Below are 57,671 nucleotides of genomic sequence, written 5' to 3' on the forward strand. Positions count from 1 at the left end.
GCCCGGCCGCTCCTCCCCCCTTTATTCTTGACACGGCTTCTTCGGGCAGCTAATATTCCGGCACTCTTAAGGCTTTTAACGTCTATATACTCGACCACCATACTTTCACATTCTTTCAAAGGAGTAGGGGTCTGAAACTCGTGATCGGCAGCGTCGCGACCCTTGCAGGTGTTTTGTTTCTCTGTTCGATGGCCTCCGCCAATCCGGCGCTGTTGCCGAAGCACGAAGGTTATCCGATGAAGAATGACGGCAGCCCGGTGAACGGACAGCCGACCGCCAATGATCCCGGTCAAAAGGATGCGCGTGGCGAATCCACCTTGCTGAAGTCCTTCGAGTCCACCAAGCATGCTCAGCAGAATCTGACCAAGACGGACAATGCGCGGATCACCGAAGGCCACGGGGCAGGTCGCTTGCCGAACGTGCAAGGTCCGCAGATCAAGATCGAACCGCCCGTCACCTCCGCGACCAAGATCACCGGCGAGCGCAAGATCGACTAGTTCTCGATTCCGAGACTCCGTTTTACCAAGGGGAAGCCGTACACCGGCTTCCCCTTTTTATTTCTTGGAGACTGAAAGTCTGGTGGCGTTGCGGCGAGGCTTCGCTGTTTCAGTCGTGAGACGAAACCGCCAAGGCTTGTGAGCCCACTCCCCGGCATAATCCACACCGATACGCGGATGGGTGGCCAACAGTCCTGTTGGCACGACCTCGTCGCGATCCTCAAACCAGAGGGACTCGCCAAGCGTCAGATCGCAACGATTTAAGCGGCGGTCGATATCGAACGCACGGGTCAGCCGCCCAGGGCCATCGATTAACCGTCCCTCGCATTCCACGGCTCGTAGAAGAATCGCTGCCGGAAACCCTTCCTGCTCCGTCACCACGTTCAACATTTCATACATGCCATAGCACAGATACACATAGGCATGTCCAGGAGGACCGAACAGCACATCCGTCCTCGCCGTCCTCCCCTTCGAGGCATGACAAGCCTTATCCTCTTGCCCAATATACGCCTCGACCTCGATGATGCGTCCGGCGATGAGTCGGCCGCTCTGTTCCCGCACAAGATATTTCCCGACCAGCGAACGGGCCACCTCGAGGGTGGGACGATCAAAATATTCACGAGGAAGGATCATGGCCGTTTTAACCTAAGGTAACCGGACAACTCCAAATGTACATGGCGACCATCAATAGGTTCAATCAATGGAGGCACCGCCGCAGCCGATGGCAGCACCGGAGGCGTAGCCCTTTGGCTACGTTGAGGATGATGCCGAGGTGAGAACGAAGCTGGCGGTCATTTTCAGCAGCCTGTCAGAAGTACCAGGCGAGGCCGGCCATCACAAACCGCGGACTCCCCGGCACGAAATGCGTGTCGGCCACACCGGCCGCTTCGTTTCGCAGGCGCGAATCGAAAAAGAATGTCGCCTGTTCCCATTTCGTATTGAACAGATTCTGTACAAAGAGAAACGCTTCCAACCGTCCGTGCGGTAGTGTCACCGGAAGCTGGTACCGCTCCGACAAGTCGAATGTAGTCCAGGATGGCGCCTTCGCACTGCGATCTTCGACCAGGGGCCGGACGCCGAGATATGTCGCCTGGATCTGCGAGGTCAGCCCTTCGGGCCAGCGCAACAGCAAGGCTCCATAGGCCGTCACTTCGGGGGCCAGCGGAATCGCATCCCCGTTCGTGAATTCCGCCTTGGTCCACGTCACGCTGCCGTTGAAATACAGCGGCCCCCAGAGCTGCCCACGCGCGGAAACTTCCACCCCGCGTCTGCGTGACGCGCCACGTATTTCCGTCGTCCCCTCGTCTCCCACAAAGACGAGTTCCTGCTTTAAGTCCAACGCCCACAAGGTCGCGATCAATTCGACTCCATCTGAACCCCAGGGCTTCGACCGGATCCCGACTTCATAGTTCCTCGCCCGCGCCAAGGGTGACGCGACCTGAACCACAGCGGAGCGGGCGTCGTTGCTATGATAGCCCTCGCCGTAGTTGGCAAAGAATTCCGTCTTGAACCAGGGCCCCAGGATGACGTTCATCTTCGGCAGCACGAGCCCCGAGCTGGTATTGCTGGCTGGTTGATCCGTGCAGGTCGCACAGCGGTTTCGCACGTCGAAGGTAAACAGCTCCGTGCGGACACCTCCGGCCAGTCGCAGCCATGGAGTCGGCTGCAGTTCCAATTTGAGGAAGGGTGCATACGAGGCTTCGTCAATGTTGCTGTCCACGGTCGTCCCCAGCGGGGCCCGCTTCACTTGCGGCCCCAAGCGCGCATGGATAGCGTCGATCCTCGCCTGTACCCCAACCGTTGCCACGGCATCCATGTCGAAGAAATGGCCGCTGTGACGGTAGCCCAGGTCGCCGCCATAGACGATGCGCCGGTCCGACTGCTGAAACCCGTCGCCGTTGACCGGATCAGTGAGAAAGAACGTGAAATTGGTGAACAGATCGAACCGGTAGTACTGGGCATAGGCATTGGCGAAGAAGCGGCCACCCGACGGCAGGTCGTAGTGGTAGTTGATTCGTCCGGTGCTGCGGAGCGTCTTCCCTCCCTCACTCGGATCGATGGACCCGAACCGGTCGAGCGATGCATCGTGCACGGCCCGCAATGGAATCTCGCCGGAGCCGTTCCACTGCGACTTCTGAAACGTGCCGGTGATGACCAACTCATCACGCCCGAGCGGGTTCATCGTCGCCTTGCCCAACAGGTTCCCCCGGACATACCGGTTGTCGCTCTGAAACGGCCCATCGGTGTAGTAGCCCTCAGCCGCGAAGAGTGTTCGCACCGTCTCCTTGGTCGGCGAGAACATCAGGAGATGGCGCTGGGTGTTGAACTGCCCCCCGGCAGACTGGACGAGGCCTTCTTTCACCACTTCCCGCGTGCGAAAGTTGACCGCGCCCGCCGTGGCGAAGTCGCCGTACTCCGGCAGGTAGGCGCCTTTGTAGACATCCACGCCTTCGATGGTTTCGGGAATGATGAAATTGAGGTCGGTATAGCCCTGCCCGTGGGCATGGCTGCGAAAATTGATCGGCATCCCATCGGCAAAGAATGCGACGTCGGTTCCGTGGTCGGCGTCGAATCCACGTAGGAAATACTGGTCGGCCTTTCCGGCTCCGCCCGAATGCTCCACTGCGACAAAGCCGGGGATCAGCCGCAACACTTGGGCCGGTCGCCCTTGCGGCTGCATCAGATACTCGTTGTCGGGAATGAATTGCTGGGAAGATGCCGCTACAGGCCGATCGGCAACAACCTCGATCTCCGACACCTCAAGCTCCAACGCGTCCGGGTCGTGGGCGCCAAGCGGCGCCGTCCAAAGGACAATCCCGAGCGCGACGATGAGGGAGTGAAGCGCACCCGTCACCGGCGGCTCACCGCAGGCCTTTGCCGGTCGTCGTCATCGTCAGTTTGCCGTGCTTGACGCCTTTGACGCTGAGCAACGCGTCGGCGACTTTGCGGATGGCGGCGCCCTTGCCCCGCGCCACGAGCACCTCAAGGCAATGGTCATGGTCCAGGTGCACATGCATCCCGGCCATGATGTGGCCTTGAAACTCATGCTGAATGTGGGTCAGCTTTCTGGCGAGATCCGGCACGTGGTGGTCATAGACGAAGGTAATCGTCGCCACCGTGTCCTTATTCTCGTTCCACTCCTGACCAACCAAGCTGTCACGAATGAGGTCGCGAATGGCCTCGGAACGATTTGTGTATGATCGCCGCTCGATCAGACGATCGAATTCGGCCAGTAAGTCTTGATCTAGGGACACACCAAATCGTGCCAGCTTCGTCATGAGGCCTCTGCAAGTAGCATGTTTTTTATTTTCGTGGCACGGAGAGTACAAGAGCCGACAGAACGGCGTCAACCCGGAGCTGACGTGTGGAGCACGCCTTCATGTGGAAACGGCGTGGAGGAAGAGCACGGGAGGCGTTATGCAAACAACTGCACGGCCATTGCATCGGCCAGCAGCGACTCACCATCACGATCGATGAGCGTGACGAAGAGGGCGCTCAACTCCGGATCAAACTGTGTTCCGGCATACCGCTCGATTTCCGCCCTGGCATCACTGAGGCTTAACGCGGCTTTGTACGAACAGGCATGAGTCATCACATCGAAGGCATCCACCAGCGCGACAATCCGTCCGGTCAACGGAGTCTGCACGCCCTTCAAGCCATGATAACCTTTCCCATCCCAGCGCTCATGGTGGGTCAAGGCGATTTCTCTCGCCATCATCAGGAGGGGTGATCGGCTGTCTGACAAGATCTTCGAACCGACCTTCGTGTGCATTTTCATCGCTTCCCATTCGGCCGGTTCGTAGACGCCCTCTTTTAAGATAATTGCATCGCGCACACCGATCCGTCCCACATCGTGCAACGGGGCGGTTTTCTTGATCAACTCCACCTGATCTGCCGGCAGCCCCTTCATCTCCGCCAATAACATCGCCACCCGCCCGACACGCCACGCGTGGGCCCCGGTCGGGTCATAGCGATACTCGGACGCCAGCACCAAACGATTCAACAAGTCCAGCTGCGTCTGTTCAACGACTTTGGTGCGCAACCGGACTTGCGCCTCCAGATGTTCATTGTGCATCCGAATCTGTTGATGCAGACGCCGAGTCTCCAGATGATTCTTGATCCGCAGGACCACTTCCATGGCATCCACCGGCTTGTTCAGAAAATCGTTGGCGCCTTCGGCCAGCGCCTTGTGTTTGGTGGGCGCATCCAGCTCGCCGGTTACGATGAGAATCGGCACATAGTCCCCGGCTGGAATCACTTGTCTCAGCTGCCGCATCACCTCGAATCCATCCATGTGCGGCATGCGCATATCGAGCGCCACGAGATCCGGCTTGACCTCCTGAAACAGCGGCACGGCCTGACGAGGGTCATTCGTCACCGTAACCCGACTGAAGCCCGCCTGCTTCAGGAAGGCCTCCATCAATTTCGTGCAATGGGCTTCGTCGTCGACCAATAGAAGCTTGATGGTGCTCAGATCAAGGTCCTGCATCTCGCTCGCGCGCTCCTTCTCCAGTGTAATGTGTTTCTCTGAGCCTACCATCCTCAGGCCGCATCACCAATTTCTTTTCGGCTCTCCGCATGCCGCACACCGGAAAAGGTGAGGGTTGACAGTGTGTGCTGAAGCGCGGCCATAGTCAGCGGCTTGCACAGCTCGGCATCGACGGCCGACGAAGCGATCTCCTTCTGGTCAATCTCGTCGCCGCCGGTCAGCAGCACCACCGGCGTCTCCGGAGACACCTGCTTGATCACTTCAGCCAGCTGCCGCCCCGTCATGTGCGGCATACCGTGATCGGTCACGACAAGATGTACCCGCTCGGGGTTGAACCGCTTGATGGCGTCGGCCGCGCTGGTGACCACCTCCACCTGATGGCCGGCCACCCGCAGATATTCTCCGGTGACACGGCCGACCAGCGGATCGTCGTCAACCACCAAAATCTGAAGATGCACACCGTCCAGACTGTGACCGTCCTGCTTGCTGCCCGCATCCTGTTCAGCTTGAATCGGCAACCGAATGCTGAACGTCGTTCCCATCCCGACGGCGCTGGTAATGTCGATCGTGCCCCGCAACCGTTTGATGATGCCATACACCATCGCCAACCCGAGCCCGGACCCCTTTTCGCCCTTGGTGGAGAAAAACGGTTCGAGACAACGCTGGCGCACGTCTTCGGTCATACCTGTGCCGGTATCGGCAACTTCCAGACGAACGTACTCGCCGTCCGCCTTCGTCCGCAGCGTGATCGAGCCACTCTTCGGCATGGCATCGACGGCGTTGAACACCAGATTGGTCAACACTTCGCGCAACTCCGATTCGTGCCCGGCCACCGGAGGCACCGAGTCCAATTCCGTCTTGATCTCGATGGCCACTCCATTCGCCAAGGCCTGATCCTTCCATTTCGGCTGGCTGAGCTTCACACTCTGCTCGACCAGTCGATTCAGATCCACAATGCCGGCCAGGTCCGCGTCGAGGCGAGGCCGGTAGAACTCGCGCAGGCGGCTGACGACCTTCGCCGCATCCTTGGCCGCCATGTTGATGGTCTGCAGATATTCCTTCAGTTGGGCCGGATCGGCTGACATCTGCGGCGCAATGAGCAGGAGTTCGCTGAAGCCCATAATGGGGGAGAGGGTATTATTGAAATCGTGCGCAATGCCGCTCGCCATTTGACCTAAGGCGCGGAGGCGTTCCTGCTGCACCATCTGTTGCTGTGCGGTCTGCAGGTCGGTCAGGGCTTGCTCCAGCTTGGCATGGTTCTCACGCAACGAAGTTTCCGCTCGCTTCCGATCCGCCAAATCCGACGCATTACTCAGGGCCACCGCGACCTGATCGGCCAATTGGCGCAATCGCTCTCTCTCCTCTGCATCCATCTCCGGCGTGCTCCGGTAACTCATTGCAATGGCGCCCAGCAGGTCACGCGAGCGGAACAGAGGCAACACCATCAGGGACACGATACCCGGAGCGCACAATTGGGTGAACGCGCCGGCTCCTTCCGTTTCCATCAGCGTTGAGCCGCCTTCGTGGGAGATAAGCATCGCACGCTCCGCCTCACCCACGGACACACCGGTCATCGCCGTCTGGTTATTGTTCGCCGCTGTTCTGGCGTAGAGCCAACCCTGCGTCGGTCCGGCCGAATCCATCAGCAACACGGCAACCCCTTCGCAGGGCGACACCTCGCGCAAGCGTGCCAAGACCGTATCCACGATACGGCTGGGGTCGAGCACGGACAGAACTGAGCGATCGATCTCATGGATGGTGGCTAACTGGGCGAACTGCTGATGCAATCGCCCCGCCATGGAATTAAATGAGACGGCCAACTGCTCGAACTCGTCGCCACTTTCGATTCGAACCGGCTGCGAGAAGTTCCTCGCCGCGACACGCCTGGTGCCCTCGCCGAGTTGTTCCAACGGCACCATGAACTTTCGAATCTGAATCACACTCAGCAGGGCCGCACACGAAAGGGCAATCACGACGACAAGGATAAATCGGGAGCGAAAACTTCCCAAGAGCTCCAGCATTGCATGTTGCGATTCACTCAACACGACCGTCCATGGATCTGTCGAAAAATCAGACCGCAACAACATTTCCCAGGATCCAGAAATGTACGAGTCCTCCCCTTCACGCCACTCAAACAAGGATGGGCGGCCGTGTGCGCCTCTCCTCGCCCACTGCTCTCGCAATTCTTCGGGAAGGGGCTGACTGCAGAACAGCATCACTGTCGGTTTCCCGAACACACAGAAAAACATGTCCTTGGGAGGCGCCAGGCTTCGGCTGAGATCCCATAGATAGCTAGGGTCAATCTCAGCCAAAACCGCCTGATTGGTGAAGTCGAGGAGGCGGGCAAAAAGGAGCCGCCTGACGCCTGCGTCATCGATATTCATCATCAGTGTCTTTTGCTGACGCAGCAGTGCCCATTGCGGTTCGGACAAGGAGGGGATGGAGCGCATCTCGCCGAGAACAAGCTCTGCATCTCCGTCCTCAGAAAGTCGCGCCACGCCGGTAAATCCCGGCGTGTTCGACAGGCGCGCTGGCGACATCACGCCATCGGCGTGACGAGCCGGGATTGTCTGAGCCTGACTACTAATCACCTGCAACCCTGCTTCAAGCAGAAGCAAGCGCTGATAGATAGCCATGCCCATGGCTTTACTTTCTTGCTGCACCCGGCGCTCGGCCTGCTGCGTGAGCTGGCTGGTCACGTCGGTGAGCGACACCACGCTCAACGCGCCGACAGGCAACAGCGCACAGAGGATAAAGAGGAAGAACACGCGGCGGGCGACACGACTGCGAAGGAAGGCATATTCGATCTGCACAGTAGCTTGTTCTCGCTAAAATTCGACCGCTAGCCCGACAAAGCTGCCGTCATTCGCGCGGATGACATCGTCGTGGCTTTTCTTGGCCGTCAGCGGTTCCACACTCTCCCCGTCCTTGCCCATGCTGTACAGGTCGTAATCGGAATTGATGGGATGGAGGAAGCGGTCTTTGCGCGGCTTCCCCTTGCTCGCATTACCCGATCCGTTGCCGGCCGCGTAGGCTTCGTCGGGCAAGATCCACTGCCACGCGCCCTTCTTTCCATTACCTCCGCCGTTGCCATTGCCATTTCCGGTACTGCTTGGCGTGGTGGTCGTAGTTGAGCTCCCGCTTCCACCGCTCCCTCCACCGCCGTTTCCACCGGAGGGGTTTCCGCTTCCACCACCATTGCCTCCGCCACCATTCCCATTTCCGCCGGCCCCGCCGCCATTGCCATTCCCGCCACCGTTGCCAGGCAGGCTCAACGCCGCAATGTTCAAGTACTCATAGGGATTGCCCCAGGGATCGATGATGTCGCCTGCTCCTGCTTCAGCCAGTGTGCCAGGATAGACGTCGTAGGAGGCTTGATACGAATCGACGGCGCGGGAGATGTAGCGGATCTCCGCGATGCAGCGGGCAAGCCTAGCCTTGTCCAAATACCCCAGGTACGTCGGCACGGCCAATCCGGCCAATGCGCCGACAATCACCATCACAATCGCCAACTCGACAATGGTAAATCCCTGCTGACGACGATCGACGGATACGTGATACATGGCGATTCTAGAATCCTGCGAAAAAATGCGATTATTGCGCATACGTTCCTGTGCCGTGTCGTTTTGGCACTAACCCGCAGGATGCGCAAAAAGGCCGTCCAGCAAGGCCGCAGCAAGCGAAGAGGCGAATCGTACTCGTGCCGTACGGTGAGCCTCTGAGTGTCGCGAGAACGCCGCTGGCGGGCTTTTCCCGCACCCTGCTAGAATCCGGCGGCGGTGGGCAGCGGCGAGGGATGCGGCTCAGCCGGTTCCGATTTCGTCTGAAAGGGTTCCATCGCCTGCGCCAGTTGTTCGACGGTGGCGCGTAACCGATCGGCCTCCTGCTCCACCTCGCGCAATGCCCCACGGGCAGCCGCCGCCTTCAGGCGCTCCAATTGCGGAGCCATCTGCGCATGATGCGTCTCGATCTGTCCGATCTTCTCCCGTAACGCGCCGACCATCTCCCCCAGGCACTGGGCTTCGACATGCAAGTAGTCGCTCTTCCTGATCGAGGTGCGCACCGTCAAATCGCCGCTCGCCACGGACTGAAAAATCCTGCGGAAGCGGTAGAGCGGCCCCGCGATGCGATGCGAGAAGAACACCCCATGCACGATGAGCAGGAGCGACACCACCGCCACCACCGGCCAAAACCGGCTGTGCAATAATTCAAATTGATCGGCCACCCGCTGCGCTTCGACCGAAGAAAGCGGAAGGTGGTTAAGTTCCAGCATCAACGGCACGAAGAGCGCCCCTGCCACAGCCGCAATGACCATTACGACATAGCAAAAGCTCAGCCCTAGAAACCGTGGTTGGACCGTATCCCACAAGAAATGCCGTCGAAACCGTGGCCGACTCATGTGGCTGTCGCTCTTTTCGTCCAAATCAGATGATCCTGATTCTTAAACGTGATCCGCCCGCCCCCAGCCGGGTCATAAAAGAAGGCTAGCTGGAATTTGGCCTGTTCGGCATCCTGATACGACACGACGAACAGCGTCTTGTCGCCCTCTCGGCTTTCGTCGATCTTCGTAATCACATAGCCGTCCGCCGCCAGGGCACTCGTGCCGAAACCGATTCGGCTCTGATCGATAAACATATGCTGGTCGACGTAGCCGTCCGTCCGCGTTTCCCACACCCCGACCAGATACGACGGAGCATGATCAGGATCCGGGGCACAGGCCGAACACCACCACACAACCAGCAGACAACCCACGGCTCTCATCGACCTCACGACACACCTCTTCGCCATGAAGTTTCGGAATCACCGACCCAACACGCAGTTAGTATGTCTCACTGGGATAAAAACTCAATTTCTTTACACATTCCTACAAGCGTGAGACCGCAGCCACCGCGGTTGGCAGAACCACCGGGAGAGGTTCACGGGCAGACCGGATCGGCCGGGAACCGACTATTCGCTTTGGATGGGAATGTAGAGCAGGCTGCCCTGCCGGTTAATAAGCAGGAGCGCAAGATCCGTCGAGCGCAGCGGCTCGGCGAGCCGTTGAAACGTGGTGAAGTTGGGGATGGATTGTCGATTGAGCTCCAGAATCACATCACCGGGCTGCAGTCCCGACACTTCCGCCAGGCTACCGTCTTCGATATCCGTCACGACCAAGCCGGTGTTGGCAGGAAGATCCATTTGCCGCGCGAGCGCCGGAGTGATTTCATCAACGATCACGCCGGACAGGGGATGCGCCGTAGGGCCGGCGACCTCGGCCGTTTGGGCCTTTCGCTGCCGCTCGCGCGGCGCTTCCTGCACCGTCAATTCGGCCTGCATCAAGCGGGCATCCCGGAGCAATTCGACCCGGTGTTTGCTGCCGATGGCGGCCGCCGCCATGAGATTCCGCAGGTGGCCGCTGTCCATGACATCGCGCCCGTCGAACCGCACCACCACATCGCCGCGCTTTAAGCCCGCCCGTTCGGCTGATCCTTTGGCTTGCAGATCGGTGATGATTGATCCCTTCACATCCGGCAGGTGAAAAATCTTGGCCAACAACGGCGTCACATCCTGAGTGGAGGCGCCGAGAAATCCGCGCACAACGCGGCCCGTCTTGATGAGGCTCTGCATGGCGGTTCTGGCCATGTTGCTGGGAATCGCGAAGCCGACACCGACGCTGCCGCCGGTGGGACTGGCGATGGCCGTGTTGATCCCGACCAACTCTCCATTCGTGTTTACCAATGCTCCGCCCGAGTTGCCCGGATTGATCGGCGCATCGGTCTGAATGAAATCTTCTACGTCGGCGACCCCCACGTCCGCACGCCCAACCGCACTGACGATGCCGAACGTCACCGTGCGGCTCAAGCCGAGAGGATTTCCGATGGCCAGGACAAAATCACCGACGGCGAGTGCACTGGAATCGCCCCAGGCTGCCGTGGGAAGACCTGTGGCATTGATTTTCACGACGGCCACATCCGTCTTCGGATCGGTGGCGACGACCCGGCCTTTGAATTGCCGCCGATCGGCCAGAATCACTTCGACATCCACCGCATCGGCCACCACGTGATTGTTGGTGATGATGTACCCGTCCGACGAGACAATCACGCCGGACCCCTGCCCATATTGGCGGCGGGGCGGCACATCCTTAAACATCCCGAAGGGCAGACCTTCATCACTGAACGCCTGATCGTGGACCATGACGGTAGACGCAATACTGACGACGGCCGGAAGGACCTTGGCCGCGGTGGCTCGCACCTGGGCCTGCAGATCGCCGCTCGTGCTCACCTTCGACATGCGCGGCGTCGGCAGATCGGCCGCCGACGCAGTCACCTCTAGCCAGCAGCCCAGCAGGGCACCCACGATGCCCAGAGCCAACAGGCCCGCTTGTGATCCCCGTGACGACATGGTGCGAAATATCCTCAAGACGGCAGGCCCCACCCTATCACGCGCTGGGGTGATGCACACGCAGAACTCACAAATCGGTATGCCGGAGGCGGAGCGCGTTGGAGATCACCGAGAGCGAACTACAGGTCATGGCGGCACTGGCAATCATCGGACTGAGCAGGAGACCGAACAACGGATAGAAGAGCCCGGCCGCGACCGGCACACCAATACTATTGTACACAAAGGCAAAGAAGAGGTTCTGGCGGATGTTCCGCATCGTCGCTTTGCTCAAGCGGTAGGCCCGGACGATGCCCCGCAAATCCCCTTTCACGAGGGTGACCCCGGCGTTTTCCATAGCCACATCCGTGCCGGTTCCCATGGCGATGCCAACATCCGCCTGGGCAAGGGCAGGCGCGTCGTTGATTCCGTCTCCGGCCATGGCCACAACCTGACCTTGCCGCTGAAATTCTTGCACGATCCGGCTCTTCTCGTCCGGTTTCACCCCGGCCCTGACCTCGTCCAATGCCAGTTCTTTAGCCACCGCCTGCGCCGTCACGGCATGGTCGCCGGTGACCATCACCAGGCGAATGCCTGCCTGTTTCAACAACCGGAGGGCCTCCGGCGTGGAACTCTTGATCGGATCGGCTACACCCAGGATGCCGATCGCGTGGCCATCGACCGCCACCAGCATCACAGTCTGCCCTGTCTGCCGCATCAATTCGGCATTGGCATCCAATGCGCTGAGCGCACTTTCATCGCCGACGTTCAACTCCCGCAACCAGTCGATGGTGCCCACCGCCACTCGCTTGGTCCCGACGGTCGCCATGACGCCCTTCCCCGTTTTTGAGGCAAACTCGACCACCGGCTCCAACGCGATGCCTCGCGCTTCGGCCCCGCCGACGATCGCATTCGCCACCGGGTGCTCACTTCCCCGTTCGACCGACGCGGCCAATCGCAAGAGGTCCGTCTCCGACCAGGGCGCCATGGCACTCACCACGCGCAGCTTCGGCTTGCCTTCTGTCAACGTGCCGGTTTTATCGAATACCAGCGTGGTGATTTTTTCGATTGTTTCCAGCGCCTCAGCTTTCTTAAACAACACTCCCGCCGAAGCCCCACGCCCGGTTCCCACCATGATCGACATGGGCGTCGCCAGCCCGAGCGCGCAGGGGCAGGCGATGATCAACACGGCCACGGCGTTCAACAGGGCATGGGCCAGACGCGGCTCCGGTCCCAGCCAGGCCCACAGCAACCCGGTGACGAGGGCCACGGCAACAACGATCGGAACAAAATACCCGGCCACCACGTCCGCGGTGCGCTGGATGGGCGCACGACTGCGTTGGGCTTCGGCTACCATCTGAACGATATGGGACAACAGCGTATCCGCTCCCACGCGATCCGCTCGCATGACGACACCGCCGGATCCGTTGATCGTGCCGCCGGTCACCCGCTCTCCGGCAGACTTTTCGACAGGGATGGATTCCCCGGTAATCATGGACTCGTCGATTGAGGTCGAGCCTTCGAGAATCACTCCATCCACCGGCACCCGTTCGCCCGGACGCACCCGCAGCCTGTCGCCGACCTGTACCTGCTCCAGCGGCACATCCTCTTCGCGACCGTCTTCGCGCAACATACGTGCCGTCTTCGGCGCCAAGCCGAGCAATGCCCTGATCGCGCCGGTCGTGCGACTCCTGGCGCGCAGTTCCAACACTTGGCCTAAAAGGACCAAAACCGTGATCACAGCGGCGGCCTCAAAATACACCGGCACCGCACCGCTCTCGAGGTGGAAGGATTGCGGAATCCACGAGGGGAGTAACGTGGCGACGACGCTGTAGAAATAGGCCGTACCGGTCCCGATCGCGATCAGCGTGAACATGTTCGGACTACGGTGGACGATCGACGCCCAGCCACGCTGAAAAAACGGCCATCCGGCCCAGAGCACCACCGGCGTGCTCAACACACACTGTATCCAGGCCGACTGAGTATCCGACAGCACATGGTGCATCGGATTGCCGGGGATCATGTGCGACATGGCCAGCACGAATACGATTGCTGCCGGAACGAGTCCCACCCAGAACCGCCGAGCCATATCGACCAGTTCCGGATTCAGTTCTTCCTCAACAGTGACCGTCCGTGATTCCAGCGCCATTCCGCACTTCGGGCAGGATCCCGGCTCCGCCTGCACGATCTCCGGGTGCATTGGGCAGACATATTCAGTCTTGGTCGGCAGCGGTTGTACGGAATCAGGCTCCAAGGCCATGCCGCATTTCGGGCAAGGGACCGGCTTCTCCTCCAACACTTCCGGGCACATGGGGCAGACATACTTCGTTCCGGGAGGTGCCGGAATTGCCGACATCGCTTCTTTGGCGGCACCCGGAGCCAGATAGCGTGCGGGATCGGCGCGAAATTTGGTGAGACAACCCTGACAGCAGAAGAAATAGGTCGTGCCTTGATACGCGAAGGATCCGGCTGCCGTCTGTGGATCCACCGTCATCCCGCAAACCGGATCGATCGATCCACCCGGCGCCGGAGGGGGTGGTTCCGACGCCATCATGGGAAGCGCTTTCCCTCCGAATTGGCGCGGCGGACTCAAAGGCGCTGCGGTTGGAGAAAGGTACCGAGCCGGATCGGCGCGGAACTTTTCGAGGCACCCCTGGCAGCAGAAATAATAGGTCTTCTGTGCATGGACGTGAGAGCCGGCCGCCGTGGCAGGCTGGACCATCATGCCGCAAACCGGATCCCGCTCGCCGCCCGTGACCGGCTCTTGAGCAGGCATCGGCTGCATCATCGGCAGCGAGCGGCGACCAGACTGTTGAGCGGCGGCGCCGGCGGGGACAGCCTTTTTTACGTACTGCGTCGGCGCGGCGCGAAACCGGTCGAGGCAGGAGAGGCTGCAGAAGTAATAAATCTCGCCCTCGTGGTCCGCATGCCCCGCCGCCCGGTCCGGCTCAACCGTCATGCCGCAGACTGGATCAATCGCCATGATCCCGCACCTCGTATCTCGTCGTTCGTATCACGGTCCGGTCAGGGACGCTTCACGAGAGACGACTCCTATTTCTTGCCGTCGCCGTCCAGAATGCTTTGGATAATAACCTTCAAATTCTCGGGGTCAATCTGCTCGACCTTGATGTTGCCGTCGAGCAAGACGGTCGGGGTCTGCTGGATCTTGATGCGATCGCCCCATTTCCGTCCGTCTTCGAACGCCTTGGCCGGTTTGGCACTGGCCAGTCCTTCTTCGAATGCCGCCGGGTTCAGGCCGACCTCGCGGATCAAGACTTCGCGAATCGCCTTGTCGATGATGCCGATCTTGTCCTTGTGGATGGTTCGGAAGAGCGCGCGCTTCATTTCGTTGCCCTTCCCCATGGTCTTCGCCTGCTCATACATATCGAACGCCGTCGGCAACTTGCCGGGAATGACAGGATACCCCACCATGACCGCTTCGATTTTGTTTCCGAATTCCTTCTCGAGAATCATCAGCCCTTCACCGTCGAATCGGTGGCAATGCGGACAATAGAAATCGGCGAACTCCACGAGTTGGACTTTTCCCGGCTTGTGGGTCGATTTTTCGTCGCTCAACACCTGAAAGTTGCCCTTCAATTCCGGCTTCGCCGCCTGGGCGATGCCCGTCAATCCGAACAACGCCATCGCCACCAGCCCCATAAACAGACCACCATGCCATACACGACGCTTCGCCATACGCTGCACTCCTTTTTCAGACATGAACCGGTATCCCATAGACTATTCGGCATTATAAACAATGCCCGCGCTCTTATGCGTCTGATATAATGCCAATGATGCGGGACAAACTTCTACAGGCGCTCGGGATTTTCTCGATCGCCGTGATCCTGACAGCCTGCGCGACTTCCGCCGACCAGCGCGAGACAGAAGACAGCGCTGCCTCGACGCCCCAATTTTCACAAATCAAAGCCACACCGGACTCGTTCAAGGGACAGGCCCTGGTGCTGGGTGGGCAAGTCCTCTCGGCCCGGCGTCTGAAAGACGGCACGCGCCTGGAAGTGCTTCAGTTGCCGCTGAACAGCGCCCAGCAGCCGGCCCTGGACCTGATGAAATCTCAAGGCCGGTTCGTGGCGATTCAACGTGAATTCCTGGACCCGGCCACCGTACCTCCTGGCACATTCCTTACAATCACCGGCGAACTTACCGGCTCGATGACCCTGCCGTTGGACGAAACCGACTACGTCTACCCGCTGATTGAGATCAAGAGTTTCCGCACCTGGCTTCCCTCACAAGACTCGGATCAGTTCCGTTACCGCCCCTATTCCTATTACAGCCCATTCTGGCAGCCCTACTGGGGACCGTATGGGCGGTTTCCCTACTATTGGTAACGTTCCGGTCCCTGGCCATCGACCGACGGCCGCGCCCCTTGCGACCCACACCGACGCCTCAGCGCCCTGGTGCCAGACAAGCCCCACAATGCTTTCGTTCAGAACGACAACGCCCCGTCCATCCGAACGGATGAACGGGGCGTTATTCCCACCGAGTGGCTTCGGTAGTTACTTAATCATGATCAACTGGCCGCCGGGCTGCTTCGGGTTCAACTGATCCCGATAGGTCAGCGTGTTGCCCTGCGTAGCGTTGAACAGGTCGCTGGTCGGGATACCGATATACTTGGTCTCTCCCGCCTTGAGCACCACTTCCGCCTTCAGCACAAACGGGGAAGCTGCGTTAATCGGGTCCGTCATCTGGAAACCACGGTCCGTGGAGGTGTTATTCGTCACCTTTAGCAGGACCGGACGGCCGGGACGGATTTTGAAGTCGATGACGGTCGTCGGTGGATACCAGGCCTTCAGGCCGCCCACTTCAACCGCATACAACTCCGCGTCCACTTCCAATTCCTTGAACGGCTGCCCCACCACGGAACCGGTCTGGAGGTCACCCACCTCAACGCCACCGGCCTGCAATGCCCAAGCTCCCGTTGCACTCGACAACAGACTCAACGCACCCAGAAACAAGATTGCACTCCGACTCAACATACACAACCTCCTGTCAGGTTAAAGGGATGAAGACGAACGATGCTCCGGCGCCAGACACGGAGGAAGACCCTGGCCTTCCAGCACCTGACCGCCGATGATGTGACCATCCATGATGAGAAATAACACTTTCATACGCTTGGTATTATCCAAAAATTTGCCGCTGGCCACCGCCAGCACTTCATGCGACCCGTCAGGCTGCGGGTGATCGGCTTCGATCCTCACGTAGTACGAATCGAATCCCTCAAACTCCCGATTGAACGCCTGCGCCCGTAACAACCACTCAAGCGCCTCGTCCGCCGCCCACCCTGCCGTTCCACCGATCAGCACCAGTCCCTGCAGCAGGGCGATGAAGAGTGTCCGCATGGAGCTACCTCCCTAGGGTCAGGAGTTATAGCCCCGGCAAGCCCGGCCGTCTACAGACGCCCGCTCATGGATGCCCACGGATGCTACACGATCGACTAGGCTGAAGTCGACAAGAAGAAGCGTGCTCGGGACCGATCCGACCGGGGACCTCTCACGTGAGATTGAGCAGCAGCACGGGGGCGAGAGCGCGCAGGGCGAGGGCCTCAGGGGGAGGGCCGACTGGTCCCGGCGCTCCCCCTCGACATCGCCTAGGGTTTATTTCTTTCCTTTTCCCTTGTTGCTCGACGCTTGCTCCGCATGCGCCAGGGACTCCTCGGCATGCTTGACGGCTTCCTTGGCATGCTCCAGAGCTTCCTTCGCATGGGGATCGTTGCTGGCCTTGACCGATTCCTCCAGGTGCTTGATCGCTTCCTTCTCGTGCTCCACACCCTCTTTAGCGTGCTTGATGGTTTCCTTCACATGCCCGCCGTCGGCTAATGCATACCCCATCGGCGCAGCAACCACAAGCGTAGAAAGCGACAGTACCACCACTCCAACGCGTAGACGAGTCATCATCATTCCTCCCCAGTAATTAGTGGCCCGACGGATTTCGTGGGGCGCATTGTACAACATTCGGCACAGATTGTTGAGTGACTGCCAGACCGGATTCGGTGGCGGGAAGACTGAAAGGATGGTGGGAGAGGGAAGCGTATGGGCGTACGCTTCCCTCATCGGGGCTCACTGCGTGGTCAGCGCAGTCCAACCGTCGAGCCCCGTCCACCGATCATCAGCTATGGGCCGCGGGCAACCAGGGCAATCGGCAAATTCCACAACGGCCTGGTTCCGTCGTCGCGGGGGAGCCGGTCGAATCCCAGCTCGCATAGATCCATGACTCCCTCTGCCCGCATCCCCGACTGCTCATGCTCACACCGGCACACTTTTCCATCACAAACAACGACGGACGCGATCCCTGTCCCGGCACACCGGACGGCAGGGATTCCACCACGAAGACCGTCCCCACCGGGAAAGACTCGGAATCGGTCGTCAGCAAGGCCTTTGGGCACACGTAGAACCGCAGCTGCTGCGCACCCTCCCGCGACTCGACAACCGACGCCAGGCTCGGCCAGGCTCGATACCCGAAAGGAATCAACAGCCCGGCGGCCGGAGGAGCCGGCGACCACCCTTGGCTGATGTCCAGCGCCAGCGCTAACAACCGCACCACCGCCACATTCAGTCCCGCCTCGTCGAGCGGCATCCCGACGATGTCCATTCGAGAGGGCACTGTCACTGCATGACTCACCGGCATGACACACCTTCCTTTCTGATCATCTCGACGGTTACCGCCGGATTTCACCGACCATCGGGCCCTGGCGACGCCCTGCCCCGTGCTTGACCGCTTCGGACTGCATTCGTGCGCGAATCGACGCAGCCCGCGCCGCGAATAACCCCGCTTCCACCGGCTGCCCCAAGAGATCGAGCACCCGTGCATACCGGTCCGCCAACAACCCGACGGTGGGATGATGTAACCCAAGTTGTTGCTGCTGAATGACCAGCGCCCGCTGGTAGAGGAGCTGCGCCTGCATCCACAGCCCCTGCTCGTCCGCGAGAAACGCCATGTTGCCGGTGATCGTGCCGGTCAAGGAGGCCTGCGGACCGGACACTCGTTCGGCAATCTCGAGGGCCTCGCCGAACAAACGTTGCGCATCGGCATACAACCCTTCGGCCTGATAGAGACACGCGGCGTTGTTCAATCCCATCGCTACGGCGGGATGCTCGCTGCCGAAGCGCAGCCGGCGCACTTGCAAGGCTCGTTCATAAAATGGTTCCGCCCACACATACAGCCCGCGCCCCTTGTACAAGGCGGCCAGGTTATTGAGCACCGGCCCCAGTTCGACATGCTCAGGCCCGTGCGCCTGCTCCATCAGCGTGAGCGCGAGCTGGTAGGACGATTCGGCGGCCGTCTCCCGCCCTTGCTTGCGATAGAGCTCCGCCAGGTTGTTCAGGCTGACCGCGACGTCGGGATGCGCCGCGCCCAGCGTCTTGCGTTCAATCGCCAACACCCGCTCGTACAGAGGTTCCGCCGCGGTCCAATCGCCCTTGGCATGGGCGATTTCAGCCAGATTGTTCAACGCCGCGGCCACATCCTCGTGCTCGGAGCCCAAGCGCGCTTCCCAAATGCCGAGTGCCCGCGCATAGAGTGATTCCGCCTCCGTCAGCCGCCCCTGGTCGTGATACAGCAACCCCAGATGATTCGCGGCCAACGCCACTCGAGCGTCATCGGCCCGCCCCTGCTCGGCCTCCCACAATGCCTGCGTCAGAAGGGTCTCGGCCTCGGCGTAGTGTGCCGCGTCCCTAGCCTGTACCCCCGCCTCGAAGCGCTGCCTCCACGCATCCGGTTCCGCGGCGTCGAGCCCGTTCATGCCTCCGAACAGGGTCCACGCAAGCAGGCTGACAAGTCCCAGGCGACACCACCGCTGCTTCATCCGATTGCCCATGATGGTCGATTCCCTCCCTACGCTCGCTCGACTCCGATTCATCTCGTCACGTGTTTCTGATTCGGTACCCGCGGCCACCACCCCGAGGGGCCGGGGTGAAGGGGGAGGCCGTCCCTTTCACCCCGGGGAGACAGATCCTGAAGAAGGGTGCACAACCTCAGGATCCGAGGGAACCGATACAAGACCGGAGAAGGTGGGGAGCGGCCAACCACCGCCCCCCGACGGGTGTCCTGCGAGGAGGTAGGTCAAGACCCGCACACAGGCCACGCACGTTCACATCCCACCGGTCGATGCCACGCGCTAGTGCGCCTTCTGGCTTTGCGCGCAAAACTCGTCCACCCGGTGCACATAATCTTTCTGCGCCAGCGGCGCATGACAGGCCCGACATTTCGTGAAATCTTCGGCCAGACGCGTTCCATCCGAGCCATAGGCACCAAACACCCAGTTGCCATTCTTGAGATGGTCCGGCACGTCCTGGCCCCATCCGTCGTTCTTTTCCATGACGAACACTTTCGCCAGACTGCCCTTGATCAATTTCCCCTCTGCGCCCTTCACAAGCATCTCGCCATCGGTCTTGGCCTTGTACAGCTCCATCACCAACCTGGTACCGTTTGGAAATGAACCGGTCGGACAGGCCTTGGTGCCACCGGGACTCACGTAGAGCTCCCGCACCTGTTTCGTATCCTCCCGTTGCACCTCGCTCAAGAACTTCGGCCAACTCACGTAGTCGGCGGGAAGGGCGATCTCGCCGTCCTTGGGGGACGCAGCTATCGCCACGTCTCCAACCAGCCCAGACCACCCGAGACTCACACAGACCGCAACCACGCCTATCGGCTTGATCATGACGCGTCTCCTCTCCGCACGACCGGCACTCCGTTCACATCTCGCGATTGGCCCCGAAGGGCCGGGGTGAAGGGGGAGGCCGTCCCATTCACCCCGGGGAGGCAGATCCTGAAGAAGGGTGCACAACCCCAGGATCCGTCACGATGCACTTACCGTTTGGGCGATCGACGCCCGGTCAACGGCACCACGTTCAGGTGCGGCGCAGATTCCGACGGACGCAGGTCGGTCCGTTGACCATCGACCAGTGCCATCACGGAGCGGCGAAAGACGCGCAAACTGCCGGTCCCGATTTTTGTGGCATCCAGCCGTCCTTCGTCGATCCAGCGATAGATCGTCCACTTGCTTACTTGCAGCAATTGGGCAACATCTTTGACCCGCAAGAGCGGCTGATCCATCACACACCTCTCGAAACCGTGGCGGTGGAGTGGAGCGGTAGTACAACCGCTCCAGCCCCGGCGACAGGAAGGGGCACGAACCTTCAGAGATCACCGGGTCCACCATACTCGATACCTATCAACCACGTGCACTTCCCGCGTGGGGGCCGGCAGCGGAGGTCACAGGGATGGCGCCTGCGCTGCCGGAAGGTTCGAGGTGGAGGGCAGTCCGACCTCGAACGCAGAAGCATCGAGCGAATAGCTCGGGCCAAACGCCCGATGGCAGCGGCTCACGCGGTGAGGTCCCATTCCAGGTTTCGACCCGAACGGCCCCACTCTCAACAATGTTGTGAAGACAACGCGACGCGCGCCCCGCCCGAACTATCCCCTCACGGAGATCGGCGGTGCACGGGCATGCAGGGACGAAGGATCCCCGGAGGTCAGGAGGAGCGGAGAAGAGATCACTGGCTGAGTTTGCGTCACCCAGACCGTCCCCGCATCACCCTGAGAAATCGGGCCGACATCTGATGTCGCCTGACAGGCCCAGGAGCAGAGGCTGGAATGGGTGTCGGTATCGGAGTGCTGATGATGACCGTCCGACGGCGAGGCGTGGGCAAAGGAGCAGCCCGGCGCCACGAGAGCCAACGCCATATACACGCAGACGATTCCGAGTGCGAGGCCAGCGACAGTGGTGTGGGTGGTTCGTCGGTTCATGGTCTGAAAGTTCTCACCTGGCCTATCAAGTACGCCGTTCCGCAGAAGTTGTCTACCGACGGATGCTCATGCTTGCTACACAATGTGAGTCGCGCTCCATTTTCATGGCCGCACCCCGGTCGCGGCCTGAACGATGGGGAATTGTGCACGGCGAGAATGGGCCATCGCCTTCGAACGGCGTTTTTTGGCCCAAAGGTATACACCCGTCACGGAAAGCATCACCACCACCCACCCCAAAAAACAGACGAACATGCGATAGGGCAGACCGAAGACATTGGCCATGTGCAAGGCATAGAGCCAGTTGCTGATGGTGTTGCCCGCATATTGGCCGCGCGGCAGCAGCGCGAGTCGTAGCGCGCCAGTGTCGGCATCGAACCACACTTGCGTGGTGTATCGACGCGGACGGTCGTCGATTTCTCGATCACTCTCCACTTGATACTGATAGACCCCGAATTCCCGATACAACCGCAACCCCACCGGCCGGCGCACCGTCAATCCCGCCTGCGCAACGTGCGCCGCCATCAACCGCTCTCCGACTGCTTGCGCATCCAGCCAATTCAATCTCGGCTGCTCCATCGGAATGGGACGTGGTCGAAATTCCGTCCAGTAAGGGCGATACTCGCAAAGCGCACGGGTGGTCCAGGTGTACACCGTGTCCCACAAGTTCATGTAAACACTCGACCAGGCGAAGATCAGCAGCGCCGCCCACAGCCACAAACCGCCGGCCCGGTGGAGGTCAAAGTTGACGCGATGGGCATTGCCGGGCTTGATGATCCAGGCTCGCTTCCAGCGCGCCCACCAGTTCGCGTCGCCGGACGCCGGCTGCCTATGCGCCTGTGTTTTACGAGGCCGCCGGGCCGGGAAGGTCAGATACAACCCGACAAAACAATCCAGCGTCCACACCAAGGCACAGATTCCCAGAATCCAGACACCCGGCATGTCCAGTGCTAACGCATAGTGCAACGCGTAGACGAAAGACATGAGGCCGGTCCATCCGTTCAGCAGCGAGCCCCACCGAATCCGGTCGAGCACGGCGCCCGTCGCCGGGTCGAGCAGGACATAATCGTAGCCCAGCTCGAACAACTTGCCGGTAGCCGGATCAAGCCGAGGCTCCACCCAGGCGGAGCTCGCGCCGTCGAAGCCCTGCAACGACAACTGCTGGACGCGCAATCGTGGCTCGGCCCTCTCCAGTTTCTCGGCCAGCGCGCCGGCGCCCATCCACACGGCCGGATCGCGCTCCGAATACCAGTGTGGATGGACGAGTCGCTCAAGCTCCGGATAAAACGCCAGCAGACTTCCCGTTAGGCCGACCACAATCAAAAAGCCCGCCATGGCCAATCCGGCCCAACGATGGAGTCGTACCCAGAACGGTCTGGTGAACATACCGGCTCCTTTCTGCAGCGGCCTGCATTTAGAACTCCATTCGAATTGTGCCGAACGCCATGAGGGGCTGTGCGGCAAACAGGCCAAACCGCGGCAACCGCTGGTTGTAGAAGATATCGGTCCCGTCGAAGTACTTCGTATTCGTCAGATTGCGCAGGTTGAGTTGAGCCGTCAGGCGCCGGCCACCAACCATGGCGGTGTAACTCGTCATGGCATCCAGCCTGTAATACGCGGGCAGATTGAACGTGTTTTCCCGATCTCCAGACACCGCGCTGGCCGCCGAGACGCCTCCACCGACCCGCCAGCCCAATCCGCCCTCGCCACCGAAGTGATACACAAGAAAGACTCGCCCACTATGCGACGGCACATTGTCCAGCCGATTACCCTGCAGGCCGCTGTCGTCCCGCGTGACCTTGGTATCGAGATACGCGTACGTCACGATTAGATCCAGTTGCGTGGTCACCGCACCAAGAAGGTCAACTTCGACACCCTGACTGCGCGCTTGGCCGACCGCCCTAGCGTCGGTGGGATCCGGAGTGGTCAGATCCGGTGTCAGGATGTTCTTCTTGATCAAATGAAACAGGGCCACGGTGGCCGAGAATCCCTGGAACAGCTCGGTCTTGGTGCCCACTTCGAACTGCTCACCACTCTCGGGAGGCAGCGCCTCCCCAGTCGCCGAGCGACCGTTGTTGGCACCGAAGGATTTTGAATAGCTCGCGTATGTACTCAACTGCGCGGTCCATTGATACAGGATCCCGGCGCGCGGACTGAACTGCTCGTCCGTTCTCACGAATCGTCCGTGGCGATCGGTGATGGCCTCCTCGCGAGAGACGTCACTGTTGCCCTGCCCGACTTCGGCATGGTCGTATCGTCCTCCGAGCAAGACATGCAACTTGCCAAAGAGGGTGATCTGATCCTGAACATAGACGCCAGCCTGTTTCACGAGAGACGAGGCAAAACTTCGAAACCCAGCCCCGTTTAAGGCCTCGTCATAGGCCGAGGTCGGAACGCTGCCATACACAGGGTTGAAAATATTGATGGGGAAATTCGAAAGGCCCTCCGCATAGCTATAGTCGTAGGCATCATGCAGGTAGTCCACGCCGACCAGGACCTGATGCTTCGCGCCCAGCGCATCAAACTTCCCCTTGAGATCCAGGTTGGTCGCGTAGGTGGTGCTCATGAGCTTCTGGAACTGCGTGGTGCGGTCCAGCACCCCGGTCGCGTCGTCCAGCGCCGTGGCGAAGACGTTCAGCTTTTTCATGCTGCCTTTACTGAACAGAAAGCGGCTGGTGAGCGACCAATTTTGGTTGAACCGGTGGGTCAGGTCGTAACCGAGGTTGAAATTGCCGGTCCAGTCGCGGGGATCGTTGGCTTCCTGGAACGACCGGTGAAGCGCGAGCGGCGCCGGGCGATTGCCGAGAGCCGGAAAGATCGTATCGCTCTGCGCATCGTTCCTCAAATACTGCAGGTCGATGACCAGATCGGTCCGATCGGTCGGCTTGAAGGCTAGGACCGGCGCGAGAAACACCCGCCGCCCGCCCTGAAAATCTCGAAACGAGCCATAGTCCTGATAGGCGCCCGACAATCGGTAGCCGATCGTGCCGGACTGATTCAACGGTCCGGTCGCATCCCAGACCGTTCGATAGTGATCATAGGAGCCGAATTCCTGCTCCAGCTTGTAATATGGTGTCGCGAGGGGACGTTTGGTGACGAGGTTGATCAACCCGCCCGGCTCCGCTCGCCCGAACAGCACGGAGGCCGGCCCTTTCAGCACCTCCACCCGTTCGAGGTTCGCGGTCTCATGAATCCCTGGGTTGGAGCCAAGGCCGCCCGCCAAGGTCAGACCGTTGCGGAAGACATGGAGACTGTTAACCCCCCGCAACTTGTAGACATACCCTTCGACGTCATTGTTGTTGGAGCGCACTCCGCTCACGTTCTGCAAGGCATCCTGCAGTCGATTCACCCGCTGATCCTGCAGGACCTGCTTCGGAACCACCTGCACGGCCATCGGCGTTTCCATCAGCGGAGTATCAGTCTTCGTCGCCGTAAAGGCTGAATCCACGGCATACGACTCGCGCTGTGCGGTCACGATCACAGGCTTGGCTTCGATCACCGGGATGTCTCCCGCCTCCTGAAGCCCCTCGGATCGAGCGACCTCCACCGGCAAAACCGGCAAGGGCAGAGGCGCCGAGGGAGCGGTTGTCTGCGATGGAATCTGTTCGGCTTGCGGAGCAGGATCAACGCGATCTGCCGGCTCGACGATGCCTGCCTGACTTTGCGGCGCTGGCGCCGGTTGGACATGGGGTCCGATGCAGGCAGAGAGCATGGGAAGAAGGACAATGACGGCAGCCGTCACCGAACGGCCTCGACTGATACCGGTGAACTCACGGGGCAGAGACATGACTGAACACAACATCGTGATGCTCCTCGTTGATGCGAATGGGTCTGCGGCCAGAGCGAAGCCAGACTTCGCCCGAACAGCTGTCGGCCTCATATGGGCGAACCGGGGTGTTACGCGAGCATCAGCGCGGGAGGAGCACGGAGACTGTGCAGTGTGGCGGTGATCAGCTTCGGCGGTGGAGGTCGAAGCTTGCGGAGGTGGGGCAAGCGCGTGACGAGACACGCCGGCGGATGGGAACAATCAGAGGCAACGGCTTGAAGCGACGAGGCTTGCGGCGGATCTACCAAAGAGGTCGGATGAGGGCAGACCTCATTGCAATGCTCTTCTTCTGGCGTCGTGACATAGTGTTCGGCGAGATCGACCGGGCTCCAGAGCGGCGGCAGGCCGACCCACCACCAGACCGGTAGGAGCAGGAGAAGCGCGACATACAATGTCCAGGATCGACGGAGGCGAGACATGAGACAGACTCCTGCGCGAGCTTATAACAGAGGCTCGCCAGCCTGCCTACGGACGGGTACTCACGGCTGCTACAGATTGTACAGTATGGGGCCCGAGCAGAACTTAGACCGTCCGTTGTCCGAGTGCGTGGACGATCTCGATGCGGGCCGCCCGTGCGGCGGGCACGAGGCCCCCGATGACTCCCATGCCGGCGGCAAACAATAGTCCTTCGCCAACCATCGCGGGGGTGAGATGAAAGGCAAAGGCCAACTCGGCGCCGGTATCCCAGTTCACGGTCGAAATCGTCACGGAATTGAGCAGGGCCGCACCGGCCACACCCAGCAGTCCCCCGGCCAGGCCCAGTAGAATCGATTCGAGCAGAAAGGCCTGCAAGATGTGGCTGCGCGTAAATCCCAAGGTGCGAAGTGTGCCGATCTCCGTCGTGCGATGCGCGACGGAAGCGGACATGGTCATCGTGGCCCCGAGCATGGCCCCGACGCTGAACACCACGGTCAGGAATAAGCCGGTTACGCGAATCAGTCTCGCCAGCCCCTCGGCCTTGCCTTCGTAATATTCCGGCTCGCGCTTCACGGACACTTTGAACCGGGGATCACGCTCCAGTCGCGCCTTGAATGCGGGCAACACGGTCGGATCGGCCAGCCGCACGGTCATCGACGAGAAGACCGTCCGATGGAAGGTGGCCATCATCTGCTCCGCATCGCCCCAGACCTCGGAATCGAACCCGCTGCCCTCCGACTCGAAGATCCCGACTACCGTCCACTCCCGCCGCCCGAACCGCAGCGTTTCAGAGAGCCGGGCTTCAGGAAACTGCTTGGCCGCCTGGGTGCCTACAATGACCTCCGTCGTGCCCGGCTGCCATAGGCGTCCTTGAACGATATGCACCAGGGGACGCACCGCAACGGCATCGGGCGACGAGCCACGCAATGAGAGGCTGGCCAGGCTTCCGCCTTCCTGTTTGCGCAAAGTGAGTTGCAACGCGATCTCGCGCACCGCCGCGGCCTGATGGTTTGCCAGGGTGACGACCTCCGGCTGCGCCGCCAGCACCCCGGTCTGATCGCGCGACAGGCTGCTTTCGATTTCGGAGAGCGCCCCCTTACTCATCACAATCGCGTTGGCAGGGTCCCCGGTTCTGCCCATCGTCCGCTCCAGGCCGTGCGCCAGCATCAGAATGGCCACGAACACGAACACGACAAGCCCAAGGCCCAGCAGCGTGAGCAGCGTCGTGACGCGGCGCGCCCAGAGATTCCGCAGACTGTACACGCTCCACAACACCGGCCGACCTCGCGACGTTATCCTCTGTGACGCAACCCTTCCAACGTCGTCATACGGCTGAGACGCACGGCGGGCCAGAGGGCGGCCAGCAGGCCGACCAGGACCATTACGCCCAGACACAGCCAGATCGTCTCGGCGGTGATCTCATAGGCGCCTACCGTTTTTCCACCGGCGACCATGACCGCATAGAGCCGCGCCGCCGGGTACAACAATCCCAAACCCGCCAGGGCGCCGCCCAGCGCCACCAGCAGCGACTCCCCCAGGACCAACGCCACCAGGTGGCGCGGCTGGAAGCCCAGGGTCTTCATCACCCCGTATTCCCTCGTTCGCTCGCGCACCGCCATCGCCAGCGCATTGACCAGAACCAGGGCCGCGATGCCATTCATCACGCCGGACAACCAATCCAACGTATCGAGCAACGCGCCCGAGCGCGCGACCCAACCGGCAATATAGGCCTGTTCGCGCTCCGTCCTAGTTTCCGCGAAGGAGTTGGCAAAGGTGGCATCGATGGCGGCGACCACGCTGCGGGGATTCACGCCCGGCGCCGTCGTAGCGACGTACCAGCCCACTTGGTCGGCTCGATCCGGCGCCGCCGTCCTCAGACGCTCGTTGGCAAACTGCCAATGCACATACAGTTCGCCTTCACCCATGATGCCAGGGCTGCTGCTGCGGAAAATGCCGCGCACCGTCAACTCCCAGTTGCCGGGGTGAGACGTACCCTTGAGCGGAATCACGTCACCGACCTTCCAGCCGAATCGGGCGGCAAGTTTCTGTCCGATGAGGCATCCGCCTCGATCCTTGAGAAACGCCAGACGATCCGCTTCATTCAGGATGACTTCCGGGTACGTCTCGAAGAACGTGCTCATCTGCTCCGCAAACGCCCCGAACGATTCCTTCGCATCCCGGTACTCCACGCCAAACACGTTGCCGTAATGCACCACCTGCACGCCAGGGACCACCGCTATGCGCTCTCGATACGACAAGGGCAGTAGCAGTGAATCGGACATGGCATGAACGGTGATCAAGCGATTGTTGGCCGCCGCCCTCACGCCGCTGTGCCATTCATCCAGCGTGAGCCGCAACAACCCGAAGGCCAACACGACCATCGCCAGGCCGCCGACCGTCAGCGCCAAACGCACCGGCCGCCGGACCGTGTTCCGAAGCATCAAGCGGATCAGTGTCATGGCGGCAACTCCAACAGCCCCTTTTCGAGATGCCGGATCATCTGCGCCCGCTCGGCCGCGCGGGGATCGTGCGTGACCATCACGATGGTCTTGCCCAATTCACGGTTCAACCTGGCCAGGAGAGTGAGGATGTCGTCGGCAGATTCGCGATCGAGGTTGCCGGTCGGCTCGTCCGCGAGAATCATGGTCGGATCGCTGACGATGGCGCGCGCCACGCCGACCCGCTGCTCCTGGCCACCGGATAACTGCCGGGGATAGTGATCCATGCGATCACCCAGCCCGACCAGCCGTAGCGCGGTCTTTACATGGTCGGCGCGCTCTCGCCGCGTCAGATGCGTCAGGGCCAGCGGCAATTCCACATTCTCCGCCGCCGTCAGCACCGGAATGAGATTGTAGGTCTGAAACACATACCCGATGTGGCGCGCGCGCCAGCGCGCCATCTCGCCTTCCGACAAGCCGTCCAGCCTAGTTCCGGCCACCACCACCGATCCGCTCGTCGGCCGATCGATCCCGGCCATCACGTTCAGCAACGTACTCTTGCCGGACCCGGACGGTCCCATGATCGCGAGAAAGGTGCCGGCCGGAATGTCGAACGACAAATCCTGCAGGACCGACACCTCGGTGCCGGCACGGCTGTAGCTCTTGGTGACTTTCTGGAGACTGACGACCGGATCAACCATGGGCGAACTCGTTACGAAGCTCGACGGATGACCGACACCGTGCTGCCGGAACGCATGGTTTCGGTCGGCGCGACAATCACTTCATCGGTCTGCGACAAGGGTCCATGCACGGGGACCATCCCAGCCGCGGGGGTCCCGACCTGCACCACCGCTTCCGCCACGATACCCGCACGCACAACGAGCACCACCGACCGCCCCTCGCGCGTCACCACGGCGGTGGACGGCACACCCCAGTCTTCCCCCGGCTCTGTCGGCGTCCCGGGAACAGGACCAAACGTGACCTTGGCGCTCAGTTCAGGCCGCACCCGATCATCCAGGTCACGAAATCGGATGCGCGTGAGCACCGTCCCCTTGGCGCGATCGGCGATCGGCATCACCTGCTGCACTTCGCCCTGATATCGGTACCCCGGCACCGAATCGAGTTGAATCTCCGCCGGCTGGCCGGCCCGCACGCGGTGAATCATTGATTCCGACACCTCCGCATCGACCGTCACGGACAAGGGGTCGACCATGTTCACCACGGACCCTCCGGAACGGACGGTGGCGGTGAACGGCGATACGACCTCGCCGATCTCCGCCAGTTTCTTCACGATGACTCCGTCGAAGGGCGCGTGGATGCTGGTATTGTCAAGTTGAACCGTGGCGTTTTGGCGTTCCGCCTCGGCCGCGGTCACTGCCGCTTCAGCCGATTTCACGGCAGCCGCGGCACGACGCAGGCGGGCCGAGGCCATGTCATACTCCGATTTGGTGACAAACGACTGCTCCAGGAGCGTCCTCACCCGCTCGAAACTCAGCGTCGCCTCTTCGAGTTCCGGTTTGGCGGCACCCAGTTGCGCCCGCGCCACACCCAACCGTGCCAAGGCCTGCCGATAGAGCGCATCCATGTCGTCATGCTCGATACGTGCGATCAGTTGGCCCTCCTTCACGCGATCACCGACGTTGACGCCGAAATAGATCAATCGTCCGGTGCCCTTGGACGCAATCGAGGCCTGCCGCTGCGCGACCACATACCCGGTCGCCGCCAATCCGGCCCCGCTCCCTGACGGCATGCGAATCACCGGAACCACCTCGACCCGTTGATCCGGCTGCAGCCAGGCGCCGCTCCAGGCCAATCCGGCCGCAACCAACAGGACGGCCAGCGTCAGCCAGATCCACCGGCGCCGACCGGCAGGCGAGGGCTCACCGGGAGCGGGACGACGAATCGCCAACCCGTCCAAATCGGCGTCGTGAATGCCGGACTTGCGAGGCTCAGGACGATCGGGTGATTGATGACTAGACACGATACCTCCTCCATGGAACGGCCGCGAGTCGCGCCGCTCCCTGCTAGTGCCATTCGAACTGCCGGAGCGCGAGTTACGACGCCGCCGCCGCGGGCCGCCGCTCTCGCCCACGCCGCCTACGCCACCACATGAGGAACCCGGTGGCATAGATCACCGGACAGGCCAGGCCGCTTGCACACACGAGCAGACGGCCGGGCATCCCGAACGCCTGCCCCGAATGCAGGGGCCATTGCCAATCGAGAAACGTTTCGCCGGCGCTCCGCCTTGTATCGGGGGCCCGCACGTCGAGAATCGCACCACTGTATTGATCCACGCTCACGATCCGTTCCGACCAAAACGTGCTCAATCCCGGCACGCTTTCCCGTCCGACCTGATAGACGCCTGTTGCATCTTCCGGCATGGAGATCGACCTCAGTCGGCCCTCCGGATAGCGAGCCGCCGCCAACGCCACCGCCTGCTCCGGGCTGATCGGATGCCCACCGGCAAGCGGGGTGGAATGAGGGGCCTCCACAGGCCCGCGTGTTGCCGGAGACATAAGCTGTGTCACCCAGACGATGGGATCTGCCCAGTTCATATAGGCACCCGAGAGCAAGATCGCCCCGATCGCAAGACAGAGATAGAGCGCGACCGTCTTATGGAGATCAAACAGGAGACGGAACGGTGTGACCGGTCTCCTGATGACCAACGCCTGCCGCCACTGGCCATTCACAGGCCACCAGACGATCACGCCCGTGATCAACGCGAGAATCAGGAGCCACGCCACAATCGCCGCAAGAGTCACGCCGTTCACACCGGCCAAGAGTTGAAAATGCAGCGAAAAGACGGCATCCATGAAATAGCGGGGGACCCACTCGCCAGCTGCGTAGCTGCGCACCCCTGTCACGCGGGCCTGATAGGGATCGACAAAGATTCGCTGCCAGGCTGTCGAGGGCTGCTCAACATACACGGCCACGACACGTTCACGAGTCGGCGCGCCATACACCTGGGTGATGCGGCTTCCCGGCGCCGCCGCCCGCTCCGCCGCCGCTAAGATCTCACCCACCGGCCGATACTCATCCGGCCCTGGCGCCGGAACCTCTACCGTCAGGAGTGTTGGATTCAGCCACTCGTCGATCTCCTGAAAGAAGACGAGCACGCTACCCGTCACCCCGAAGACCACCAGCAGCGCTCCGACGAATAGCCCCAAATACAAATGCACCTGCACCCACAGAGCGCGCCACGCGCGTCGGCGAGTGCGCCGGGAGGCGTCTGGCATCAACACCGATGCGGATGTGACGGTCTCATGTCCCATGTGACTCATGATCCTGCGCACCACACCTCTGGAAAACGCGCCGCAACCGGTATCATCACCACGGTCTCATCCACGTCGTTCGACCGAACGACGATGCTGAGGACGGGCCATGACCCAATCCATGACACGAGCTCCGATTGAATCGGACCCACATGCGAATGAAGCCCACTGCGTACGGATGAATCGTGTGATCAGGAGAGAGGAACGGGGGGACCGCGGCCGTGGGCCACAATCTCAAACAAGGTACGATAGGACAGTAGCAGCACCACCAGCGGGACAAATTCAGAGACCACGATAGGGAGACGTGGAATTTCTGGAAGAATGAACGCCGTTTCGTCTTGGGTCACGGCGCAGGCCCAGTTCGTGAGCGGACTACCTTCAACCCTGCCATGATGGCAGGGATCCTGGTCTCCCCCGGCATGGAGATGAAAACTCCGGGAAGCCGGCTTTTCAAAATCAACGAAACAAGTGTGGCAGAGAAACCCGGCGACCAGCCGGATGACGATCAGCAGACAGGCGACCGCCAACGCCGCGTGAGGCGCCAGGCTGAATCGATGATGCTGTGAGGCAGAAACCAGCATTGTGGTCACCGGGAACGAGAAACGATCAAAAGACGCTTTACCATACGAAACCATTCCCTATCTTGTCCAGCAACGGTTGCTCACGGATGCTACAGGCGAGCGCACGCTCGGGTACCGGCCCGGCATGGAATCATGCCGGGCCGGTGTGCACTCCAACTTGGTGGGATCAGTAATAGATCGAATAGCCGATCGAGGCCGTGGTCCCACGCCCGGCGAAGTAGAAACTGTTGGTGAAGGAAATCTGGTTAAACGGCGTCGCATATTGTTTGTTCAGCAGATTCTCCACCCCGAACCGGAGCGTGCCCGGTCCTGCTTTGACGGTGCTGATCAGATCGACCAGGAAGTATTCCGTCTGACCGAAGGGATCGGCCGTAGGATCGATCCCGGAGTTGAACGCCGTCAGCGATCGCGAGCGGCTGCCGGAATAGAGCACTTGAACTCGGTTGCGCCATTCCCACTCCGGCACCGTCAGGTGTTCGAGGTAGGCGGTGATCTTCTGCGGCGCAATGGAGAAGCCGTTCAACGGCACCCGGACATCCGGGTTGAAGGCAATGGTCTGATCGCCTTCCACGAAGGTGTAGGTGCCGCCCAGGCGCACCCGTTCGATCGGCTGCACATCAAGTGTGGCTTCCACACCGTAGATGGTTTGCGGCGCACGCCGGAGAGAATTCGTGAACTGGTCAAAGTTCAGACCCAAGGACGACTTCGAAATGTACCCGGACACCGAGGCCTGGACCTTGCTCCATTTTCCCCGCAACCCGAGTTCATAGTTATTCACCCGCTGTGGCTGCAACCGCTGGAGCGAAATGGCGGTACCAGGCGGCACGTTGCCCAACGCGTTGTCGATCGACCCCACCGGCACGCTGAAGCCTTGGCTGAAGTTGAAAAATACATCCAGCGGGTCCAGCAGATGGTACACGAATCCCGCATTGAACACGGTCGTGTCGAAGTCGATCGAACTGGCCGGCAAGAACGTGGTGCTGTCGGTGAAATCGCTGCTGGACACCTTCACACGCTCATGCCGCACGCCGCCGCGCAGGACCAGCGCGGCGAGCGGAGTCCACTCCCCCTGCGCGAACACCGCGGTGCTGTTGAAGACACGCGAGGGAGACGAGGCCACATCGCCGTTCTTGCTGAATACCCGTCCACCGGACCCGTCGAAGACGGACTGATCGTAGAGCGTTGAAGACTGGGCGCCATGTTGGCTGGAGAAGTCCATGCCCCACACGATTTCCGGCTTCCCGTAGAGCGGAATGGGCGTGGTGATGTCGAGCCTGGTTCCCAACACATCGCTTTGGTTATAGCCTTGCAGCACGTCCGTGCCGCCGAACAGACGGCTGTCCAAAGTTGGAAACCGCGTCTGCTGCGTGCGGTAGTACCCTTGCAAGTGCACGCGGCTGTCGAGAAACAGGTGGGGGTGGGTGTAGTCGGCGCTGATTTGCGTGTTCGTCAGCTTGGGTTGGTCGGCCAACGACAAGCCGGGTACGTAGCGCGCAAACGTCCGTGGCAACGCGTCCACATTGGGATCCACCAGATAGTTCGTATCCTGCCAGGACTGCTTGCGGTTGAAGGTCAGTTGAAACCGGTGGTCGCCGAAGGTCGCCCCGAACTTGCTCATGATGTTGTAGTTCTTGGTGTCGGCAAATCCGCCGACCGTATTGGTGCCGGGCATGGTGCGCGAGCCGTTCGCGTCGAACATCCCTCCCTGGTGGTTGAAGCTGCCGACAATGTTGTAGTCGAACCAGTCTTTCTTGCCTTGAAAGCCCTGCACCACGGTCCCGCTGAGCCCGCGCAACACTCTGGTCAACGACCCGCTCCCTTGCACCTCCGTGTAGTAGCTTGGCTTGCCCTCACCCGGCTGCTTGGTAATGATATTGATGAGACCGCCCGTGGCGCCGTTGCCGTAAATCGCAGTCGCCCCGCGGATGATTTCGATGCGTTCGATGGCGCTGGGATCGATATGGGCCAGATCGAGTTCGGTGGTTGGGCTGCTCTGTTGCGGGACGCCGTCGATCAAGATCGCAATCGACCGTCCTCTGATCTTGAGGGACGTGCCGGAGTCCATCGACTGGTCGTTCTGCGACATGCCGGGCACCAGTTTCGTCAGAATCTGCGTGATACTCCGGCTTGGCGAGGCGGCCAGTTGCTGCCGCAATTGCTCTTCCGACACAATGGTCACGGCTTGGTTCACGCTTCCCATGGAGGTGGGCGTGCGGGTGGCCGAGATCAAGACATCCGGAGCATTCACCACCGGAATCTCTTCTGCCGGTTCCCCGGACTGCGGTTCGGCCGCCCATGTCGACAGAATAGGACACAAGACAACGACCCCAAGAGCAACCGCGGTTCGAGTGCTCAGTGTAGATATGAGACGACGCATCTTCATGGCGGCACAACTTCCTTTCATTCCTGGCACAGGCCGTCTGTTCAGGCAGAGACAACGGACGCCGGGCCCGACGCGCTGCCTGCGGCAGAAGGGCGGACAAGACCCGTTCACAGTCCGATCCGGCTCGCCATCAGGCGAATCCACGCATACGGCGCAGGCAGCATTACGCCGAGAGAAGCCAGGTTCGAGACGCTTGGGTGATGATGTTGATGGTGCGTTAACAGGCGCGGGCGGTACGCGGAGGGCTGCGGCCAGTGGCCGAAATCAGCAGGAGACTACGGTAAGAAGCGAACCACACCACCAACGGGACAAACAGCACGACCACGACCGGGAGGCGCGGAATCTCCGGCAGGATGAAGGCGTTGTCATCCTGATTGACCGAACAAGCCCAGTTGACCAGCGGCCTGGCTTCGACCTGCCCGCGGTGACAGGGCTCGCGGTCGCCGCCGCCGTGGAGATGGAAGTTGCGGGTCGCCGGCGTTTCCAGCTCGGTAAAACAGGTCGCGCAGACAATGGCAGCAGCAAGGCGAATGACAATCAGCACGCTGACGAGGGAAACCGCCAGGAGCGGACCCTGTGTCGTCTGTCGAGCCCCATGCATGGAGCGCCATACGCCGTTCATACGCTCTACCCATCGAATTGAAGGCGCTCATACTACGAAACCGACGAGAAATTCGTCTACCGACGATTGCTCACACTTGCTACAGTTCGTGATGTACGGCGAACGAGGGAAGGCCTACAGCGCAAGCCGGGCATCGAGTGCAACCGGCAGCGGCTCGTGAATCGTTGAAAGCGTACGGTGCCTGAGCTAGTGCGCGAGGGTGTTGACGGGAAGGCCGCGGCCGTGAGCCGTGCCGCTACCGGTGCATACACCACATGACCATGCGGACTCCTGGCATGACCTGCCGGGAGCATAGGAGATCATGCCTGCTGCGGCGGGAGCACGCTTCTCGACGACCACGCCCCATCACTCAAGTCGGCGCTCAGCGCTGTCTTCAGATCATCGTGGCTCGTGCGTTAGAACAGGCCCAGCGTCACGCCTCCGTAGATGGCTCGCCCATAGCCTGCGAAGAACAGCGTCTTGTTTGCATCGGGCGTGCTGTCGGCGATCACGCCGCCTGAGCCGACATACCGTTTGTCCGCGATGTTGTCGAGCTGCAGATAAAACTTTGCGAACCTGAACCACGAGGTCGGGCTGAACTCAATCGTCTTGTGCAGATTCGCGTTCAGCAGCCAATAGGCCGGCGCGCCCACGGTATTGTTGTTGTTCAAGAAATAACTGTTCCAATAGGTGGTTTCGAACCAGCCGCCCCAGCCTGAAGGATGATCGTATTCCTGCTTGAGGTTCAGGACATCGCGGGCGACGTTCGGCACAGACTTGCCGTCCCGCAGAATCTGCGTAACCGGGCCTGTCCCGTTCACTCTGAACTGATCGGCAAAGTTGATGTACTGCGCGTCGATATGCGTGTAGGCCCCGGAGAACCGCCAACCTGGCGCGGGCCGCCAGTCATAGCTCGCCTCGACGCCACGGTATTGGGACGAATCGGCGTTGATCGCAAACGAACCGGCCGTGGTCGAGTTGACCTGAGTAATGATCTCGTCCTTGACCAGGACCCAGAATCCGACCAGTTGCACCCCGAAGGTCTTGTGCAGCTTCGAATCCGTGCCGATTTCAAAATTGTAGTTCTTCTGCGGCTTGATCGAAAAATTCGTCCCGGCCAATCCGTCCAAACCGGTCGTTAAATTCGCGAAGCCCGGCACGGAATAGCCGGTCGAAGCCCGCACCCAATGGCGGTGCTGGTCGGTGGGTTTCCAGGACAGCGAGACTTCTGGCGCCCAATTGTAGAAGGTGCGATCCGCGCTGGGCGAAGACCCGAGCGCCCCAGCCGTGTAATTGATGGTCTGCACGCTGATTTGCGACTGCTGGAAGCCGAGACCGGCTGCCACGGTCCACGTGGGTATGAATTCCAATTCTTCCCGCACCCGTCCGCCGATGTTACGAATGGTGCCACGGCTGTTCTGCACCAGCGTGCCGCGCGTCCCCCGAAAGTCGCCGAGATTCTCGAACGTTTGCGATTCCTGTTCCATATTGTTGGCGAAGAACCCCACATAACTCCGGAGCGGCATGTCGCCCAGACGGCCGTCATGCCGGAGATCCGCATAGCCCTTGAAGTTGGGATAGAAGGCATCGTTGATTTGCGTGAAGGTCTGGTTGATGTCCCGGACATCGTAGTCGGCTTCCAACGTGAATACCGTGCTCGCGTCGAGTTGTCGTTCATAGAGCCCGCCGATGACGGTCCGTCGATCCAGGCGCCGCTGGGCCAACCGCAGCGGGTCGTTGCCGAAGCCGGTGCCCCCGGCCTGCCGCGAGTCCGCGTTGAATTGGGTGAGCGTCAACCGCGTCGGCACGTTCGCATTCAACGCATTCGTCACGGCCTTCACATAAAAGTTGTCCTTGTCTCCCAATTTGAACCGGAAATTCAGGTTGACCGTTTGCGTATTGTAATCGCTGTGCCGGAGATAGCCGTCTTCAGAGACCTGGCTGGCGAAGAGGGCGATGTCCACATCGCTGTATTCCCGGCCAAGGGCCACCGCATACTTTTGATAGCCATACGAACCGCCGCTCAAGAAGGTTTCAAGCCCGTTGATATCACCGCCGCGGCGCGTTTTGAAGTGAATCATGCCGCCGAGCGCCGCGTTGTCATACAGCGACGAGGCCGCACCTCGTGTCACTTCCACGCTCTGCATGAACCAGGGGTCGTGCATGTCGAGGCGAGAAAATCCGTCGGATTGCGTTTGGCCGATGCCGTCTTCATAAAATTTCAAATCGCGCACGACGCCGGTAGTCTTGACGCCCGAACCGCGAATCGAGACTCCGAAATCGCGGGGGCCGTTGGCCGAACGCAGGATCACGCCCGGCAGCGACTCCATCGACTCTTTCATCGTGCGCGTCGGCTGCGAATCGGTTTCCGATCGCGGCGTCGCCGAGAACGCCAGCCCCTCCGGATGTTTTTGCACCCGTTTGCTCACGATGCTGATGTCGGCCAATTCATAGACCGGCGACTCCTCAGTCGCTCCCGATTCGACCGGTGGAGCAGCCGCTTCGCGATACCGTTCCGGCCGCTCGTCTTTCGGCAACGACTCGTCGCGCGTGCGGCCGATGTCTTCCAGTTGCTGCAAGAGCTGCTCACGCTCGCGCACATTCTGCTGCAGCCGTTCGCGCAAGACCTGCTCCGACTCCACCGCGCCGGGCCCCGGCGTCTCGCTCTGCGCCCCCGCGTGACCGGCGAATACCCCACATATCAGCAGCATCGTTCCCACTGTCCTCAACTGCGGCCCAATCCCTGGCGTCATCTCATCCACCTTTCCCTGCGGCGGGCAATCCCGGCGCGACTCCTCATGTCCGCACCACCTCCAAACTCACGTGCTGAAAGCCCATTGATCGCACGCGATCCACGATCCCGACGAATCGTTCCAATTTCGTGACCTTATCCGCGCGCACCAGCACCGGTGCTTCGCGACTCCGCTGTTGAAGCACCGCTTCCAATTCCATTTCCCCGAGCGGATGCTCATCGACAAACAAGCCGCCCTCCGCAGTCACGGTGACGATGATCGGTCGATCATGCCGCTCGCTCGCCGAACTCGCCTTCGCAAGATTGACCGGGATCTGCCCCGTGGTGATGAACGTCGCGGTGGTCAGCACAATCACGAGCAGCACCAGCATGATATCGACCAGCGGAATCACATTAATTTGATCGACCTCACGCTCCATGGTAGGCCTTGTACTGCGCGAGCAATTCGCTGACGCGCCGGCGGAGCATGTTATTCATGACCACGCAAGGAATGGCGACCACAAGCCCTGCCGCAGTCGCCTTCAACGCGAGACTCAGGCCGATCATGATCGTCGTGACCGCCATGGCCCCGGACGTGCCCATGGTATGGAAGGTCAACATGATGCCCAACACGGTGCCGAGCAGGCCGATATAGGGTGCGTTGGCCGCCACGGTCCCAATCACGACCAGCCGCTTGGTCAGTGCGATTTCACATTCTTCGATCGACGGATACGCATGCACATCGATCCGCCGGTAACACAACCACCGCTCGATCGCCACGGCCACCGCCCACAGGCTCAAGCCGATCAACAGTCCGATCACGCCGTACTCCACGGCTTCCTTCAGTCCATTCATGTACGGCCCCCCTTCACTGATGCTGTTGCGACCTCATCAACACGCGCCTCGACCGGAACGCCAGGCTCCATAGGCTGCCGCGCGCGCCTCCCCCGGCTCTTCCTCCACCATAAGTACCAGCCGGTAACGAATAACAGCGGACATACGAGGCCGGAGGCGAAGACGATCCAGCGCCCCGCCATCCCGAATACCTGGCCGGAGTGCACCGGCCACTGCCACTGGATGAAATAGTCTCCGGCGGTTCCCCCGTCAGGTGTTTGCACATGCAGGATCTCGCCGCTGTATTGATCCACCACCACACACCGCCGGCTGAGCACCAGACTGACGTTGGGTACCTCTCGCTGGCAGATGGTATAGGCGGCCGTGGGCTTCTTGGCGGGATAGAGCCATTCCACCCGCCCTTCCGGATAGCGACTGATGACTATGTCGAGAGCCTGGCCCAGAGTCAGAGGCGGCCGGCCTCGAGGCGATTCAGATTGAATCGTAAAGCGATCGACCGTGGGGGAGAACAGCCGCACCACGGCATGAAACGGGGCCCGCAGATTGAGATAGACTCCCGAGACAAACAGCGCGAGCAGCACGATCGAAAAATAGACCCCGGCCGTCTTGTGCACATCGAAATTCATCCGGCGCACATGCGCGCCCCGCTTGATCGTCAACGCGGCCATCCACCCGCCGCTCTTGGGCCACCAGAGGTAGAGGCCCGTGAACAAGGAAACGGTCAGCACCATTCCGATGACGGCGACAACCGTATCCCCGAACGGCGGGTCTCCGAATCGCGGCAACAGCAACGCATAGTGCAGTGCAAACACGAAGCCGACGAACGTGCGAGGCACGGCGCCGCCGAGGCCGGCCGGACGGACCAATCGGGACCCGATGACCTCGGCGCTATACGGATTGACGAAGACGTGGTCAAGCTCAAAATCCATCGGTGACTTCGCGTCCGGCCCGGACGGCACCGACACGTTCCATCGATAGGCAATTCCGTCATGCCGGGGGTATTGCCCGTACACGAGTTGCGCTCCCTTCGGCATGGCGCGCCTCGCAGCCGCGGCAATCTCATCCACCGGTCGGTAGGCCGCCGCGCCACCCACCTGCGGTGCCACCCGGATCAGGTCGGAGTTGAGCCACTCGTCGATCTCCAGATGAAACACCAGGATGCTGCCGGTCAGCCCGATCAGGACCAGGAGGGCGCCGACAGAAAACCCCAGGTACAAATGCGCGTTCAGCCACCGCTTCCGTCGCTGTGCCGTCACCGACGATGCCTGTCCCACCGGCCCTATCCTTTCCGATTGTCCAAGCTCAGTACTCCAACCGTAGCGACCCGAACACCGTCATCGGCGCGCCCGGATAGACGCCGTTACGAGGGGCCACGTTCGAATTCAGGTCGGCGTTTTCGTAATACTCGTGATTCAGCAGGTTACGGACCGTCACCTGCGCAATCGCCCGCGTCGGCCCCATCATCCAGCGATAGGCCGCGAAGCCGTCGAGCCGCACATAGCCGGGGAGCGTGAAGGTGTTTTGAATGTCGCCGTGCCGGGAGCCGGAGATGTACGTCCCGAAGCCCACACTCAGTCCCTTGACCGGCCCGCTCAGCTCGGTAAAGTCATACTTCATCCAGAGGCTCCCGCCGTGCAGCGGTACGCCGGGCAACCGCTTGTCCTGCAAGCCCGAATTGTCCTTGGTGACCTTCGTGTCGGTGTAGGCGTAGCTGCCGATCAGGCTGAGGCTCTCCGTCACACGGCCGGTCATGTCGAATTCGACGCCCTGGCTGCGTTGCTCACCCACCACGATCCTCGCCAGCGGGTCGCCGCTCGCGAGATCCGGCGTCACCAGGTTGTTTCTGGTCAAGTGATAGAAGGCCAACGTGGCATTCAAGCGGTGGTCGAACAGGTCGGCCTTGAAGCCGGCTTCCTGCTGTTTGCCGGTCTGCGGAGGGAACGGCTGATTGTTGGAGGAGACGCCGTTATTGGCGCCGAAGGACGTCACGTAGTTGCCGTACGCCGCCAGCCAAGGCGTCAGGTCGTAGAGGAGACCGACGCGCGGGTTAAACCGCGAATCTTTCCTGGTGACCCCGTCCACATTGGCGCTCGCCTGATCGAAGTCCCCGGCCGTGCCTCGCGCCACTTCGGCCCAGTCATATCGACCGCCCACGAGCAGATGCAGCTTCTTCCAGAGAGTAATCTGATCCTGTAGATAGAGCCCATACCATTGCTCATGGAAGACGCTGACGTTTCGACCAGGTCGGTCGGTCGTCGCGCGGGCGGCAGTGAACAGGCTTGGCGCGATGCCGTAGGTCGGATTGAAGATGTCGATCGCGAGAGCCGGATTGCCGGAAGTGAAATTGCCATAGATGCCGTAGTCGGTGGCGGCCCTGGTATAGTCCATCCCGATCAACAACGTATGTTGCGTACCCGCCACCGCAAATTTTCCGGTCAGGTCGAGATTCGTGGCATAGGTCCGCACGTAGCTCGTCTGGCCGAAAATGTTCCGATCCAGCGTCCGCCCATCGGCTCGTAGCGCATTCCCGAACGCAGGCGCCGGATTCGCCCAAATACTTTCCGCATCGATAAAGCTGGCAAGAAAGCGATTCGTCAGCTTCCACGACTCATTGAAGCGATGGTCGAGATTGAAACCGATGTGCGTTTTGTTCGTGAACGACACCGGCGTATTCGGATCGCCGTACGACCGACTGATCGGTACGGGGGCCGGACGATTCCCGATGACCGGAATGCCGCTGTCGGCACGGAAGTCCTGCTTCAAGATCTCCACATCCACAGTCAGCGTGGTCTTGTCCGTCGGCCGCCAGGTCACGCTGGGATTGAAGACCTTGCGATCGATGAAGTTGAACTCTCGGAACGACCCGCTGTTCTGATAGCCCCCCGAAAAGCGGACCGACAGCGACCTGCTGTCGGTGATGGCCCCGCCGACGTCCCACAGGGTGCGGTAGAAATTGTAGGAACCGAATTGTTGTTCCAAGGCGCCGTGAGGGGCGTCCAACGGCCGCTTCGTGTTGACATTGATCATGCCGCCCGGCTCGATGCGTCCGTAGAGAATGGAGGCCGGTCCCTTCAGCACCTCAATGCTTTCGATATTGGCCGTGTCCATTTCAAACGGGAATCCTGACGGGGACGTGGCGAGCAGGCCATTGCGATAGGTTTTCCCGAGATCCGGAAAACCGCGAATGATGAACCGGTTGCCGGACCCGATGGATTGATTCGGGCGGACACCGCTGATGTTCTCCAACGCATCCTTCATGCGCGGCGTCTTTTGATCTTCGATCACTTGCCGCGGTACCACCTGAATGCTGGCCGGTGTCTCATGAATCGGCGTATCGCTCTTCGTCGCTGTAGTGCTGTTCAACACGGTGTAGGACTCCCGCGTCGATGCCACCACCACCGGACGCACCTCCACCACCGGTACATCTTCCTGCCGCGCGGTGTTCTCCGATCCGGCGCCAATCATGGGCGGGACCGAGACAAGTGGCCCCGTCGAAGACGTTGCTGCCTGTGGCGCCTCTTGCGGCTCCGCAACAGGCTCTGCATGCGTCGCTATGGCAGACGCGTCTTGTGTTGCCTGCGGCGCCACATGCGGCCCGATACAACCCGTACACGCAATCATGGCAAACACGACCCAGACCGCCTCCTTGCGCAGAGTCATTCTTTGAGTTGATGAAGAGGGGATCTGAGATTCACACACGAACGACAGCGCTTCCATAACACAGGGTCCTTTCCCTCGTAGTCGATACGTAGCCTGGGCAGAGTCACCCGGCAGGCGATTCGATGACAGGCTGATGTGCTGCAGAGGAGACTACGTCGTGATCAACGAGGGAGGTGCGCGAAGCCCGAGAATCGTTGGATCGAGAACGGCAAAAGACTGAGACCGACCGGCATCGAGCGTAGGCGGCGTGAGCACAACGCGTGTGCGAAACGCCCATTGCCACACAATGGCCATGAGGGCATCACCGGGCGATGAGTCCCCTGATACGATGGCCTGGCGAGGCTCGTCAGCGACAGCCCCAGACACGAAAGGCGGATTGAGGGCGACACGGCTGGAGGCCTGAGCGGAGAGGTCTGTCTGTGCCTCACGCCATGCTTGTCGGGAGTCCCGTTCAGCAACGGTCGCCTCCACCCACCGTTGCGCCAGAAAACAATGCAGACAACTGAGCGCTCCGGTCGGCGTGACCGACAACCAGCCTAAGGCCATTCCGGTCACGAGGAGGAGACCCGCCAAAAGGCGCTGTCTCCGATGAAATCTGTCGCATTCCGACATGGGCGTTATGTAACAGACTGGCCCGCGTGCTGCTACTGACGCCTGCTACCGCATGCAACAGACCACACAGATTATTGTGGAGGAACGCTCGCGAATCATTCGGAGCGCCGGGCATTCTACCGGGCGTACGCGCTCGACGATCACAACCTAGCCATGACGCAGCGTACACTCGTGGGGGGAGAACGTGTGACTTTCAGCCAACGATAGCTCCGGATTCCCGCTGCAATCCAGGAAGGCCATAGATCGTCATTCAGTGGAATGTGTCGTTCGGCCCCAGTCACCGCAAACTGTCATACTGAAAGCACGCAAGCCCAGAACAGGAACACGAAGAAACGCTAAAGGTAAGAATCGGCGCACTCGGGCCGGTGTCCCGGATCGGCATTTGCGTCACGATGCCGTTGATTTCTTCTTGTTGGGGACTTAGGCCGCTTCCGCCACCACATCAGTACGCCGGTCGCATAGATCACCGGGCAGGCCAGGCCGCTGATAAACACCGCAAGACGGCCCGGCAGCCCGAACGCCTGTCCCGAGTGCAGCGGCCATTGCCACGCGAGAAACGTTTCACCGGCCGTGCGTCTCGTATCCGGTGCGCGGACGTCAAGAATCGCACCGCTGTATTGGTCAATGGCGATCCAGCGCTCGGACCAGAACGCGCTCAGGCCCGGCACACGGCGGTAGCTGACGAGGTAGACGCCGATCGGTGTGGATGGGGGAAAGACCCCGTAGAGGTCTTCACCCGGATACCGGCTCGTGGCAATCTCATATGCGTGGACCGGTCCGATCGGCGATCGGCCGGCATCAGCACCGGAAACGAGCCGCCCTGGGGTATCTCGAGTGGCCGGCGAGAACCATTGCGTGACCCGCACGAATGGCTTGTTGAGGTTCATGGACACGCCTGACAGCAGCACGGCGCCTAGCACCAGGCAGGTATACAGCGAGAAAGTCTTGTGCGCGTCAAACAGGAACCGCACCCGATTCGTCGGAAGCCGGATCGCGAAGGCCTGCCGCCACTGGCTGGTCAACGGCCACCAGAGAATGAGCCCCGTGACGATCGAGATAAGCAACAGCAATGCACCAATTGCCACGATGGCCTGACCGATCTCGCCGGACAACAATGTAAAGTGGAACTGAAAGATGGCGTCGATCAGATAGGGTGGTATCACTCGGTGTGTGCGAAAATTTCGCACGTTGGTCACGATGGCTCGATAAGGATCGACAAACACACGGAGTTGGGTTTCATCCGGCTGTTCGAATGAAATGGAAAAGACCCCTTCGGGACTGTGCGGCCCCATGATCGCCAGAATTCGACTGTTCGCCTCGACGACGCGCTCGGCCGCCGCGACGATCTCCACCATCGGCCGGTGGACGACTCTGCCCTCGGACGGAACCGCCACCGTCAACAGATCGGGATTGAGCCAGGCATCGAGCTCATTCATAAACACCAACGCACTGCCGGTCAGACCGACAGCGACCAACAACGCCCCAACCGAGAGGCCGAGATAGAGGTGCAGCCGTAGCCATACGTTGCGCCAAGCACGCGGCGAACAGCCTTGTTTAGTCCCGCCTCTTCCTACTGTCTTCAACGAGGACATTTCGAGTCCTCGTTACAGCGCCCAGTGGATCGAACCGATAAACATTCGCGGCATCCCGACATTGATTGAAAACCGGTCGCCCAACGTTCCGCCATACAGCGTCTCATTGGCGAGGTTGTAGGCGTTGAGCTGAAAACTCAGGCGCGAGTCGAGAATCGGCGGTTGATACCGCACCATCGCATCGATGCGGGTTTGGATCGGCAGGCTGTAGGAGTTCGACGGATCACCCTGCCGCTTGTCTTGCACGAAGACCCCGCTGCCGACCGTGAGGCCGCGGACCCATTCGCTCGGCACTTCATACCGCGCCCAGAGACTGCCGCCGTGGATCGGCACATTCCACAGCCGCCTGCCCTTGTCGGCACCCTCCGTCACCTTGGCATCGGTATAGGCGTAGGTGAGGATCAGGCTCAGGGCCTCCGTCACCTGCCCCGCGACATCCAGTTCGATTCCCTGACTCCGGGCCTCTCCAATGGGAGTAGAAAAAGGTGTCCCCGGCACTGGGACAGCGACATTTTGCTTGCTCAGATGATACACGGCGAGCGTCGAATTCAAGCGGCCGTCAAAGAAGGATGTTTTCACCCCGCCTTCGAACTGCTCGCCGATCTGCGGCTTGAGGATCTTCCCCGATGCGTCGAATACCGAATTGGCGGCCCCGAGCGACTGCACATAATTTCCATACACGGACAACCACTCCCGCGCCTGATAGACAATGCCGGCGCGGGGATTGAACCGTCGATTGTGGGTCGTCTGCAACGCACCAGCGGCGGATGCCAGCGATTGATCTTTGCCGAAGGCCAGTCCAAGCTCGCTGATGGCCCAATCGTACCGCCCACCGCCCATGATATGCAGTTTGTCGAAGAGGGTAATCTGGTCCTGGAGGAATATGCTGTTCCAGGACATCCGTTGGTCGATAAAAAAGTTATAGGGCTGCAGAGATTGATTGACGTTCGTGTATTGGGGAGTGAAGATATTGATCGCTCCGGCATCCGCGCTTATAGAGCGGACTTCCGCGAAGTTCCCGTAGTATTCCCAACCGGCCAACACCCGATGCACCAGACCGACAGTCGTGAACCTCCCCGACACATCGACGGTTCCCATATACGTGTTGTTGACCGCATTGCCCCGATAAAAGAATCGCTGCAAGTCTCCCGTCGTCTCATCCAGACTCGCTCCCGCCGTCTGCGGGTCCCCCACGTTGCGCCGGAAGTAGTTGAAGCGTCCACGGACCTGCCAGTCATCATTGAACGCATGGGTCAGGGTTGCGACCGTATTGTAGACATCCATCCGGATACGATCCGCCGGTTCCCCCAGAAACCGCGACCTTGGTAGAGGCGCGGGTCCATTGCCGAGGGCGACGATACCGTAATCTTCACGGCTCCGCTCACCGGAATACATGAATTCGACATCGAATTGCGTACGCGGCGCGATTTTCCAGGTAACGGTCGGCGCCGCGAACGTCCGCGTGTTGAATCCAAAATCACGATAGGACTCTTTATTTAAATACTCAAAATTGAATCGATACAGCAGCGTCCCGCTCTGGTTCAGTTTGCCGGTGGCATCTGCTAAGGTTTGATAGTGGCCGAATGACCCGACTTGCTGGTTCAGAGAATAATGCGCCACTTCTTGCGGACGCTTCGTGATCAAGTTGATCATACCGCCCGGCTCGATCCGACCATAGAGATTGGCCGCTGCGCCTTTGACCACTTCGACACGCTCGATATTGGCCAGCGAAAGCCGCATCCCAGGAACCCGGAATCCATCCCGATAGGATAGGTACCCGGTGTTAAACCCTCGCAGCATGAACTCTTCTGACAACCCACCAAATGTAAAGCCCGGGTAGACGCCGCTGACATTCTTCACGGTATCCTCGATCTGCACCGCCTGTTGATCCCGAATGACTGCACGCGGGACCACCTGCACAGAGACCGGCGTTTGCATAATCGGCACATTGATGCGATTGGCGGAAGACGTGTTACTTCGCGTATAGCTGGGATCGTTGGGCACATCCTGGTCGCGAAAAGCTGGTAGTGACTTAGTGATAATCTGCACTTCCTGCACGGTCACAGGTTGGACGTCCAATTGGTCGGCAGCGTGGATCGGCGTGTAGCCTACGGCCTGTTCGTCCTGCGAAGACGCTGCCAAACCAGGCATCAGGAGGGTCGTGAGAGACACGAGTACTGCGGCGGTTAGGAGACCTTCCCGCATCCTGCTGGACATTTGTGGCCGCGGACCGGCACCTATTCTGAAAGTGGCATCGATGGAAACGCATTCTTGTCGAATCATGAAGTCCTCTGAATGGGTGAGGCCTCGGGCAGGCCTCGCCGCGTTGTACGCATGATCAAGCAGGACCATGGCAGAGCCGTGCCTCCGGTCTAGACCGACGCGCGCCAATGCATACCAGCTCCCCGTCGGGGCGGAGGACCTGGCGATCCCTCGAAATGTGGCGGAGACGTTCAGCAGGACAGAGGGGGACCGCGGCCACGAGCGGCAATCAGTGGCCGGCTTCCAAACGACAGGACCAGAAGGAATAGCGGCACGAAGAACGAGACGAGGATGGGCAGATGGGGAATGTCCGGCAACGTAAACTCACCGGCATCCTTGCAAGCAGAACAGGCCCAGGCAAGCAACGGAGGGACGCTGTATCGTCCGTGATGGCAGTGGTCGTGGTCTCCCGCACTGTGGATGTGGACGGTGCGAACCGGCGGCACCTCGAGATCAAAAAAACAGATCTCCGAAATGGCGCCGGCCAGCAGGCGGATGCCGATCAACAGGCAGGCTAAAACAATGATCGACGTACAAGCACGACCGCGTCGGCGGTCGACAGAAAAACCTCTGAGGGTCAAGTTCACGAAAGTTCTCTCAATAGGCGTCAGGGGTATCTAGCACACCGCCATAAGACCTGTCTGCCTATCGCTGCACCAGGTGCTACATAATCGCCCGTGGATTTCCGGATGGCCTGCGATCCCACAGACCGTTCAAGAAGAAGCCTCCCTATCCTGAGCTCGATTCCCGGACGATCCCGCACCTTCAGAACCGTCCCATGACGCTCAGCTCGAAGGTCCGTGGGGCTCCGATCAGTACCTGATCCGGATAGAAGTTCGACCCGAAGATCCCATAGGTCTTGTCCAGGAGATTGCGCCCGCGCAGGGTGATCCAGAACTGCTTGTACGGCACCGTCACCCAGGCGTCCGCGGTCATATAACTGTTCAGCCTAATCGTATTTGCCGCATCCACATACCGGTCGCCGACGTACCGCCAGGCTGCGCCGAGATCGAAGGGAATCGGCGTGGGCACGCGGTAGATAGTCCACAGATTCCCGACCGTTTGCGGGACTTCGAACGGACGATTCCCGCTGCGGGAGACGAGCGTCCCGCCGGACACGTCATTGAATTCATCGAATTTCGCCGACAAGAAGGTCACATTCCCCTGCAGCCGCCAGGCATCGGTGACGCGCCATGCCGCGTCCAATTCCACACCTTTGGAAGACTGGCGCCCGACGTTCACGGAGGCGGTCTGGGAAACCTGGGTCAGAATATTCTCACGGACGATATCGAAGTAGGCCGCCATCCACTCCACCCGGTGGTTCAAGAACTGCCCCTTGGCCCCGATCTCCCATTGATGGCCGGTCGCTAGATCAAACTGCTGGTTGCTGCGAAGACTGAAGAGACTGCCACCGACCGGATCGACCGCCGTCGCATATTGTCCATAGAGCGTCACGTGCGGCAACACGTCATAAACCAGACCGGCTCGCCAAGTGGTGGGAGTGAATTGTTGGTCGAACGATTGCGCGGCATTCAACGCCCCACCGGTCGTAAAAAACTCGCGTGTGAGATTGATATAGTCGGTGCGCATGCCCGCCACCACCTTCAGCGACTCCGTCACGCTGAATTGTTCCTCGGCAAACAACGCGGTGGTGAGGATCCTGGCCGTTTGGGTGGCCATGGCCCCGCCGCCGAACAGACCGGCGACCGGTGCGAAGGGATCGACGCTGCCGCCGGCTGCGCTGAAGAAGCTCGGTCGCGTGAAATCGACATAGCTGAAGTCCACACCGGCCACGAAACGATTTTTGAAGCTCCCGATGGGATGCGTCAGTAAAAGTTCCAGACGGTCCCCGATCACGGACTGATCGTGCTGAACCTGGAATCGATCGCGATCGATCAGCTGCGTGCCGCTGTTGAAGGTATAGGTCTCGGCATTCATCCAGTCGCGCTTGGCTGTGTAGTAGTAGGCCTGATTTCGCAGTTGGAAAAACTCCGTCGCCGCCCAGGTGGTTTTGAGTTTCGTCCAGGTGGTCAAGGCGCTCATATCCGCATTTTGGACGTTGTAATTGTTGCGTAGCATGCGGGCATCGATGGTGCGGCCGTCCGTCGTGCTCACGATCCCGTTCACCCCTTGTGTTGCGAATGTCGACGGCACCAGGGGTGTCCCCCAGTAGGGTCGTTGACGATCATGGGCGATGTCGAAGGACAGTTCGACGCTGAGGCGAGGAGTCACGTCATAGAGCACGGCGCTGGTCATGTTCCAGAACGTGAAGGGTGTGCCCTGCGGTCCTAAATAGCTATCGCCGTTCTGGTAGCTCAGATCCACGCGATAGTGCAGCTTATCCGTGCCCAGCGTCCCTCCGCTGCCCACTCCGGCACGTACCGTATTGAAGGACCCGTACGACAGGAAGGCCTCGTTACCTTGTGCGTCGCGCAGGGGCCGCTTGGTGACCAGATTGACCATCCCCGCCACCGCGCCTTCCCCGTACAGCACGGATGCCGGCCCTTTCAAAATCTCGATGCGATCCAGGTTCCACGAATCGCGCGGTCGCGTCACGAACCCCGTCGGCCCGAGAGACAATCCATCGAACAGCAGTCGAATCTGTTGATTGCTGAATCCCCGCATCGAAAACGCACCCGGGTTCACGCCGAGGTCATTGACCGTCACGCCCGTGGCTGCCTGGATCGCTTCCGAGACGTTTCGCAAGCCACGCTCCTGCATCGTCTGCTGGGTGATCACCTCGACGCTGGCCGGAATTTCACGCAGCGTCACCCCCAGTCGAGAGCTCCCGCTGCTCTGCTCCTGCAAGCCCAGCGTGCCGGTGCCCTCCGGATACGTGCGAGTCCCCTGCACCACGACAGTCGGCGCCGTCACCGGCTCGACGGAAGGCTCCGATCCCTCGTCCGCCGATACCGGCCCAATCGACACGCACAGCACTGACACAAGGCTCGCTACCCACACCATACGCTCCCATCTTCGACCGAAACCTGCAGATGACATAGCCCACTCCTAGAATTGAATGACGCCTTCACGACAAACGACCTCCTGCGCGACGCAAGGCGCGCCGAGAGACCGGCATCGTGAGGCCTCTGATCACGCGCACCCTGCCCGCTTGCTGCTGGTCAACGTTCGATCAAGGATGGAGGCGCACGGAGACTGCGGCTGAGGGAATAGAACAGCGGCGGCGGCCGGTTCTGCCTGACACGCCGATACGGCCGAAGACCGACCGGAGCGTGGAAAGCCTGTTGATCAACAAGAGTATCGAGTACAGCTGATTGTGGAGGCTGATCGACCGGAGAGGAGGGATGCTGACAGAAGCTCACACAATGCTCACCGGCCTCAGCCATGTGTGTAACGAACTCGACCGCTCCGACGGGAGGCAGGACACAGACCATCCACCAATACAGCGGAACGAGCAGCACGAGTGCGCCGAATTGTTTTCGATACCTTCCCATGATCCAACGCCGCACTTCTAACAGGTACGGTGCGACGCAGCTACCGGCGCATGCTCACGGGTGCACCACAATCACGAGGGCAGTAATGAACGTCTCTGTACCGGCTGAAGTCTTGTGAAGAGCGAATGAGTCGGGAACCGAAGGCGCCCTCTTCGCCCATGGAACCTGAGGGCTGCAAGACGGCACGACGCGGAAACATCGTCGAGAACGCCGATCTGAACAGGAAGGGATCCTGGCGGGTGCTCCCGTCAGGAGAACCTAATTGAGATGGGTGGCGAGAAACGTCTCCAATTCCTGAAACACCTGAAGGCGATCGGCCTCTCGATGCAAGGCCTGGTCTGCTATCGGCAACTCCACATAGGTGTACGTCGTCTTGCCGGCTGCCTGCAATGCCTCGGCCATGGCACGCCCCTGGGAGACAGGGACCATTCGATCCATCAACCCGTGCATCAGCAGCAGCGGCGTGCGGATCTCTCGCGCATGAACAATGGGAGAGGTGTCGCGCAGGCGTTCCCGATCGTTCCACCAGGACCCGATCCGCATGTCCACCAGCGCCTGCTGATTCACATACCAGCGGCTGTCTGAGACCAGTGCCGGCAAGTCTGTCACGCCACCCAAGCTGGCCGCGCAACGATATAAGTCCGGCTGCTGCACGGCACCCATCAAGGCGGCGTACCCACCATAGCCCGCACCGACGATGCAAATCCGGTTCGCACTGGCGATGCCGGAGCGAATGGCATACTGCACTGCATCGGTCAGATCGTTCTGCATCTCCAGCCCCCAGCGCTGAAACCCGGCGCGAAGAAATGCGTCGCCATATCCCGCGGTTCCGCGAAACCGCGGTTCCAGCACCGCCCAGCCTCGACTGACGAACCACTGCGTCCAATAGTTGAATGCACCGGGCATTCGGGCGGCAGGACCTCCATGGGGGAATACAATCATCGGAAGGTGGCGTGGATCCCGATCCTTGGGCAGGGTCACAAAGACCTGTAGCTCTTTGCCGTCCCGCGCCGTCACATACGTCGTAGCGGGCGTCGCCAGCGCAGCCGACTCCAGATCGGGATACGACGTGCCGAGCAGGACCATGCGTCCGTCGTGCTCGTCAAAGATCGACCAGCGGGGAGGATGCGCCGCGCCGCTTGACTTCACGACATGCAGCCGCCCGTCGTCGCTGCTGCTGTGGATGACATTGACGGTGCCGGGAATCGCGCGATCGATACGTGCCTGCAGACGTTGCGCGTCGAAGTCCCAGAACAACACCCGCTCATCCGCCTCACTGTAACGAACGCCGACCACCTTCTTGCGTCCCGGCGCGTAGACCAATTCGCCGTTCAGGTCAAACTTCGGGTCAGCCACCACGAGCACACGATCCGCAGTCAGGTCCGTCACGTTGAGCTTAAAAATTGCCGCCTTGCCCCGATGTTGGTCCCTCACATACAACCAGGCGGGATCGGCGTCGAACGCCAAGGGCACGAGCCCGGTCTCCTTGACCAGATCATAGTCGGCCAGTTCACGCCAAAGACTGGACTCCGGTAGCCTGACAATCGCCTGCACTGATGTCTGAAATTGTCCGACCCCCGCCCGCACCGTTCCTGTCCGATCGGCGATCCACTGCGCAATCGCCTTGGAGTCCGGCTGTGAACTGGGATTCGCCTGGACCAACTGTCGATCGCCGGTATACACGTCGACCTTGTAGACATCGGGCGCATTGGGATGTTCCAGATCGAGTGCGAGCAGGACATGTCTGGGATCGCCGGGAATGGTGCCGACCAGCCGATCCTGAAATTGAGGGAAGTGCTTGTTCCCGAAAAGAGAAGAAAACGAGGACTGTTTGAACAGATTGGGCACCTGCTCCGTCCCGTCCCGATTCACCGCGACCAGTCGCGTTTCGATCGTGTCGATCGCATCCCGCGTCGCCGCGAACCGGACACTGACCAGCAGTCGCTCGTCATTCACCCAACGGAACCAGGTGATGATGTAGTCGCGATTATCCGTCGAGACGACACGATGCACGTCCTGTCCCGTGACGGTTTGAGTATCGAGGAAGGTCTGTCCTGCATGGTTCCGGAGCACCGCCAGATGCCGACCGGAAGGGGACAGCTGAATGGATTCGATGCGGGGCAGCGACGCAAACGCTGCGGTGGGCGGCGGGGCGGAGCCGGAATCGGCGTAGACCGGTAGTATGCTGCAGATGAGAACAAGAACAGTGACAAGTCCGTAGATGGCCGGCACGGTCTATCCCTACAGTTACCAGGACATGCCCATCCGGGGAATACCCGACGGAGTCATTTATCACATGTTCACGCGACGGCCGTCCATCCCGTTTTCTACGCAAGCGCAGAGACCGGGAGATGCCGTACCAGGACGGACAATCTGGCAGCAGCCGCGACGCGGAGGCTCACCTGACGATGAGCCTCCGCATGGACAACCCGCAGGCAGCGTCTAGAACTTATACTCCACGCCCCCGAAGGCACTGATGCCCAACGCCGGGTTGGCGAAACGATTGAGCGAATCGTTCACCACCACCGCACCGGCATAAGTCTTGTCCGTGAGGTTGCGGCCCTCGGCAAACAACGTCCAATGTTCGCCGATGTTGTAGCCAGACCGTAGGTTGACTACGAAGTAGGAGGGATTCTTGATCGTATTGAGATAATCCGTATAGAACCCCGACAGCGACCATTCGAAATTCGGCGCGATCCACCAGCCGGCCGGGTGATCGTAGCGCAGCTCCATGCTCATGCTGTGTTCCGGTGCGCCGGCGACCGTCATGCCGTCCTTGGCAATGAGCACATTCGGCCCGCTGATGCCGCCGCCGCGAACATCGTCCGTGAACTTGAACCGCGACCAGGTATAGGCCACCCGCGCCTGCACACTGTCCTCCTTGCCTGCGCCGCCTTGCGCGAAGAGGCCTTTTGTCAGGACCATGGCGCCGCCGGCTTCCACGCCGGTATGCCGCGTCCCGTTGGCATTTTGGAACGTCCCTTGATTATTGATGTTGGAGGCGAGAATTTCCTTTTGCATTTCCAGGTTATAAACCGTCAGGTCCCACGAATAGCGCTTGTCCGCCGAAGTCCCTCGGTGCCCTAATTCCAATTGCCAGGCCCGTTGCGCGTCCAGGTTGAGAAAACCTGTATTCGCGGAGCCGTTCGCGTTGACCGAGGAGAGCAGTTCCACATTGAGCGGCGCCTCATAGGCTCGGCTCGCATTAAAATACAATTGCGAGGTGGGCGTGGTGCGGTACACAAAGCCGACCTTCGGACTGATGGCATCGAAGTGTTGCAACGGCTTCTGCGTGCCGCTCGGCGTGGAAGGCGTATTGGGGTTGAAGGGATTTCCGGCGGGGCCGAAATTGTCGACCGTCGCCTGACGGCCGCTGTAATCCCATCTGCCCCCGACCACGATCGTGAAATCCTTGGTGGCGTCAAAGGCATCTTCTGCGTACATGCCGAAATAGGTCGTCTTGGCTGTGTAGTTCTGGGTCATCGCGCCGATGTTGCCGTTGATGTTCACGAACCGCTGCTGCCGCTGATTCCCATACCGAGGCTGGAACCCGGCGACGAAGGAGTTGTTCTTGCCGAACAGCGGGTTCGAATTCACGTACCGGAACTCGCCGCCGACGTTGTTGTTCTCCTGTCGGATCGTCTGGAAGATCGGATGATCGACGAATTGATTCGAGAAGTAGGGAATGATCTCGAAATATTGATTCGGCGCGAACTCATTGTGGTACGCGATGCCGATCCGCTGCAGGGTGTAGTATCGCCCCCAGTTACAGGCTTGGTTGCTCGACACGCAGGCAAAGAATGGTGGCGCCCCGGCAGGGCTCTGCCCGCCGGTTTGCTGCCGGTTGAAGAACAGTTGCTGATTGGTGAGTGACCCGGGGATCCGCTCGGCCACATTGGCTTGGAGAAAGTAGGCGCGGATCTCCTGATGGTTGCCGAGTTGCAAGCCGATGTTCGCGTTGATGCGTTCCCGGGCCTGCTGACTGTTATCCTGAAATCCATCCTGCCGGTTGCCGGACACGCTGATGTAGTAATCCATCGTGGCGTTCATCTCGCCGACCTTGAAGGGCTGCAGCACCTTGCCGCTGGAGACTTGGCCGCTGACCATGCCGAAGCTGCCGCCCAGCATGCGCAGCTGCAAGGTGGAGGCGCTGTAGCCGGTGCGCGGCACAAGGTTGATGGCGCCGCCGATACTATTCGCGCCATACCGCAGCGCGTTCGCCCCCTTGTAGATTTCGATGCGTTCATAGGCGAGCAGGTCTATCGATTCAAAATCGGAAAACCCGTCGGCGTCGCCGAAGAAAATGCCGTTGATCAGAATATTGATGCCCCGGTGATGATAATTATTGCGCAACGACGTACCGCGGATCTGGAATTGGCCTTCGTCGGCACCGAACCGTGATTGGAATCGGACGCCCGGTGCAAACTGCAGCACATCCTGCAAATTGATGGCCCGCGACTCGGTAATCTGCTTCTCCTCGATCAGAATGTTGCTGCCCGGCCGGCGCGCAAATTCCCGTTTCACGTCCTCGACATTCTCGATACGTTTGCCGCTGATTTCCACCGGCTCCACCGCCACGACCGGGGCTTCGTGCTCTTGCGATTCCTCAGCCGCCAACAACGCACCAGGCGGCGCCCCCATCATGACCAAGGCTGCCAGACAGCCCGCCACAGACCCTCTCCAACTATTCCGTTCCATCGTGCACTCCAATTTCTGCCCAGACCAATTCCTGAATGTTGACGCAACGCCGGTTGGACACGTCACGCATTACCGACTCCTCTGGTCCGCTGCTGACCAAGCAGCGTCCCGCATGGGAGCGCCGTCGAGCGGCACCCCCTGTTTGAATCGACGGCGTATGGCTCGCACCTGATCAAAATCCTCAATCGGATTCCCTGCCAGGGCGAGAAAACTGGCTTCGTATCCCTCGGCAAACTTGGCAATGCGCCGCTCGGGAAAGATCGCCGCCGGTGTCGCCTCGCACCACATCTTGAGCAACGTGCGATTGTCGAACAGGTGCAAGGTACGCAGATGCTGTACCTCGGCCAGCGATGTCTCCGCATGGTCGCTGCCGATCAGCAGTGTCACGCCGACGCGTTGGAGCAATTGAAGATTGTCTCTCACCACGTTGCTGGCCGTTTCACCGGGCGATGACGCGTGCGGCACGTCCGGCCCGGCCCCATGGCCGGCATGGTGCCGATGCTGGTCATGCCCGCCGATAGACGGCATGGCCTGCCCGGCCACCGTCGTGGTGACCACCCGTACCTTGTGTTCTGCAGCCAATCGCCCATCTTCCTCCGTCAACCTGGCATGCTTCGCATCGTCAGGCCCCTGAGGCAACCAGCCCGGCACATGTGCCAGCTCATCGACTCCGGCGCGGATCGCATGCCGGAAATCGGCCGCCGTTTCGACATGGGCGGTGACTGGGAGACCAGCCGCATGCGCACGCGCCACAATGCCCGGCACCAACGTTGGATGGAGCCCCTGCCTATGATGGCCGGATCGGACATCCGCCCCATCGTCCTCCGAATGCACCAGATACACTTTGAGAAGATCCGGGTGACCGCTCACGATCACCGGCCACTTGGCTTCCACGTCAGCTTCTGTCTCCACCACGACGTACGACCGATTTTCGAACCAGCCCCGTTCAATCGGCCCCACCGCCGGCTCATACCGACCGACCCGCAATACCTCTTCATACAAGGCCACGGGATGCCCGCCGCGGCCCGTGAGGCCGGCATGCGCAAAGGTGGCGTCAATACTCGTCGGCACGTTGATCGCTTGCCGGATCTGTAGGGCGAAGTCCCGCACGTCGTTGGGATTCTTCACATAAAACACCCCGTCCTGCAGGTACCGCTTCGCGACAGCCTGCACATTCCACGGCCCTTCGACGTTGTGGTTGTGCGCCTCCCCAAACGGCGGCACCATGTAGAGACCAGAGAGATCCACCGTCTCGACCGGCCCCGACGGCACTTGACGTGTCAGGCGTCCCTGAACCGCATACCAGGTATCCGACTGAAAGCCTTCGCCATCGAACCATTGGCCATGGACGAAGGCATACGGTTTCGCGGGCAGCACAGCCTGAGTTTCCGCACCCCCCGCACAGCCGGATGCATGCGCCACCAACGCCAACGCGAAGAGACACAGCAAACCACGCAGACCACGCCGACTGATGGACGCACCGGCCCTGACGCCCCTTCGCCTCCCCCTGTTCCTGTTCGTCATTGGATGAGGTTCATTTCGTGCGTCTTATTGCGTTGGACCAAGCGTTCCAGCGAGGCGCGAAACACCCGCAGACTTCCACGACCGATCTTGGTCCCTTCCAATCGGCCGTCCTCCACCCAGCGATAAATCGTCCACCGGCTCACAGCCAACACATCCGCGGCTTCCCCGACCCGCAACAGTTGTTTCTGCATGGCAACCTCCTGATGCAAGGATGTGCGGGCGCCACCGACGCGCGATGCCGCCCGCATCACCTGGTTAGAAGAGTCCGAACGTCACCCCGCCATAGATCGCGCGACCATACCCAGCAAAGAACGCCTGTTGTCCGGCGGCAGCCCCGGCGGTTTCTCCTCCGATCACTTGCCCGGAGGCGGCGTATTTTTTGTCGGCGATATTGTCCACTTCCACATAAAACTTCGCGAACCGGAACCAGCTGTTCTTGAGATCAAAGCTCTTGTGCACATTCACATTCGCAATCATGTACGACGGGATTCCGAACGTATTACTGTTGTTCAGGAAGTAGCTGTTGTAATAGCTTCCTTCGACCCAGGCGCCCCAGCCGGTCGCGGCGTGGTCATAGGCCACCTTGGTATTCAACACGTCGGTCGGCACGTTCGGCACCTTGTTGCCGTCCCGCACCAGGAAGCCAGCAGCGGTATTCAGCCGGTCGGCGAAATTGACGTACTTCGCATCGACATGGGTGTACGCGCCGGACAGGCGCAACCCGTCCAGCGGACGCCAATCGTAGAACGCCTCGATACCACGATATTGCGACGAATCGGCATTGACCGACGCCGTGTTCGTACCGGACACCGCCTGGGTGATGATCTCATCCTTGAAGAACGTCCAGAATCCGACGAGCTGCACCGTCAAGGTTTTCGTCAACTTGGACTCCGTGCCGATTTCAAAATTCAGGTTCTTTTGCGGCTTCAGATCGAAGTTGATGCCGGGCTGCCCTGTCACCGGATCTCGAAGCAGATTGGCGAACCCCGGAATGCCATACCCGGTAGAAGCGCGCACCCAATGCCGTTGGGCATCACTGGGCTTCCAACTCAGTGACATTTCGGGAGCCCAGTTGGTGTAACTGCGATCGGCCCCGGCCCTACTGCTCACCGCACCACCCGTATAGCCAATCGACTGCACGCTCAGCTGGGATTGCTCAAATCCCAACCCCATCGCCAGCGTGACCTTGGGAATAAATTCCAACTCTTCCCGGAATCGCCCCCCCACGTTTCTGATCGTGCCGCGCGAATTTTGCAGCAACGCGCCGCGGGTACCGAAGCCGTCTGCGAGATTCTGAAAGGTCTGTGCTTCCTGCTCCATATTGGAGAGAAAGAACCCGACATAACTCCGCAAGGGCATGTCAAAGAGCCGTCCGTCGTGCCGCAAATCCGCGTAGTGCTTGTAGTTCGGATTCACGTTGTCGCTGATTTGCGAGAAGGTTTGATTGATGTCCTTCACGTCGTAATCGGCTTCGATCGTCAGCACCGTATTCGCGTTGATCTGACGCTCGTAGATGCCGCCGATGATGGTCCGACGATCCAATCGCCGCTGCGCGAGCCGTTCGGCATCACTACAGGTATTGGCATTACAGATCACATTCGTGCCGCCGGCCTGCCGACGGTCGGCGTTGAATTGCGCCTGGGTCAGGCGAGTCGGTACGCG

General features: G+C 60.5%; 48 protein-coding genes (1 of these 48 running past the window's edge). 2 read left to right on the plus strand and 46 right to left on the minus strand.

What is annotated here, in order from left to right:
* Positions 1–140: 140 nt before the first annotated feature.
* Positions 141–497: a hypothetical protein gene (locus tag JNL86_17785; GenBank protein ID MBL8044763.1), complete on the plus strand. Its 357-nt coding sequence runs from the start codon at positions 141–143 to the stop codon at positions 495–497.
* A gap of 57 nt (positions 498–554) precedes the next feature.
* Here JNL86_17785 and JNL86_17790 read toward each other — a convergent pair whose 3' ends face one another.
* From JNL86_17790 to JNL86_17840, 11 genes are all read right to left on the minus strand, one after another.
* A complete protein-coding gene (locus JNL86_17790) occupies positions 555–1,130 on the minus strand; it encodes a DNA-3-methyladenine glycosylase (protein MBL8044764.1) in 576 nt (191 codons plus the stop codon).
* Positions 1,131–1,305: 175 nt separating this feature from the next.
* Positions 1,306–3,351, minus strand: a complete 2,046-nt coding sequence (locus tag JNL86_17795; protein MBL8044765.1) for a TonB-dependent receptor plug domain-containing protein — start codon at positions 3,349–3,351, stop codon at positions 1,306–1,308.
* Between the two features lie 7 nt (positions 3,352–3,358).
* Positions 3,359–3,775 (minus strand): nickel-responsive transcriptional regulator NikR, encoded by a 417-nt coding sequence (nikR, locus tag JNL86_17800; protein ID MBL8044766.1) that lies wholly within the window; start codon positions 3,773–3,775, stop codon positions 3,359–3,361.
* Positions 3,776–3,912: 137 nt separating this feature from the next.
* Complete coding sequence (locus tag JNL86_17805) at positions 3,913–4,986, minus strand: response regulator (protein MBL8044767.1); 1,074 nt, start codon at positions 4,984–4,986, stop codon at positions 3,913–3,915.
* A 53-nt stretch (positions 4,987–5,039) separates the two neighbouring features.
* Complete coding sequence (locus JNL86_17810; protein ID MBL8044768.1) at positions 5,040–7,799, minus strand: response regulator; 2,760 nt, start codon at positions 7,797–7,799, stop codon at positions 5,040–5,042.
* Positions 7,800–7,814: 15 nt separating this feature from the next.
* On the minus strand, positions 7,815–8,549 hold the full coding sequence (locus tag JNL86_17815; GenBank protein ID MBL8044769.1) for a prepilin-type N-terminal cleavage/methylation domain-containing protein: 735 nt from the start codon (positions 8,547–8,549) through the stop codon (positions 7,815–7,817).
* A gap of 200 nt (positions 8,550–8,749) precedes the next feature.
* Positions 8,750–9,385 carry a methyl-accepting chemotaxis protein gene (locus JNL86_17820; protein MBL8044770.1) on the minus strand — a complete coding sequence of 212 codons (636 nt, stop codon included), beginning with the start codon at positions 9,383–9,385 and terminating at the stop codon, positions 8,750–8,752.
* A complete protein-coding gene (locus tag JNL86_17825; protein MBL8044771.1) occupies positions 9,382–9,756 on the minus strand; it encodes a hypothetical protein in 375 nt (124 codons plus the stop codon). The genes JNL86_17820 and JNL86_17825 overlap by 4 nt, the downstream gene beginning before the upstream one ends.
* A 177-nt stretch (positions 9,757–9,933) precedes the next feature.
* Entirely contained in the window at positions 9,934–11,367 is a 1,434-nt protein-coding gene (locus JNL86_17830) for a Do family serine endopeptidase (GenBank protein MBL8044772.1), read from the minus strand.
* Positions 11,368–11,434: 67 nt separating this feature from the next.
* Positions 11,435–14,326, minus strand: a complete 2,892-nt coding sequence (locus tag JNL86_17835) for a heavy metal translocating P-type ATPase (GenBank protein MBL8044773.1) — start codon at positions 14,324–14,326, stop codon at positions 11,435–11,437.
* Positions 14,327–14,394: 68 nt separating this feature from the next.
* Entirely contained in the window at positions 14,395–15,039 is a 645-nt protein-coding gene (locus tag JNL86_17840; protein ID MBL8044774.1) for a thioredoxin domain-containing protein, read from the minus strand.
* A 95-nt stretch (positions 15,040–15,134) separates the two neighbouring features.
* On the opposite strand from JNL86_17840, the gene JNL86_17845 reads away from it, so the two are divergent.
* Positions 15,135–15,689, plus strand: coding sequence for a Slp family lipoprotein (locus tag JNL86_17845; protein ID MBL8044775.1), 555 nt, complete (start codon positions 15,135–15,137; stop codon positions 15,687–15,689).
* 168 nt (positions 15,690–15,857) lie between these two features.
* On the opposite strand, the gene JNL86_17850 is transcribed toward JNL86_17845, so the two are convergent.
* The 35 genes from JNL86_17850 to JNL86_18020 form a co-directional block, all read right to left on the minus strand.
* Complete coding sequence (locus JNL86_17850; GenBank protein MBL8044776.1) at positions 15,858–16,337, minus strand: hypothetical protein; 480 nt, start codon at positions 16,335–16,337, stop codon at positions 15,858–15,860.
* Positions 16,338–16,355: 18 nt separating this feature from the next.
* Positions 16,356–16,700 (minus strand): hypothetical protein, encoded by a 345-nt coding sequence (locus JNL86_17855; protein ID MBL8044777.1) that lies wholly within the window; start codon positions 16,698–16,700, stop codon positions 16,356–16,358.
* A gap of 255 nt (positions 16,701–16,955) precedes the next feature.
* Positions 16,956–17,252 carry a hypothetical protein gene (locus JNL86_17860; GenBank protein ID MBL8044778.1) on the minus strand — a complete coding sequence of 99 codons (297 nt, stop codon included), beginning with the start codon at positions 17,250–17,252 and terminating at the stop codon, positions 16,956–16,958.
* Between the two features lie 214 nt (positions 17,253–17,466).
* Positions 17,467–17,985 carry a cytochrome P460 family protein gene (locus tag JNL86_17865; GenBank protein MBL8044779.1) on the minus strand — a complete coding sequence of 173 codons (519 nt, stop codon included), beginning with the start codon at positions 17,983–17,985 and terminating at the stop codon, positions 17,467–17,469.
* A 31-nt stretch (positions 17,986–18,016) separates the two neighbouring features.
* Positions 18,017–19,174 (minus strand): tetratricopeptide repeat protein, encoded by a 1,158-nt coding sequence (locus tag JNL86_17870; protein MBL8044780.1) that lies wholly within the window; start codon positions 19,172–19,174, stop codon positions 18,017–18,019.
* A gap of 300 nt (positions 19,175–19,474) precedes the next feature.
* Positions 19,475–20,017, minus strand: coding sequence for a cytochrome P460 family protein (locus JNL86_17875; protein ID MBL8044781.1), 543 nt, complete (start codon positions 20,015–20,017; stop codon positions 19,475–19,477).
* Positions 20,018–20,166: 149 nt separating this feature from the next.
* Positions 20,167–20,412 (minus strand): helix-turn-helix domain-containing protein, encoded by a 246-nt coding sequence (locus JNL86_17880; GenBank protein MBL8044782.1) that lies wholly within the window; start codon positions 20,410–20,412, stop codon positions 20,167–20,169.
* A 360-nt stretch (positions 20,413–20,772) separates the two neighbouring features.
* Positions 20,773–21,105 carry a hypothetical protein gene (locus tag JNL86_17885; GenBank protein MBL8044783.1) on the minus strand — a complete coding sequence of 111 codons (333 nt, stop codon included), beginning with the start codon at positions 21,103–21,105 and terminating at the stop codon, positions 20,773–20,775.
* 102 nt (positions 21,106–21,207) lie between these two features.
* On the minus strand, positions 21,208–22,488 hold the full coding sequence (locus tag JNL86_17890) for a PepSY domain-containing protein (protein ID MBL8044784.1): 1,281 nt from the start codon (positions 22,486–22,488) through the stop codon (positions 21,208–21,210).
* 28 nt (positions 22,489–22,516) lie between these two features.
* On the minus strand, positions 22,517–24,904 hold the full coding sequence (locus tag JNL86_17895) for a TonB-dependent siderophore receptor (GenBank protein MBL8044785.1): 2,388 nt from the start codon (positions 24,902–24,904) through the stop codon (positions 22,517–22,519).
* Positions 24,905–24,999: 95 nt separating this feature from the next.
* Positions 25,000–25,347 carry a hypothetical protein gene (locus JNL86_17900; protein ID MBL8044786.1) on the minus strand — a complete coding sequence of 116 codons (348 nt, stop codon included), beginning with the start codon at positions 25,345–25,347 and terminating at the stop codon, positions 25,000–25,002.
* Positions 25,348–25,450: 103 nt separating this feature from the next.
* Complete coding sequence (locus JNL86_17905) at positions 25,451–26,620, minus strand: ABC transporter permease (protein ID MBL8044787.1); 1,170 nt, start codon at positions 26,618–26,620, stop codon at positions 25,451–25,453.
* A gap of 17 nt (positions 26,621–26,637) precedes the next feature.
* Positions 26,638–27,804 (minus strand): ABC transporter permease, encoded by a 1,167-nt coding sequence (locus tag JNL86_17910; protein ID MBL8044788.1) that lies wholly within the window; start codon positions 27,802–27,804, stop codon positions 26,638–26,640.
* A complete protein-coding gene (locus JNL86_17915) occupies positions 27,801–28,484 on the minus strand; it encodes an ABC transporter ATP-binding protein (protein ID MBL8044789.1) in 684 nt (227 codons plus the stop codon). Before JNL86_17915 ends, JNL86_17910 begins: the two co-directional genes overlap by 4 nt.
* Before the next feature lie 11 nt (positions 28,485–28,495).
* Positions 28,496–29,764, minus strand: coding sequence for an efflux RND transporter periplasmic adaptor subunit (locus tag JNL86_17920; protein MBL8044790.1), 1,269 nt, complete (start codon positions 29,762–29,764; stop codon positions 28,496–28,498).
* Between the two features lie 73 nt (positions 29,765–29,837).
* Positions 29,838–31,055 carry a PepSY domain-containing protein gene (locus JNL86_17925; GenBank protein ID MBL8044791.1) on the minus strand — a complete coding sequence of 406 codons (1,218 nt, stop codon included), beginning with the start codon at positions 31,053–31,055 and terminating at the stop codon, positions 29,838–29,840.
* A gap of 191 nt (positions 31,056–31,246) precedes the next feature.
* Positions 31,247–31,636: a hypothetical protein gene (locus JNL86_17930; protein MBL8044792.1), complete on the minus strand. Its 390-nt coding sequence runs from the start codon at positions 31,634–31,636 to the stop codon at positions 31,247–31,249.
* A gap of 166 nt (positions 31,637–31,802) precedes the next feature.
* Positions 31,803–34,019: a TonB-dependent receptor gene (locus tag JNL86_17935; GenBank protein ID MBL8044793.1), complete on the minus strand. Its 2,217-nt coding sequence runs from the start codon at positions 34,017–34,019 to the stop codon at positions 31,803–31,805.
* A 217-nt stretch (positions 34,020–34,236) separates the two neighbouring features.
* Positions 34,237–34,641 carry a hypothetical protein gene (locus tag JNL86_17940; GenBank protein ID MBL8044794.1) on the minus strand — a complete coding sequence of 135 codons (405 nt, stop codon included), beginning with the start codon at positions 34,639–34,641 and terminating at the stop codon, positions 34,237–34,239.
* 395 nt (positions 34,642–35,036) lie between these two features.
* Positions 35,037–37,331: a TonB-dependent receptor gene (locus tag JNL86_17945; GenBank protein MBL8044795.1), complete on the minus strand. Its 2,295-nt coding sequence runs from the start codon at positions 37,329–37,331 to the stop codon at positions 35,037–35,039.
* Between the two features lie 85 nt (positions 37,332–37,416).
* Positions 37,417–37,791: a biopolymer transporter ExbD gene (locus JNL86_17950; protein MBL8044796.1), complete on the minus strand. Its 375-nt coding sequence runs from the start codon at positions 37,789–37,791 to the stop codon at positions 37,417–37,419.
* Positions 37,781–38,206, minus strand: coding sequence for a TonB-system energizer ExbB (exbB, locus tag JNL86_17955; protein ID MBL8044797.1), 426 nt, complete (start codon positions 38,204–38,206; stop codon positions 37,781–37,783). The genes JNL86_17950 and exbB overlap by 11 nt, the downstream gene beginning before the upstream one ends.
* Positions 38,203–39,480 carry a PepSY domain-containing protein gene (locus JNL86_17960; GenBank protein ID MBL8044798.1) on the minus strand — a complete coding sequence of 426 codons (1,278 nt, stop codon included), beginning with the start codon at positions 39,478–39,480 and terminating at the stop codon, positions 38,203–38,205. Before JNL86_17960 ends, exbB begins: the two co-directional genes overlap by 4 nt.
* Positions 39,481–39,508: 28 nt before the next feature.
* Complete coding sequence (locus tag JNL86_17965) at positions 39,509–41,866, minus strand: TonB-dependent siderophore receptor (GenBank protein ID MBL8044799.1); 2,358 nt, start codon at positions 41,864–41,866, stop codon at positions 39,509–39,511.
* Between the two features lie 150 nt (positions 41,867–42,016).
* Positions 42,017–42,439, minus strand: coding sequence for a hypothetical protein (locus JNL86_17970; GenBank protein MBL8044800.1), 423 nt, complete (start codon positions 42,437–42,439; stop codon positions 42,017–42,019).
* 374 nt (positions 42,440–42,813) lie between these two features.
* A complete protein-coding gene (locus JNL86_17975; GenBank protein MBL8044801.1) occupies positions 42,814–44,070 on the minus strand; it encodes a PepSY domain-containing protein in 1,257 nt (418 codons plus the stop codon).
* Between the two features lie 12 nt (positions 44,071–44,082).
* Positions 44,083–46,221, minus strand: a complete 2,139-nt coding sequence (locus JNL86_17980) for a TonB-dependent siderophore receptor (protein MBL8044802.1) — start codon at positions 46,219–46,221, stop codon at positions 44,083–44,085.
* A 302-nt stretch (positions 46,222–46,523) separates the two neighbouring features.
* Positions 46,524–46,919 (minus strand): hypothetical protein, encoded by a 396-nt coding sequence (locus tag JNL86_17985; GenBank protein ID MBL8044803.1) that lies wholly within the window; start codon positions 46,917–46,919, stop codon positions 46,524–46,526.
* 178 nt (positions 46,920–47,097) lie between these two features.
* Positions 47,098–49,296 (minus strand): TonB-dependent receptor, encoded by a 2,199-nt coding sequence (locus JNL86_17990; GenBank protein ID MBL8044804.1) that lies wholly within the window; start codon positions 49,294–49,296, stop codon positions 47,098–47,100.
* Between the two features lie 158 nt (positions 49,297–49,454).
* Entirely contained in the window at positions 49,455–49,787 is a 333-nt protein-coding gene (locus JNL86_17995) for a hypothetical protein (GenBank protein MBL8044805.1), read from the minus strand.
* Between the two features lie 258 nt (positions 49,788–50,045).
* Positions 50,046–52,019 (minus strand): S9 family peptidase, encoded by a 1,974-nt coding sequence (locus JNL86_18000; protein ID MBL8044806.1) that lies wholly within the window; start codon positions 52,017–52,019, stop codon positions 50,046–50,048.
* 210 nt (positions 52,020–52,229) lie between these two features.
* Positions 52,230–54,485 (minus strand): TonB-dependent receptor, encoded by a 2,256-nt coding sequence (locus JNL86_18005; GenBank protein MBL8044807.1) that lies wholly within the window; start codon positions 54,483–54,485, stop codon positions 52,230–52,232.
* A 69-nt stretch (positions 54,486–54,554) separates the two neighbouring features.
* Positions 54,555–56,009, minus strand: coding sequence for a hypothetical protein (locus tag JNL86_18010; GenBank protein ID MBL8044808.1), 1,455 nt, complete (start codon positions 56,007–56,009; stop codon positions 54,555–54,557).
* A complete protein-coding gene (locus tag JNL86_18015; protein MBL8044809.1) occupies positions 56,006–56,200 on the minus strand; it encodes a helix-turn-helix domain-containing protein in 195 nt (64 codons plus the stop codon). Before JNL86_18015 ends, JNL86_18010 begins: the two co-directional genes overlap by 4 nt.
* Before the next feature lie 64 nt (positions 56,201–56,264).
* A protein-coding gene (locus JNL86_18020) for a TonB-dependent receptor (protein MBL8044810.1) crosses the window boundary here: on the minus strand, positions 56,265–57,671 show its 3' portion. It continues 915 nt past the right edge of the window; 1,407 of the gene's 2,322 nt are visible here — the last part of the coding sequence; the start codon falls outside the window, past its right edge; the stop codon is at positions 56,265–56,267.

It is taken from the genome of Nitrospira sp. (assembly GCA_016788885.1).
Classification (GTDB): Bacteria; Nitrospirota; Nitrospiria; order Nitrospirales; family Nitrospiraceae; genus Nitrospira_A.

Bases quoted from the DNA above. Each gene is read 5' to 3' on its own strand.
- JNL86_17790 (MBL8044764.1), bottom strand. From the start codon at position 1,130: ATGATCCTTCCTCGTGAATATTTTGATCGTCCCACCCTCGAGGTGGCC.
- nikR (MBL8044766.1), bottom strand. From the start codon at position 3,775: ATGACGAAGCTGGCACGATTTGGTGTGTCCCTAGATCAAGACTTACTG.
- JNL86_17805 (MBL8044767.1), bottom strand. From the start codon at position 4,986: ATGCAGGACCTTGATCTGAGCACCATCAAGCTTCTATTGGTCGACGAC.
- JNL86_17815 (MBL8044769.1), bottom strand. From the start codon at position 8,549: ATGTATCACGTATCCGTCGATCGTCGTCAGCAGGGATTTACCATTGTC.
- JNL86_17820 (MBL8044770.1), bottom strand. From the start codon at position 9,385: ATGAGTCGGCCACGGTTTCGACGGCATTTCTTGTGGGATACGGTCCAA.
- JNL86_17830 (MBL8044772.1), bottom strand. From the start codon at position 11,367: ATGTCGTCACGGGGATCACAAGCGGGCCTGTTGGCTCTGGGCATCGTG.
- JNL86_17835 (MBL8044773.1), bottom strand. From the start codon at position 14,326: ATGGCGATTGATCCAGTCTGCGGCATGACGGTTGAGCCGGACCGGGCG.
- JNL86_17840 (MBL8044774.1), bottom strand. From the start codon at position 15,039: ATGGCGAAGCGTCGTGTATGGCATGGTGGTCTGTTTATGGGGCTGGTG.
- JNL86_17845 (MBL8044775.1), top strand. From the start codon at position 15,135: ATGATGCGGGACAAACTTCTACAGGCGCTCGGGATTTTCTCGATCGCC.
- JNL86_17850 (MBL8044776.1), bottom strand. From the start codon at position 16,337: ATGTTGAGTCGGAGTGCAATCTTGTTTCTGGGTGCGTTGAGTCTGTTG.
- JNL86_17855 (MBL8044777.1), bottom strand. From the start codon at position 16,700: ATGCGGACACTCTTCATCGCCCTGCTGCAGGGACTGGTGCTGATCGGT.
- JNL86_17860 (MBL8044778.1), bottom strand. From the start codon at position 17,252: ATGACTCGTCTACGCGTTGGAGTGGTGGTACTGTCGCTTTCTACGCTT.
- JNL86_17865 (MBL8044779.1), bottom strand. From the start codon at position 17,985: ATGCCGGTGAGTCATGCAGTGACAGTGCCCTCTCGAATGGACATCGTC.
- JNL86_17870 (MBL8044780.1), bottom strand. From the start codon at position 19,174: ATGGGCAATCGGATGAAGCAGCGGTGGTGTCGCCTGGGACTTGTCAGC.
- JNL86_17875 (MBL8044781.1), bottom strand. From the start codon at position 20,017: ATGATCAAGCCGATAGGCGTGGTTGCGGTCTGTGTGAGTCTCGGGTGG.
- JNL86_17880 (MBL8044782.1), bottom strand. From the start codon at position 20,412: ATGGATCAGCCGCTCTTGCGGGTCAAAGATGTTGCCCAATTGCTGCAA.
- JNL86_17885 (MBL8044783.1), bottom strand. From the start codon at position 21,105: ATGAACCGACGAACCACCCACACCACTGTCGCTGGCCTCGCACTCGGA.
- JNL86_17890 (MBL8044784.1), bottom strand. From the start codon at position 22,488: ATGTTCACCAGACCGTTCTGGGTACGACTCCATCGTTGGGCCGGATTG.
- JNL86_17895 (MBL8044785.1), bottom strand. From the start codon at position 24,904: ATGTTGTGTTCAGTCATGTCTCTGCCCCGTGAGTTCACCGGTATCAGT.
- JNL86_17900 (MBL8044786.1), bottom strand. From the start codon at position 25,347: ATGTCTCGCCTCCGTCGATCCTGGACATTGTATGTCGCGCTTCTCCTG.
- JNL86_17910 (MBL8044788.1), bottom strand. From the start codon at position 27,804: ATGACACTGATCCGCTTGATGCTTCGGAACACGGTCCGGCGGCCGGTG.
- JNL86_17915 (MBL8044789.1), bottom strand. From the start codon at position 28,484: ATGGTTGATCCGGTCGTCAGTCTCCAGAAAGTCACCAAGAGCTACAGC.
- JNL86_17925 (MBL8044791.1), bottom strand. From the start codon at position 31,055: ATGGGACATGAGACCGTCACATCCGCATCGGTGTTGATGCCAGACGCC.
- JNL86_17930 (MBL8044792.1), bottom strand. From the start codon at position 31,636: ATGCTGGTTTCTGCCTCACAGCATCATCGATTCAGCCTGGCGCCTCAC.
- JNL86_17935 (MBL8044793.1), bottom strand. From the start codon at position 34,019: ATGAAGATGCGTCGTCTCATATCTACACTGAGCACTCGAACCGCGGTT.
- JNL86_17940 (MBL8044794.1), bottom strand. From the start codon at position 34,641: ATGAACGGCGTATGGCGCTCCATGCATGGGGCTCGACAGACGACACAG.
- JNL86_17945 (MBL8044795.1), bottom strand. From the start codon at position 37,331: ATGCTGCTGATATGTGGGGTATTCGCCGGTCACGCGGGGGCGCAGAGC.
- JNL86_17950 (MBL8044796.1), bottom strand. From the start codon at position 37,791: ATGGAGCGTGAGGTCGATCAAATTAATGTGATTCCGCTGGTCGATATC.
- exbB (MBL8044797.1), bottom strand. From the start codon at position 38,206: ATGAATGGACTGAAGGAAGCCGTGGAGTACGGCGTGATCGGACTGTTG.
- JNL86_17965 (MBL8044799.1), bottom strand. From the start codon at position 41,866: ATGACTCTGCGCAAGGAGGCGGTCTGGGTCGTGTTTGCCATGATTGCG.
- JNL86_17975 (MBL8044801.1), bottom strand. From the start codon at position 44,070: ATGTCCTCGTTGAAGACAGTAGGAAGAGGCGGGACTAAACAAGGCTGT.
- JNL86_17980 (MBL8044802.1), bottom strand. From the start codon at position 46,221: ATGCCTGGTTTGGCAGCGTCTTCGCAGGACGAACAGGCCGTAGGCTAC.
- JNL86_17990 (MBL8044804.1), bottom strand. From the start codon at position 49,296: ATGGTGTGGGTAGCGAGCCTTGTGTCAGTGCTGTGCGTGTCGATTGGG.
- JNL86_17995 (MBL8044805.1), bottom strand. From the start codon at position 49,787: ATGGGAAGGTATCGAAAACAATTCGGCGCACTCGTGCTGCTCGTTCCG.
- JNL86_18005 (MBL8044807.1), bottom strand. From the start codon at position 54,485: ATGGAACGGAATAGTTGGAGAGGGTCTGTGGCGGGCTGTCTGGCAGCC.
- JNL86_18010 (MBL8044808.1), bottom strand. From the start codon at position 56,009: ATGACGAACAGGAACAGGGGGAGGCGAAGGGGCGTCAGGGCCGGTGCG.
- JNL86_18015 (MBL8044809.1), bottom strand. From the start codon at position 56,200: ATGCAGAAACAACTGTTGCGGGTCGGGGAAGCCGCGGATGTGTTGGCT.